This is a genomic window from Stutzerimonas kunmingensis, assembly GCF_021432085.1.
Taxonomy (GTDB): domain Bacteria; phylum Pseudomonadota; class Gammaproteobacteria; order Pseudomonadales; family Pseudomonadaceae; genus Stutzerimonas.
Window position 1 is genome coordinate 1,133,462 of record NZ_CP090366.1, and the last position, 55,868, is coordinate 1,189,329.

The 55,868-nt window shown below is 62.6% G+C and carries 54 protein-coding genes, 2 tRNA genes and 1 pseudogene (1 of these 57 cut by a window edge); 33 read left to right on the forward strand and 24 right to left on the reverse strand.

The genetic code is table 11. The features are described from left to right. The 9 genes and pseudogenes from LW136_RS05220 to LW136_RS05260 form a co-directional block, all read left to right on the forward strand. Positions 1-272: the end of an AMP-binding protein gene (locus tag LW136_RS05220; protein ID WP_234174747.1), read on the forward strand. It extends 1,411 nt beyond the left edge of the window; 272 of the gene's 1,683 nt are visible here — the last part of the coding sequence; the start codon falls outside the window, past its left edge; it ends in the stop codon at positions 270-272. Between the two features lie 57 nt (positions 273-329). Then, complete coding sequence (locus LW136_RS05225) at positions 330-935, forward strand: peroxidase-related enzyme (protein ID WP_041016205.1); 606 nt, start codon at positions 330-332, stop codon at positions 933-935. A gap of 102 nt (positions 936-1,037) precedes the next feature. After that, positions 1,038-2,299 (forward strand): annotated as a pseudogene (locus tag LW136_RS05230) (OprD family porin). 313 nt (positions 2,300-2,612) lie between these two features. Next, positions 2,613-3,374 (forward strand): ABC transporter ATP-binding protein, encoded by a 762-nt coding sequence (locus tag LW136_RS05235; protein ID WP_044316225.1) that lies wholly within the window; start codon positions 2,613-2,615, stop codon positions 3,372-3,374. Further along, positions 3,371-4,087: an ABC transporter ATP-binding protein gene (locus LW136_RS05240; RefSeq protein WP_013983780.1), complete on the forward strand. Its 717-nt coding sequence runs from the start codon at positions 3,371-3,373 to the stop codon at positions 4,085-4,087. Before LW136_RS05235 ends, LW136_RS05240 begins: the two co-directional genes overlap by 4 nt. Positions 4,088-4,163: 76 nt before the next feature. Next, complete coding sequence (locus tag LW136_RS05245; protein ID WP_044316224.1) at positions 4,164-5,381, forward strand: ABC transporter substrate-binding protein; 1,218 nt, start codon at positions 4,164-4,166, stop codon at positions 5,379-5,381. A 69-nt stretch (positions 5,382-5,450) separates the two neighbouring features. Continuing rightward, the gene (locus LW136_RS05250) at positions 5,451-6,338 is read left to right on the forward strand and encodes a branched-chain amino acid ABC transporter permease (protein ID WP_044316223.1); all 888 of its coding nucleotides are present in this window, start codon (positions 5,451-5,453) and stop codon (positions 6,336-6,338) included. A 2-nt stretch (positions 6,339-6,340) separates the two neighbouring features. Next, positions 6,341-7,348, forward strand: coding sequence for a branched-chain amino acid ABC transporter permease (locus LW136_RS05255; RefSeq protein ID WP_044316222.1), 1,008 nt, complete (start codon positions 6,341-6,343; stop codon positions 7,346-7,348). 107 nt (positions 7,349-7,455) lie between these two features. Continuing rightward, positions 7,456-7,653 (forward strand): hypothetical protein, encoded by a 198-nt coding sequence (locus LW136_RS05260; protein WP_044316221.1) that lies wholly within the window; start codon positions 7,456-7,458, stop codon positions 7,651-7,653. A gap of 72 nt (positions 7,654-7,725) precedes the next feature. Here the strand turns inward: LW136_RS05260 and ychF are convergent, their stop codons facing one another. The 9 genes from ychF to LW136_RS05305 all read right to left on the reverse strand — a co-directional run bounded on the left by ychF (position 7,726) and on the right by LW136_RS05305 (position 14,660). Further along, positions 7,726-8,826 carry a redox-regulated ATPase YchF gene (gene ychF / locus LW136_RS05265; protein WP_044316220.1) on the reverse strand — a complete coding sequence of 367 codons (1,101 nt, stop codon included), beginning with the start codon at positions 8,824-8,826 and terminating at the stop codon, positions 7,726-7,728. Positions 8,827-8,850: 24 nt separating this feature from the next. Continuing rightward, positions 8,851-9,435, reverse strand: coding sequence for an aminoacyl-tRNA hydrolase (gene pth / locus LW136_RS05270; RefSeq protein ID WP_014819341.1), 585 nt, complete (start codon positions 9,433-9,435; stop codon positions 8,851-8,853). Positions 9,436-9,468: 33 nt separating this feature from the next. Beyond that, positions 9,469-10,086 (reverse strand): 50S ribosomal protein L25/general stress protein Ctc, encoded by a 618-nt coding sequence (locus tag LW136_RS05275; protein ID WP_044316219.1) that lies wholly within the window; start codon positions 10,084-10,086, stop codon positions 9,469-9,471. A gap of 120 nt (positions 10,087-10,206) precedes the next feature. Then, positions 10,207-11,148 carry a ribose-phosphate pyrophosphokinase gene (locus tag LW136_RS05280; protein WP_003294564.1) on the reverse strand — a complete coding sequence of 314 codons (942 nt, stop codon included), beginning with the start codon at positions 11,146-11,148 and terminating at the stop codon, positions 10,207-10,209. A 78-nt stretch (positions 11,149-11,226) separates the two neighbouring features. Further along, positions 11,227-11,301 (reverse strand) — tRNA-Gln (locus LW136_RS05285). Positions 11,302-11,353: 52 nt separating this feature from the next. Next, a tRNA-Gln gene (locus tag LW136_RS05290) sits at positions 11,354-11,428 on the reverse strand. A gap of 19 nt (positions 11,429-11,447) precedes the next feature. Continuing rightward, positions 11,448-12,308, reverse strand: coding sequence for a 4-(cytidine 5'-diphospho)-2-C-methyl-D-erythritol kinase (ispE, locus tag LW136_RS05295; RefSeq protein WP_044316218.1), 861 nt, complete (start codon positions 12,306-12,308; stop codon positions 11,448-11,450). Further along, entirely contained in the window at positions 12,309-12,929 is a 621-nt protein-coding gene (gene lolB, locus LW136_RS05300; RefSeq protein WP_044316217.1) for a lipoprotein insertase outer membrane protein LolB, read from the reverse strand. A 3-nt stretch (positions 12,930-12,932) separates the two neighbouring features. Further along, the gene (locus tag LW136_RS05305; RefSeq protein ID WP_041016213.1) at positions 12,933-14,660 is read right to left on the reverse strand and encodes a tetratricopeptide repeat protein; all 1,728 of its coding nucleotides are present in this window, start codon (positions 14,658-14,660) and stop codon (positions 12,933-12,935) included. A gap of 200 nt (positions 14,661-14,860) precedes the next feature. Between LW136_RS05305 and hemA the strand changes: the two genes are divergently transcribed. The 6 genes from hemA (at position 14,861) to LW136_RS05335 (ending at position 20,235) form a co-directional block, all read left to right on the forward strand. Beyond that, positions 14,861-16,129 carry a glutamyl-tRNA reductase gene (gene hemA, locus LW136_RS05310; protein WP_014819346.1) on the forward strand — a complete coding sequence of 423 codons (1,269 nt, stop codon included), beginning with the start codon at positions 14,861-14,863 and terminating at the stop codon, positions 16,127-16,129. Next, positions 16,126-17,208, forward strand: coding sequence for a peptide chain release factor 1 (gene prfA, locus LW136_RS05315; protein WP_041016214.1), 1,083 nt, complete (start codon positions 16,126-16,128; stop codon positions 17,206-17,208). The genes hemA and prfA overlap by 4 nt, the downstream gene beginning before the upstream one ends. Positions 17,209-17,242: 34 nt before the next feature. Next, a complete protein-coding gene (prmC, locus tag LW136_RS05320; protein ID WP_041016215.1) occupies positions 17,243-18,070 on the forward strand; it encodes a peptide chain release factor N(5)-glutamine methyltransferase in 828 nt (275 codons plus the stop codon). Between the two features lie 22 nt (positions 18,071-18,092). Then, positions 18,093-18,848, forward strand: a complete 756-nt coding sequence (locus tag LW136_RS05325; protein ID WP_041016216.1) for a molybdopterin-synthase adenylyltransferase MoeB — start codon at positions 18,093-18,095, stop codon at positions 18,846-18,848. Continuing rightward, entirely contained in the window at positions 18,841-19,635 is a 795-nt protein-coding gene (murI, locus tag LW136_RS05330) for a glutamate racemase (RefSeq protein WP_041016217.1), read from the forward strand. The genes LW136_RS05325 and murI overlap by 8 nt, the downstream gene beginning before the upstream one ends. Before the next feature lie 81 nt (positions 19,636-19,716). After that, positions 19,717-20,235, forward strand: coding sequence for an acyloxyacyl hydrolase (locus LW136_RS05335; protein ID WP_023444078.1), 519 nt, complete (start codon positions 19,717-19,719; stop codon positions 20,233-20,235). A 57-nt stretch (positions 20,236-20,292) separates the two neighbouring features. Here the strand turns inward: LW136_RS05335 and LW136_RS05340 are convergent, their stop codons facing one another. From LW136_RS05340 to upp, 3 genes are all read right to left on the reverse strand, one after another. Further along, positions 20,293-20,604 (reverse strand): YkgJ family cysteine cluster protein, encoded by a 312-nt coding sequence (locus LW136_RS05340; protein WP_003284787.1) that lies wholly within the window; start codon positions 20,602-20,604, stop codon positions 20,293-20,295. A gap of 79 nt (positions 20,605-20,683) precedes the next feature. Beyond that, a complete protein-coding gene (locus LW136_RS05345; protein WP_003284785.1) occupies positions 20,684-21,943 on the reverse strand; it encodes a uracil-xanthine permease family protein in 1,260 nt (419 codons plus the stop codon). Positions 21,944-21,945: 2 nt separating this feature from the next. After that, positions 21,946-22,584, reverse strand: coding sequence for a uracil phosphoribosyltransferase (gene upp, locus LW136_RS05350; RefSeq protein WP_003284783.1), 639 nt, complete (start codon positions 22,582-22,584; stop codon positions 21,946-21,948). 250 nt (positions 22,585-22,834) lie between these two features. On the opposite strand from upp, the gene LW136_RS05355 reads away from it, so the two are divergent. From LW136_RS05355 to LW136_RS05370, 4 genes are all read left to right on the forward strand, one after another. Then, a complete protein-coding gene (locus LW136_RS05355; protein ID WP_041016218.1) occupies positions 22,835-23,392 on the forward strand; it encodes a hypoxanthine-guanine phosphoribosyltransferase in 558 nt (185 codons plus the stop codon). A 590-nt stretch (positions 23,393-23,982) separates the two neighbouring features. Continuing rightward, positions 23,983-25,788 (forward strand): DUF1302 domain-containing protein, encoded by a 1,806-nt coding sequence (locus LW136_RS05360; RefSeq protein WP_020308396.1) that lies wholly within the window; start codon positions 23,983-23,985, stop codon positions 25,786-25,788. Between the two features lie 101 nt (positions 25,789-25,889). After that, positions 25,890-27,251 (forward strand): DUF1329 domain-containing protein, encoded by a 1,362-nt coding sequence (locus LW136_RS05365; RefSeq protein ID WP_031297208.1) that lies wholly within the window; start codon positions 25,890-25,892, stop codon positions 27,249-27,251. Between the two features lie 251 nt (positions 27,252-27,502). Further along, entirely contained in the window at positions 27,503-30,124 is a 2,622-nt protein-coding gene (locus LW136_RS05370) for a LuxR C-terminal-related transcriptional regulator (protein ID WP_042922312.1), read from the forward strand. A gap of 170 nt (positions 30,125-30,294) precedes the next feature. Here LW136_RS05370 and LW136_RS05375 read toward each other — a convergent pair whose 3' ends face one another. The 4 genes from LW136_RS05375 to LW136_RS05390 form a co-directional block, all read right to left on the reverse strand. Beyond that, positions 30,295-30,564: a DUF3509 domain-containing protein gene (locus tag LW136_RS05375; protein ID WP_042922310.1), complete on the reverse strand. Its 270-nt coding sequence runs from the start codon at positions 30,562-30,564 to the stop codon at positions 30,295-30,297. Between the two features lie 116 nt (positions 30,565-30,680). After that, positions 30,681-30,935 carry a YebG family protein gene (locus LW136_RS05380; protein ID WP_042922307.1) on the reverse strand — a complete coding sequence of 85 codons (255 nt, stop codon included), beginning with the start codon at positions 30,933-30,935 and terminating at the stop codon, positions 30,681-30,683. Positions 30,936-31,031: 96 nt separating this feature from the next. Continuing rightward, positions 31,032-31,496 (reverse strand): hypothetical protein, encoded by a 465-nt coding sequence (locus LW136_RS05385; RefSeq protein WP_014819356.1) that lies wholly within the window; start codon positions 31,494-31,496, stop codon positions 31,032-31,034. A gap of 122 nt (positions 31,497-31,618) precedes the next feature. Further along, positions 31,619-32,074 carry a DciA family protein gene (locus LW136_RS05390; RefSeq protein ID WP_023444086.1) on the reverse strand — a complete coding sequence of 152 codons (456 nt, stop codon included), beginning with the start codon at positions 32,072-32,074 and terminating at the stop codon, positions 31,619-31,621. Between the two features lie 282 nt (positions 32,075-32,356). On the opposite strand from LW136_RS05390, the gene secA reads away from it, so the two are divergent. The 8 genes from secA to LW136_RS05430 all read left to right on the forward strand — a co-directional run bounded on the left by secA (position 32,357) and on the right by LW136_RS05430 (position 42,579). Then, the gene (gene secA, locus LW136_RS05395) at positions 32,357-35,095 is read left to right on the forward strand and encodes a preprotein translocase subunit SecA (RefSeq protein ID WP_023444087.1); all 2,739 of its coding nucleotides are present in this window, start codon (positions 32,357-32,359) and stop codon (positions 35,093-35,095) included. Positions 35,096-35,209: 114 nt separating this feature from the next. Continuing rightward, positions 35,210-36,427, forward strand: a complete 1,218-nt coding sequence (gene argJ, locus LW136_RS05400) for a bifunctional glutamate N-acetyltransferase/amino-acid acetyltransferase ArgJ (RefSeq protein WP_044316396.1) — start codon at positions 35,210-35,212, stop codon at positions 36,425-36,427. Positions 36,428-36,550: 123 nt separating this feature from the next. Further along, positions 36,551-37,183: a glutathione S-transferase family protein gene (locus LW136_RS05405; protein ID WP_023444089.1), complete on the forward strand. Its 633-nt coding sequence runs from the start codon at positions 36,551-36,553 to the stop codon at positions 37,181-37,183. After that, positions 37,180-38,121, forward strand: coding sequence for a Nudix family hydrolase (locus tag LW136_RS05410; protein WP_044316395.1), 942 nt, complete (start codon positions 37,180-37,182; stop codon positions 38,119-38,121). The genes LW136_RS05405 and LW136_RS05410 overlap by 4 nt, the downstream gene beginning before the upstream one ends. 168 nt (positions 38,122-38,289) lie before the next feature. Further along, positions 38,290-38,853 carry an alkyl hydroperoxide reductase subunit C gene (gene ahpC, locus LW136_RS05415; protein ID WP_003284760.1) on the forward strand — a complete coding sequence of 188 codons (564 nt, stop codon included), beginning with the start codon at positions 38,290-38,292 and terminating at the stop codon, positions 38,851-38,853. Positions 38,854-38,973: 120 nt separating this feature from the next. Next, on the forward strand, positions 38,974-40,536 hold the full coding sequence (ahpF, locus tag LW136_RS05420) for an alkyl hydroperoxide reductase subunit F (protein ID WP_234174748.1): 1,563 nt from the start codon (positions 38,974-38,976) through the stop codon (positions 40,534-40,536). A gap of 152 nt (positions 40,537-40,688) precedes the next feature. Further along, positions 40,689-41,816, forward strand: coding sequence for a DUF3182 family protein (locus LW136_RS05425; protein WP_042923893.1), 1,128 nt, complete (start codon positions 40,689-40,691; stop codon positions 41,814-41,816). Next, positions 41,803-42,579, forward strand: coding sequence for an alpha/beta hydrolase family protein (locus tag LW136_RS05430; RefSeq protein WP_042923891.1), 777 nt, complete (start codon positions 41,803-41,805; stop codon positions 42,577-42,579). The genes LW136_RS05425 and LW136_RS05430 overlap by 14 nt, the downstream gene beginning before the upstream one ends. A 63-nt stretch (positions 42,580-42,642) precedes the next feature. Here the strand turns inward: LW136_RS05430 and LW136_RS05435 are convergent, their stop codons facing one another. Genes LW136_RS05435 through LW136_RS05455 form a run of 5 tightly spaced genes read right to left on the reverse strand, consistent with a single transcriptional unit; the run spans position 42,643 to position 48,212 of the window. After that, positions 42,643-43,671, reverse strand: coding sequence for an ion transporter (locus LW136_RS05435; RefSeq protein WP_234174749.1), 1,029 nt, complete (start codon positions 43,669-43,671; stop codon positions 42,643-42,645). Further along, positions 43,664-44,254 carry a cob(I)yrinic acid a,c-diamide adenosyltransferase gene (locus LW136_RS05440; RefSeq protein WP_042923887.1) on the reverse strand — a complete coding sequence of 197 codons (591 nt, stop codon included), beginning with the start codon at positions 44,252-44,254 and terminating at the stop codon, positions 43,664-43,666. The genes LW136_RS05435 and LW136_RS05440 overlap by 8 nt, the downstream gene beginning before the upstream one ends. A 16-nt stretch (positions 44,255-44,270) precedes the next feature. After that, on the reverse strand, positions 44,271-46,286 hold the full coding sequence (locus tag LW136_RS05445; protein ID WP_042923885.1) for a sensor histidine kinase: 2,016 nt from the start codon (positions 46,284-46,286) through the stop codon (positions 44,271-44,273). Between the two features lie 46 nt (positions 46,287-46,332). After that, on the reverse strand, positions 46,333-47,244 hold the full coding sequence (locus tag LW136_RS05450) for a putative 2-dehydropantoate 2-reductase (protein WP_042923882.1): 912 nt from the start codon (positions 47,242-47,244) through the stop codon (positions 46,333-46,335). 2 nt (positions 47,245-47,246) lie between these two features. Then, positions 47,247-48,212 carry a response regulator gene (locus LW136_RS05455; RefSeq protein WP_003299848.1) on the reverse strand — a complete coding sequence of 322 codons (966 nt, stop codon included), beginning with the start codon at positions 48,210-48,212 and terminating at the stop codon, positions 47,247-47,249. Positions 48,213-48,369: 157 nt separating this feature from the next. Between LW136_RS05455 and LW136_RS05460 the strand changes: the two genes are divergently transcribed. Continuing rightward, positions 48,370-48,849 carry a YajQ family cyclic di-GMP-binding protein gene (locus LW136_RS05460; RefSeq protein ID WP_003299849.1) on the forward strand — a complete coding sequence of 160 codons (480 nt, stop codon included), beginning with the start codon at positions 48,370-48,372 and terminating at the stop codon, positions 48,847-48,849. An 89-nt stretch (positions 48,850-48,938) separates the two neighbouring features. Further along, positions 48,939-49,763 (forward strand): mechanosensitive ion channel family protein, encoded by an 825-nt coding sequence (locus LW136_RS05465; RefSeq protein ID WP_042923879.1) that lies wholly within the window; start codon positions 48,939-48,941, stop codon positions 49,761-49,763. 60 nt (positions 49,764-49,823) lie between these two features. On the opposite strand, the gene LW136_RS05470 is transcribed toward LW136_RS05465, so the two are convergent. Continuing rightward, positions 49,824-51,524 (reverse strand): AmpG family muropeptide MFS transporter, encoded by a 1,701-nt coding sequence (locus LW136_RS05470; RefSeq protein ID WP_234174750.1) that lies wholly within the window; start codon positions 51,522-51,524, stop codon positions 49,824-49,826. Positions 51,525-51,563: 39 nt separating this feature from the next. Then, the gene (locus tag LW136_RS05475) at positions 51,564-51,923 is read right to left on the reverse strand and encodes an MGMT family protein (protein ID WP_014819370.1); all 360 of its coding nucleotides are present in this window, start codon (positions 51,921-51,923) and stop codon (positions 51,564-51,566) included. Between the two features lie 136 nt (positions 51,924-52,059). Between LW136_RS05475 and LW136_RS05480 the strand changes: the two genes are divergently transcribed. After that, entirely contained in the window at positions 52,060-53,064 is a 1,005-nt protein-coding gene (locus tag LW136_RS05480) for a DUF481 domain-containing protein (protein WP_044313792.1), read from the forward strand. Between the two features lie 76 nt (positions 53,065-53,140). Here LW136_RS05480 and LW136_RS05485 read toward each other — a convergent pair whose 3' ends face one another. Then, entirely contained in the window at positions 53,141-53,899 is a 759-nt protein-coding gene (locus LW136_RS05485; RefSeq protein WP_044313793.1) for an SDR family oxidoreductase, read from the reverse strand. 100 nt (positions 53,900-53,999) lie between these two features. Here LW136_RS05485 and LW136_RS05490 point away from each other — a divergent pair, with 100 nt between their 5' ends. The 3 genes from LW136_RS05490 (at position 54,000) to LW136_RS05500 (ending at position 55,838) form a co-directional block, all read left to right on the forward strand. Next, on the forward strand, positions 54,000-54,707 hold the full coding sequence (locus LW136_RS05490; RefSeq protein ID WP_044313794.1) for a HugZ family pyridoxamine 5'-phosphate oxidase: 708 nt from the start codon (positions 54,000-54,002) through the stop codon (positions 54,705-54,707). 131 nt (positions 54,708-54,838) lie between these two features. Beyond that, on the forward strand, positions 54,839-55,297 hold the full coding sequence (locus tag LW136_RS05495; protein WP_044313795.1) for an FxsA family protein: 459 nt from the start codon (positions 54,839-54,841) through the stop codon (positions 55,295-55,297). A 247-nt stretch (positions 55,298-55,544) separates the two neighbouring features. Continuing rightward, complete coding sequence (locus LW136_RS05500) at positions 55,545-55,838, forward strand: co-chaperone GroES (RefSeq protein WP_003294630.1); 294 nt, start codon at positions 55,545-55,547, stop codon at positions 55,836-55,838. The last annotated feature ends 30 nt before the right edge of the window (positions 55,839-55,868 follow it).

Here is a 55,868-nt window from a genome sequence, read left to right on the forward strand (position 1 = left end):
TCACCCACCCGGCGGTCGCCGACGTGCAGGTGATCGGCGTGCCGGACAGCAAGTTCGGCGAGGAGATCGTCGCCTGGGTCAAGCTGCACCCCGGCCATCAGGTCGAGGCCGAGGCGCTGCGCGAGTTCTGCAAGGGCCGCATTGCCCACTTCAAGACGCCGCGGCACATCCGGTTCGTCGACGACTTCCCGATGACCATCAGCGGCAAGGTGCAGAAGTTCCGCATGCGCGAGATCAGCGTGGTCGAGCTGGGCATCAGCGAACAGCACTGACCGGCACCGGCCGGGTTCGCCCGGCCGGCAATTCGCTCATCCGAAAAGGAGCTTTCCATGGCGCTGCCTACTACTCAGTCGATCAGCCGTTTTCCGCTGTCCGATAGCCTCGACACGCTGCCCGCCGACCTGCGCGAACGGATTCTCGCCGTGCAGGAAAAGGCCGGTTTCATCCCCAACGTGTTTCTCATGCTGGCTCATCGGCCGGCGGAGTTTCGCGCCTTCTTCGCCTATCACGATGCGCTGATGGAGCGCGAAGCCGACAGCCTGACCCAGGCCGAGAAGGAGATGATCGTGGTGGCGGTCAGCGCCGACCACGGCTGCCTGTATTGCGTGGTCGCCCATGGCGCGATTTTGCGGATCCTCGCCAAGGACGCGCAGCTGGCCGACCAGATCGCCGTCAACTACCGCACCGCGCCGATCTCCGAACGCCAGCGCACGATGCTCGACTTCGCCCTGCACCTGGCCGCCGGGCGCGGCGTGCTGGACGACGCCTGGCAAGCGCGGCTGGAGGCCCAGGGTTTCAGCCTCGACGACATCTGGGACATCGGCGCCATCGCCGGGCTGTTCGGCCTCTCCAACCGGCTGGTGTCCATGGCGCGCACCCCGCCCAACGACGAGTTCTACCTGCTGGGCCGCGTGCCCAGAAGCACCGCGCGCTGAGCGCGACACCGCATTACCGCATGAAGTGGTAATCCGAGCCCGGGCAGTTGGCAGTCGGGCTCAACAGCTGCATCAACGATCACAACAACAAGAGAGAAAGCTATGCAACTGAAACCAGCAAGCCGGACCTTCCTGCTTTCCAGCCTGGCTGCAGCCATTCTGGGCATGTCCAACACGGCTTCGGCCGCCTTCATCGAAGACAGCAAGGCCGCTGTCGAACTGCGCAACTTCTACATGAACCGCGACTTCCGTTCGGGGGACGGCCAGTCCAAGGCCGAGGAGTGGGCCCAGGGCTTCATCCTGAAAATGGAATCCGGCTACACCGAAGGGCCGGTCGGCTTCGGCCTGGATGCCATCGGCCTGCTCGGCGTCAAGCTTGACTCCGGCTCCGGCCGTGGCGGCACCGGCCTCCTGCCACGCTCGGCTTCCGGCGAGCCGGCGGACGACTACGGCACGGCAGGCCTGACCGCCAAGGCCAAGCTGTCCGCCACCACGCTGCACGTGGGCACGCTGCAACCGGTTATCCCGGTGCTGATGCGCAACGACAGCCGCCTGTTGCCGAACATCTATCGCGGCGCCTGGCTGCAGAGCAAGACGTCGCAGGCCTCACGCTGGATCTCGGCATGCTGGATCGCACGAGCTACCGCGACTCTTCCAACTACGAAGAGATGACGGTGTTCAATGGCGGGCTGCGCAACATTACCTTTGGCAGCAATACGACGAGCGACGAGTTCCGCTTCGCCGGCGGGCGCTACGACTGGTCGCCACAATTGGCCACCAGCTACTACTACGGTGGGCTGGACGGCATCTACGACCAGCACAACCTCAGCCTGGTCCATGTGCTGCCGATCGGCGAGTCGCAGAGCTTCAAGACCGACCTGCGCTATGTGCGCTCCACCGACGATGGCGGCAGCAATGTCGACAACGACGCCTTCGGCGCGCTGTTCACCTACAAGCATGGCGGTCACGCCTTCACCGGCGGTTACCAGCACATGAGCGGCGATACCGGTTTCGCCTACGTCGCCGGTGGCGATAACGCGTTGATCAACCTGCTGCAGATCAACGATTTCGGTAACCAGGACGAACGCTCCTGGCAGGTCCGCTACGACTACGACTTCGCCGCCATGGGCATTCCCGGGCTGAGCCTGATGACCCGCTACGTCTCCGGTGACAACGTCGACCGTGGCGCCGGCGCCAGCGAAGGCAAGACCTGGGAGCGCAACACCGACATCGCCTACGTCATCCAGAGCGGCCCACTGAAGAACCTCGGCTTCAAGCTGCGCAACGCCACCACGCGAAGCAACTTCCAGAGCGACCTGGACGAGAATCGCTTTATCGTCAGCTACAGCCTGCCGTTGTGGTAACCGCGAAACCGCTGTGAACCTCCTCGTTGGAAATTTCCGGGCCGCATAGGCCCGGCTTTTTCTGCGTCGGCCGGGCCTTCTTTCGGCGCTCGCGGTTTGCATCGCCGATGCAAACCAACTACCTCAATGGCGCGAAAAATACTGGCCTTTTGCCCTTCATTTGCCCGCTTTACCGCTCAATCACCCGTTTGAAAAAGCCACTTGCCGTATACGGAAACTGGTTGTTATCGTTTACGTAAAGGTCATGCAGCGACCTGCGCCATAACCAACAACAACAAACAAGGTTAGAGGGCACCCAAAGGAACCAGAGTTCGTGCTGGAAACGCGCGGCCTGACCAAGGAATTCCGCGGCTTCACCGCAGTGGATTCCGTCGATCTGAAGGTCCGTCAGGGTCACATCCATGCGCTTATCGGCCCCAACGGCGCCGGCAAGACCACCGTATTCAATCTGCTCACCAAATTCCTCACGCCCACCCGTGGCGAAATCCTCTATCGCGGCAAGAACATCACCTCGATGAAGGCCAACGAGATCGCCCGGCTCGGCCTGGTGCGCTCGTTCCAGATTTCCGCAGTATTTGGCCACATGAGCGTGCTGGAAAACGTGCGTGTAGCGCTGCAGCAGAAGATGGGCAACTCCTTCCATTTCTGGAAATCCGAACGCAGCCTGCGCGAGCTGGACGACCAGGTGATGCAGCTGCTCGCTGAAGTCGACCTGCAGGCCTTCGCCCAGACCCTGGCCGTCGAGCTGCCCTACGGCCGCAAGCGCGCGCTGGAGCTGGCCACCACCCTGGCGCTGGACCCCATCGTGCTGCTGCTCGACGAACCGACCCAGGGCATGGGTGGTGAGGATGTCGACATGGTCGTCGAGCTGGTGCGCAAGGCCGCCGCCAATCGCACGGTGCTGATGGTCGAGCACAACCTCAGCGTGGTCAGCCGCCTGTGCGATCGCATCACCGTGCTGGCGCGCGGCTCGGTGCTTGCCGAAGGCGACTACGACAGCGTGTCGGCCAACCCGCAGGTGCGCGAAGCCTATCTGGGCAGCGAAGCCGCCGCGCTCGAGGAGGCCCACGCATGAACCCACCCATGGATCGCGATCAGCTGCGCATCAGCGACCTGCATGCCTTTTACGGCGAGTCGCACATCCTTCACGGTGTCGATCTGGTGGTTGGCCGCGGCGAGCTGGTGACGCTGCTCGGGCGCAACGGCGCCGGGCGCACCACCACGCTGCGGGCGATCATGAACATGGTCGGGCGCCGCACCGGCTCCATCGTGGTCAACGGCAACGAGACCATCGGCATGCCGGCCCACCAGATTCCACGGCTGGGCGTCGGCTATTGCCCGGAAGAGCGGGGCATCTTCGCCAGCCTGAGCGTCGAGGAGAACCTGCTGCTGCCACCCACGGTGCGCAGCGGCGGCATGAGCCTGGACGAGCTCTACGAAATGTTTCCCAACCTGTATGAGCGTCGTTTCAGCCAGGGCACGCGGCTCTCCGGCGGCGAGCAACAGATGCTGGCCATGGCGCGCATCCTGCGCACCGGCGCCAACCTGCTGCTGCTCGACGAGATCACCGAAGGCCTGGCGCCGGTCATCGTGCAGAAGCTCGGCGAGGTGCTGATCAAGCTCAAGCAGCGTGGCCTGACCATCGTCCTGGTAGAGCAGAACTTCCGTTTCGCCGCGCCATTGGCCGACCGTCATTACGTGATGGAGCACGGCCGCATCATCGAAGAGATCGAGGCGGCCGACCTGGATTCGAAAAAGGAGTTCCTCAATTCCTGTCTCGGGGTGTGAGCCTCAGGAAGCTGAAAACCGGCCGCAGTGGATGCCGGCCCGAACCACAACAAAAACAATCGAGAGTGGTGACTACATGAGCTTTTTCCGCAAGCGCGCAAGCGCCATCCTGGCTGCTTCCCTGATCGCCACGGCCGCCCAGGCCGAGATCAGCAACGACGAAATCCGTATCGGCTATCTGGCCGACATGTCCGGTACCTACCGCGACCTCTCCGGCCCCGGCGGCCTGGAGGCGCTGAAGATGGCGGTGGAGGATTTCGGCGGCACGGTCGACGGCAAGAAGATCGTCGTCTTCCATGCCGATGACCTGAACAAGCCGGACGTCGGCGCCAACACCGTGCGCCAGTGGATCGACGAGCGCAACGTCGACATGGTGACCGGCATGGTCGCCAGCTCCGTGGTGCTGGCGGCGAGCAAGGTGGTGGAGCAGGGCGGCAAACTGGCGCTGATCTCCGGCGCGGCGGCCTCCAGCATCACCAACGAGTTTTGCTCACCGAACCATATCCACTGGACCTACGACACCTACGCGCTGGCCAACGGCACGGCGAAGGCGGTGCTCGCCGATGGCGGCAAGAGCTGGTACATCCTCACTGCCGACTATGCCTTCGGCCACGCCATGGAAGCCGACATCACCAAGGTGGTGGAAGGTGATGGCGGCAGCATCGTCGGCAAGGTTCGCCATCCGTTCCCCAGCAGCGATTTCTCCTCCTACATGCTGCAGGCCCAGGGCTCCGGCGCAGAGGTGATCGCCCTGGCCAACGCCGGCGCCGATACCGTCAACTCGCTGAAGACCGCCAGCGAGTTCGGCGTCACCCAGTCCGGGCAGAAGCTCGCCGGCATGGTGGTGTTCCTCAACGACATCCACGCCATGGGCCTGGAAGTGACCCAGGGCCTGATGCTCACCACCGGCTGGTACTGGGACATGAACGAGGAGACCCGCGCCTGGGCCCAGCGCTACTACGAGCGCACCAAGCGCATGCCGACCATGGTGCATGCCGGCATCTACTCGGCGACCACCCACTACCTGAACGCGGTGAAGGCCACCGGCACCGACGAAACCGTGGCGGTGCGTGCACAGATGGCCAAGACCCCGGTCAACGACATGTTCGCCAAGGGTGGGCAGATTCGTGAGGACGGCCGCATGGTGCACGACATGTACCTGGTGCAGGTCAAGACACCGGCCGAATCCACCGGCGAGTGGGACCTGTACAAGATCGTCAGCACCATTCCGGGCGAGCAGGCCTACCGGCCGATCGCCGAGACCCAGTGCACCAAGCTGGTCGCCAAAGAGTAAACGGCTAGGCCGCGCCATCACCCGGTCGGTAACGGCCGGGTGCCACGGACTTCCTTTGGGTGATGAACCATGACTCTCCTATTCGGCGTACCCCTGAGCGTACTGCTCGGGCAGCTGCTGCTCGGCCTGATCAACGGGGCGTTCTACGCACTGCTGAGCCTGGGCCTGGCGATTATCTTCGGCCTGCTGCGCATCATCAACTTCGCCCATGGTGCGCAGTACATGTTGGGCGCCTTCGTGGCCTTCCTCGGGCTGAACTACTTGGGTGTGAGCTACTGGTTCGCGCTGGTGCTGGCGCCGTTGGTGGTGGGTTGCCTGGGCATGGCCATCGAGCGCGGGCTGCTGCGGCGCATTGCCGGTGAGGATCACCTTTACGGATTGCTGTTGACCTTCGGCCTGGCGCTGATCGTCGAGGGCAGCTTCGTCAAGCTGTTCGGCGTATCCGGCTCGTCCTATCCAATGCCGGAGTTGCTGCGTGGCGGCTTCAATCTCGGCTTCATGTTCCTGCCGACCTACCGCGCCTGGGTAATCGTCGCCGCGCTGGTGGTGTGCCTGGCGACCTGGTACGTGATCGAACGCACCCGCCTGGGTTCCTACCTGCGCGCCGGCACCGAGAACCCGAAACTGATGCAAGGCTTCGGCATCAACGTACCGCTGCTGGTGACCCTGACCTACGGCTACGGTGTGGCGCTGGCGGCCTTCGCCGGCGTGCTGGCTGCGCCGATCTACGCGGTGACGCCGGGCATGGGCTCGAACCTGCTGATCGTGGTGTTCGCTGTGGTGGTGATCGGCGGCATGGGCTCGATCCTCGGCGCCATCATCACCGGCATCGCCATGGGTCTGATCGAGGGGCTGACCAAGGTGTTCTATCCGGAAGCGGCCAACACCGTGGTGTTCCTGGTCATGGTGGCGGTGTTGCTGATTCGTCCTGCGGGACTCTTTGGTAAGGAGGCATGAGCATGACGAATCCGGCAAACGTGCAGGCCGCATCGCTGCGGCAGGCCAGTGTGGTACGCGAGCGCAGGCACGCGGCCGCGCGGCGGCAGAAGATTTTCTATGCGGTGTTGCTGGTGATCGCGCTGTTGGCGCCGCTGGCGGTGTATCCGGTGTTCCTGATGAAGCTGCTGTGCTTCGCCCTGTTCGCCTGCGCCTTCAACCTGCTGCTCGGCTACGCGGGGCTGCTGTCCTTCGGCCATGCGGCGTTCTTCGCCACCGGCGGCTACATCACCGGCTACATGCTGAGCAGCTACAGTGGGCTCAGTACCGAGCTGGGGATACTCGCCGGCACCCTGGCCTCGACGGTGCTCGGTGCGCTGTTCGGCATGCTGGCGATCCGCAGGCAGGGCATCTACTTCGCGATGATTACCCTGGCGCTGGCGCAGCTGGTGTTCTTCGTCTTTGTTCAGGCGCCGTTCACCGGGGGCGAGAACGGGTTGCAGGGCGTGCCGCGCGGGCATCTGTTCGGCCTGGTCGACATGAAGAACAACATGGCCATGTACTACTTCGTGCTGGCGGTGTTCGTCCTTGGCTTCGCCATCATCCAGCGCACCATCCATTCTCCGTACGGCCAGGTGCTCAAGGCCATCCGCGAGAACGAGCCGCGGGCGGTGTCGCTCGGCTACAACGTCGATCGGCACAAGCTGCTGGCGTTCGTCATCTCCGCGGCGCTTGCCGGTCTGGCTGGCGCGACCAAGACCGTGGTGTTCCAGCTGGCCTCGCTGACCGACGCGCACTGGCACATGTCCGGCGAGGTCATCCTGATGACCCTGCTCGGCGGCGTCGGCACCATCCTCGGGCCGCTGGTCGGCGCCACCGTGGTGGTGACGCTACAAAGCTCGCTGTCCAACGGACCGTTGGGCGAGTGGGTGCATGTGATCCTCGGGGTGATCTTCGTGCTCTGCGTGCTGCTGTTCCGCTCCGGCATCGTCGGCTGGCTGGAGCGGCTGGTGAAGCGCAACTTCAAGTAGCGATCCGATGCGGGACCGTCCAGATTGCGCCGGACGGTCCCGCCATCGGCGAACCCGCTGCAGGGATACGTGCCTAACGTCCCAGGCCCCTTTCAGAGGACAGAGCCATGCCTGGCACCGAACCCCAAATGCAGCCGCAACCCACTTGGCCCTGGCGAGCCGACGAATCGCCCCTCAACGACCTCGACGACGCCGAGAGCGATACCGAGTTCGAAGGCCCGGACGAGCTGGCGGAAGAAGTGCTCGAACAACTCGAGAAGGTCGCTCCGCCGCCGGATCCGATGCCCGACCCTGGTCCGCTTTAACGGATTGCACTCCCTTCGATAGAAACTAAAAGGCCCCGACGAGTCGGGGCCTTTTTTCAAGCGAGCGGACGCTTAGACGTTAAAGCGGAAGTGCATGACGTCACCGTCCTTGACGATGTATTCCTTGCCTTCCAGGCGCCACTTGCCGGCTTCCTTGGCGCCGGCTTCGCCCTTGTACTGGATGAAGTCGTCATAGGCGATGACTTCAGCGCGGATGAAGCCTTTCTCGAAATCGGTGTGGATCACCGCGGCCGCCTGCGGAGCGGTCGCACCGATTCTGACGGTCCAGGCGCGGACTTCCTTCACCCCGGCGGTGAAGTAGGTCTGCAGGCTGAGCAGCTCGTAACCGGCGCGGATCACACGGTTCAGACCTGGTTCTTCCATACCCATGGTTTCGAGGAACATCTGCATCTCTTCCAGATCGTCCAGCTCGGCGATCTCGGCCTCGATCTTGTTGCACACCGGCACGACGATGGCGCCTTCTTCCTCGGCGATGGCGTTGACCACGTCCAGGAGCGGGTTGTTCTCGAAGCCATCCTCGGCGACGTTGGCGATGTACATCACCGGCTTGGTGGTCAGCAGGTGGAAGGTCTTGGCCAGGCGCTTTTCCTCGTCACTGAAGCTCTTCAGCAGGCTGCGTGCCGGCTTGCCCTCGGTGAGGTGCGGGATCAGCTTCTCCAGCAGCCCCTTCTGTGCGACCGCTTCCTTGTCGCCGCCCTTGGCGGTACGGGCGACGCGCTGCAGCTGCTTCTCGCAACTGTCGAGGTCGGCCATGATCAGTTCGAGGTCGATGATCTCGATGTCACGCTTGGGGTCCACGCTGTTGGCGACGTGGATGACGTTCTCGTCTTCGAAGCAGCGCACCACATGGGCGATGGCGTCGGTTTCGCGGATGTTGGCGAGGAATTTGTTGCCCAGGCCTTCGCCCTTCGAAGCGCCGGCGACCAGGCCGGCGATGTCGACGAACTCCATGGTGGTCGGGATCACACGCTCCGGCTTGACGATCGCCGCCAGCGCGTCGAGACGCGGATCGGGCATCGGCACGATGCCGCTGTTCGGCTCGATGGTGCAGAAGGGAAAGTTCTCAGCCGCGATGCCGGATTTGGTCAGGGCGTTGAACAGGGTGGACTTGCCGACGTTGGGCAGACCGACGATGCCGCAGTTGAATCCCATGGTGATCTTGCCTCGGAGTTAGGTTCAGGCCTTCTGGCTGTGCAGGCGCTGCATCGCGCGGGTCCAGTCGCCGGCCAGGATTTCTGGCACGACATCCAGCGCAAAGTCGATGCTGGCGTCGAGCTTTTCGCGCTCGGTCTGCGGTGCGCGGCCCAGTACGTAGCCACTGACCAGGCTGGCGTGGCCAGGATGGCCGATACCCAGGCGCAGGCGATGAAAGCCGTTCTGATTGCCGAGCTTGGCGATGATGTCACGCAGCCCGTTGTGCCCGCCATGACCGCCACCCTGCTTGAGTTTGGCGACGCCCGGGGGCATATCGAGCTCATCATGGGCGACCAGGATGGACTCGGGGGGAATTCTGAAAAAGCCGGCCAATGCCGCCACCGCCTGACCGCTGCGGTTCATGTAGGTAGTGGGGATAAGCAGGCGGATGTCTTCACCCTGATGGCTGAACTTACCGACCAGGCCAAAGTACTTGCGATCGTTGCTGAGCGAGACGCCTTCACGGGCAGCCAGACGCTCAACGAAAAGAGCCCCCGCGTTGTGCCGGGTCTGGTCGTATTCAGGGCCTGGGTTTCCCAGGCCGACGATCAGTTTTACGGCAGTCACGACGGGGGCCTCTTCTTCGACTATGCGAGTGAATTACTCGGCAGCGTCTTCTTCTTTCGGAGCGTCTTCCTTGCTCACGCGCGGAGCGTGAACGTTGGCTACCGGCAGGTCGCTGCCGTGGGCCAGGGCGACCAGCTCAACGCCTTTCGGCAGCTTGAGATCGGTCATGTGCAGAACCTGGCCGACTTCGACGTTGGACATGTCGACTTCGATGAATTCCGGCAGGTCTTGCGGCAGGCAGGAAACTTCGACTTCGTTCAGGTTGTGCAGGATTTCGCCGCCTTGCTGCTTCACGCCCACGGAGGTTTCCTGGTTGATGAAGTGCAGGGGAACGGTGGCGGTCAGCTTGTGGCCGGCAACGACGCGAACGAAGTCAGCGTGCAGGACAAAGCTCTTGGCCGGATGGCGCTGCAGTGCCTTGATCAGAACGGATTCGTTCTGGCCGTCGACGTTCAGGTTCAGCACGTGGCTGAAGGAAGCTTCGTTTTCCAGCAGCTTGGCGAAGTCCTTGGCCAGGATGCTGATGGACTGCGGGGCCTTGTCGCCACCGTAGATGACGGCCGGAACCAGGGCGGCGTTACGACGCAGGCGGCGGCTCGCACCTTTCCCCAGGTCGGAACGCACTTGGGCATTCAGAGTGAAATCGTTCATGGTGATTCTCCAGTAGCAACATTACCTGTCGCGCTTGCGACCAGCGCTCGGGCTGTTGGGCAAAAAGCCCCGCACGAGGCGGGGCACATTACGTTCAGTGCGATTCGCGAAGCTTTTCGCTTAGCGGAACATCGCGCTGATCGATTCGGCATTGCTGATGCGGCGAACCGCTTCAGCCACCACTGGCGCGATGTCCAGTTGGCGAATTCGGGTGCAGGACTGTGCGGCAGCCGACAGCGGGATGGTGTTGGTCACCACCAGCTCGTCGAGCACGGAGCCTTCGATGTTCTCGATGGCGCGGCCGGACAGGATCGGGTGCGTGCAGTAGGCGTAGACCTTGGCGGCGCCATGATCCTTCAGCGCCTTGGCTGCATGGCACAGGGTGCCGGCGGTATCGACCATGTCATCGACGAGGATGCAGGTACGGCCTTCGATATCACCGATGATGTGCATCACTTCGGACTGGTTGGCTTTCGGCCGACGCTTGTCGATGATCGCCAGGTCGACGCCGAGGGATTTGGCCACGGCACGGGCGCGGACCACACCACCGATGTCCGGGGAGACGATCATCAGGTTCTCGAAGCGCTGAGCCTGGATGTCGTCGACCAGGACCGGCGAGCCGTAGATGTTGTCCACCGGCATGTCGAAGAAGCCCTGGATCTGGTCGGCGTGCAGGTCAACGGTCAGCACACGGTTGACGCCAACGACGTCGAGCATGTCGGCCACGACCTTGGCGCTGATCGGTACACGGGCAGAGCGCGGGCGACGATCCTGGCGGGCATAACCGAAGTAGGGGATCACTGCGGTGATGCGCGACGCCGAGGAGCGGCGGAAGGCGTCGGCCAGTACCACCAGTTCCATCAGGTTGTCGTTGGTCGGAGCGCAGGTCGGCTGGATCAGAAATACGTCCTTACCGCGAACGTTCTCGTTGATCTCGACACTGATTTCGCCGTCGGAGAACTTTCCGACGTAGGCATCACCGAGGGGGATATGCAGCTGACGTACGACACGCCGGGCCAGGTCGGGGTTGGCGTTCCCCGTGAAGACCATCATCTTGGACACGCGCAGTACCTGCCTGAGGGTGGGTCCGATGAATAAAAAGCTGTTCAAAAGGCGAGCTCTTGAACAGCTTCAAGTGTATGGCAGGGGCGGCTGGATTCGAACCAACGCATGCCAGGATCAAAACCTGGTGCCTTACCGCTTGGCGACGCCCCTGTAGGGTCAACTTCATTGGTGCTGTTGCAGTCGTACGAACCTTGGGAGGTTATGGCAGGGGCGGCTGGATTCGAACCAACGCATGCCAGGATCAAAACCTGGTGCCTTACCGCTTGGCGACGCCCCTGTATCGTACAACCTGTGTGCTACGCACTCGCTTCCTGCGCCAGTTTTTCAAGGCTTCGGTGCAACATCGAAATGTTACGACCGTGGGCAACGAAACTTGGCAAAGTGTCTGGAAGTTGGCGGCGGACTTTATCAGCCTCGCCTTCGTTTGGGAAGCTCCCAAACACACAAGCTCCAGTGCCAGTCATGCTTGCCGGAACGAATTTGTTCAACAAGCTCAAAGCGTTACGAACTTCTGGATAACGCTTCTCGACTATTGGCTGACAGTCATTATGACCGCCCCCTGCAAGAAGGCTGCGAACTGTAATGGCCGGGGTATTACGTGTCAACTCTGGGTCGGCAAATATTTCCGCTGTACTAACAGAGACTTGCGGCGCGATTACGAGGAACCATGGTTCGGGCAAATCGACCGGTTGCAGGCGCTCGCCAACCCCCTCGGCAAATGCTGCCCGGCCGCGTACGAACACCGGTACGTCGGCGCCCAGGGTCAGCCCCAGCGCGGCCAGTTGGTCTTCGCCCAGGTGCAGTTGCCACAGGTGGTCGAGGCCGAGCAGGGTGGTCGCTGCGTCGGAGCTGCCGCCGCCGATGCCGCCGCCCATGGGCAGACGTTTGAGCAGGGTGATATCTGCGCCGAGCGAGCAGCTGCTAGCACGCTGCAGCAGGCGCGCTGCACGGACGATCAAGTTGCTGTCGTGATCGACGCCCGGCAGTTCGGTATGCAGGCGAATCTCGCCGTCAGCACGCAGGCGGAAGCTGAGTTCGTCGCCATGGTCGAGAAACTGGAACAGCGTCTGCAGCTCGTGATAGCCGTCTGCGCGGCGGCCGACGATATGCAGCATCAGATTGAGTTTGGCCGGTGCCGGCAGGGTCAGCGTCTGCATTCAGCGGCCCAGCTGGCGCGCTTGCCAGTCCTTGACCACCAGGGTGATCTGCAGGTCATGGCCATGCAGGCGGATGCGCTCGGGCAGCGTGAAGCCGTTGTGTTCGCCGTATGCCAGGTAGTCGACCTGCCAGCCGTCCTGTTCCAGTCGTGCCAGGCGGCTCTCGCTGTCCAGGCTCAGACGGCTGCGGCTGTCCGGCGCAGGCAAGCCACGCACCCACCAGAGCAGGTGCGATACCGGCAGCTGCCAGCCGAGCTGCGCTTCGACCAGGGCCTCCGGGGATTCGGCTTCGAATCGGCCCTGGCCGGCGACTTCCAGAGATACGGCGTCGGGGCGGCCGGTCAGGCGGGTGGCGCCTCGGCCCAGGGGGCCGGACAGGCGAATGTCGAAGTAGTCCTGGCGCTGCAGCCAGAACAGTGTGCCGCTGCCGGATTCCTGCGGTGCGCGAATGCCGATCTTGCCGCTGATCTGCCAGCCATCGACCGTCGCGACCTGGCTGCGATGCTCTTTCCAGGCGGTGGCATTGCCGGGGCCTTCAACCGATTCGCGTGGGCCAAGCCCGGCACAGCCAGCAAGCAGGAGGGCCAGGCAGGGAGTAAGAAGGTTTTTCAACAGGGACATGGGTCAGGGCTTCTCCGATCCGGTCAACCGTTTCAGCGTTTCGCGCAGGATCTGGCTGTCCGGTTGTAGTTTGAGTGCCTTCGACCAGACCGCGCGGGCCTCGCTGTGTTCACCCTGGGCCCAAAGCACCTCGCCCAGGTGCGCGGCGACTTCGTGGTCGGCAAAGCGTTGCAGCGCCTTTCGCAGTAGCGCTTCGGCCTCGGTCAGATTGCCCAGGCGGAAGTTGACCCAGCCGAGGCTGTCGAGGATCGCCGGGTCGTCGGGGTTGAGCTGGTAGGCCTGCTCGATCAGCTGGAGCGCTTCCTTGTGGCGATCAGTACGGTCGGCCAGGGTGTAGCCGAGCGCGTTGAGCGCCATGGCGTTGTCCGGCTCACGCTCGATGATGAAGCGCAGGTCGCGTTCCAGTTGCGCCAGATCGCCGCGCTTTTCCGCAAGCATGGCGCGGGTGTACAGCAGGTTGAGGTCGTCGGGGAAATCGGCAAGCGCCTGCTCCACCAGTTGCCAGCCTTGCTCGGTGCGGTCCTGCTCGGAGAGCGCTTCGATCTCGATCAGGTACAGCTGGATGGCGTAGTCAGGCTGCTGCTGGCGTGCGTCGGCCAGCACCGCAGATGCTTCCTGGTCGCGATTGCCGGAATAGAGCAGCTGGCTCTGCAGCAGCTTCGCTGGCAGGTATTCGTTGCCAGGGCCGACTTGAGCTAGCGCGTCGAGCGCCTTGGCGTTCTTGTCCATCGCCTGATAGGCACGGCCAAGATTGAAGTAAGCCGCGTCAACGTGGCTGCCGCGTTCGATCAGCTCTTCCAGGTACACGGTGGCTTCGCGCCAGGCCTCAGCCTCCATGCAGACCAGCGCCATGGAGAAGCGCAGGTCGTCGTCGGTGGGGTGCTGCTGGACCAAGGTGGCGAACTCGCCCATGGCGTCTTCCAGGCGCTCCTGTTCCACCAGAAGGCGCGCATAGGTCAGGCGCAGACGCTTGTCCTCGGGGTGCTGGCGCAGGCTTCGCTCGAGCAGCGGGATCGCTTCGTCGCTGCGTTGCAAGCTGTGCAGCAGGCGTGCTTCGAGCAGGATCGACGGGATCTGCCGCTCCTTGTCCGGCTGCTTCTGCAGCAATGCCAGTGCTTCCTCGCTGCGATCATCCTGTTGCAGCAGCACGGCCTTGCCGAAGGAGAGCTGTGGATTGTCGGGGTGTTTGACCAACAGCTTGTCGAAGCTTTGCAACAGGCCGGCGCGGGTGTCCGGGTCGGTTTCCGAGGCCGAAAGGGCGAGGAAATCGAAATGAGTGTCGCCCTGGCCCTGCAGAACCTTCTCCATGAACTCGAGCGATTCTTCGTAACGCCCGGCGCGGGCCAGCTGCACGGCTGCGGCGCGCTGCGCGTCGAGACTGTCAGGGGCGTTGCGCGCCCAGATCGTTGCGGTATCCAGCGCCGCCTGGTCTGCGCCAAGGTATTCGGCGATACGGAATCCGCGTTCGGCGACGCCGGCGTCCTGTGTCGCATGCGCCTGCTGTACGTAATTGCCCAGGGCAATGTCGAAGCGGTTGCGCTGGCCGGCAAGCTCTGCGACCAGCAGCGCATAGAGGGATTGGCGACTGAACGAGCCGTACTCTGCCGCGTCGCTGGCGGAGCTCTCCTGGGCAGCGTCCTCGACCGGCGGACTGCTTTCGGGGGCTTGCTGCGTGAAGGTCTGGCAGCCGCCGATGAACAGCAGGGCGGCAAGTGCGGCGAGTTTTTTCATAGGGGAAATGTACGGCTGGTGTGCGGTCGCGGCATGATGACACAAGCCGCAGGTCAAGCCCATGGGCCCCGGGAGGCGCGCAGGCCGGTTCGGTAGCTGATTGGCAGTACCAATCGAATCCGACAATCGAGGGCAATGGTTGTTCTCCATCTGATGAAGTAGGAGAATTGCGCGCTCTGTTATCGAATCAGCGATTCTGCATGGCTTTCCTCGCGCTTGGCATTAATCACAAGACCGCTTCGGTGGACGTCCGCGAGCGCGTAGCCTTCACGCCCGACCAGATGGTCGAGGCTTTGCGGCAACTGTGCCGCGTCACTCCGACCCGCGAAGCGGCGATCCTCTCGACCTGCAATCGCAGCGAGCTGTATCTGCAACAGGATCAGGTCGAGGCCGATGCCGTGCTCGCCTGGCTGGCCAATTATCACCGTCTCAGCCTCGACGAGCTCAAGGCATGCGCCTATGTGCATGTCGACGATCAGGCCGTGCGCCACATGATGCGCGTCGCCTCCGGGCTCGACTCGCTGGTGCTGGGCGAACCGCAGATTCTCGGGCAGATGAAGTCGGCCTATGCGGTCGCCCGTGAGGCCGGCAGCGTCGGGCCTCTGCTTGGCCGGTTGTTTCAGGCCACCTTCAGCACCGCGAAGACCGTGCGCACCGACACCGCCATCGGCGAGAACCCGGTTTCGGTGGCGTTTGCCGCGGTCAGTCTGGCGCGGCAGATCTTCAGCAATCTGCAACGCAGCCAGGCCCTGCTGATCGGCGCCGGTGAGACCATCACCCTGGTCGCGCGCCATCTGCACGAGCAGGGCGTGAAGAAGATCGTGGTCGCCAACCGCACCCTCGAGCGGGCCAGCGCGCTGGCCGCCGAGCTAGGGGCGCAGGCGATCCTGCTTGCCGATATCCCGGACGAGTTGCACAACAGCGACATCGTCATCAGTTCCACTGCCAGCCAGCTGCCGATTCTCGGCAAGGGCGCGGTCGAACAGGCGCTGAAGCGACGCAAGCACAAGCCGATGTTCATGGTCGATATCGCTGTGCCGCGGGACATCGAATCGCAGGTCGGCGAGCTGGACGACGTCTATCTGTACACGGTCGACGATCTGCATGAGGTGGTTGCGGAGAACCTCAAGAGTCGCCAGGGCGCGGCCCAGGCCGCCGAGGAGCTGGTCGCGGCTGGCACCGAGGACTTCATGCAGCGCCTGCGCGAGCTGGCCGCAGTTGATGTGCTCAAGGCCTACCGGCAGCACGCCGAGCGCATTCGCGACGACGAGCTGAGCAAGGCTCAGCGTCTGCTGGCCAATGGGGGCAGCGCCGAGGAGGTTCTCGTCCAGCTCGCCCGTGGCCTGACCAACAAACTGCTGCATGCACCCAGCGTGCAACTGAAGAAACTCTCCGCCGAGGGCCGCGTCGAGGCGCTGAGCATGGCCCAGGAACTCTTCGCCCTGCACGAGGGCACGGAAAAACCATGAAAGCTTCGCTGCTGAACAAGCTGGACATCCTGCAGGACCGTTTCGAAGAACTCACCGCACTGCTCGGCGACGCCGAAGTCATCAGCGATCAAAGCCGTTTTCGCGCCTATTCCCGCGAGTACGCCGAAGTCGAGCCGGTGATCGTCGCCTATCGGCAGCTGTGCAAGGTTCAGCAGCATCTCGAGGGCGCTCAGGCGCTGCTCAAGGACAGTGATCCCGACATGCGCGAGATGGCCGAGGAGGAGGTTGCCGAAGCCAAGGCCCAGCTCGAGACGCTTGAAGCCAACCTGCAGCGCATGCTGCTGCCCAAGGACCCCAACGACGGGCGCAACGTGTTCCTCGAGATCCGCGCCGGCACCGGCGGCGACGAGGCGGCGATCTTTGCCGGCGATCTGTTCCGCATGTATTCGCGCTATGCCGAGAAGCAGGGCTGGCGCGTCGAGATCCTCTCCGAGAGCGAAGGCGAGCACGGCGGCTACAAGGAAGTGATTTCCCGCGTCGAGGGCGACAACGTCTACGCCAAGCTCAAGTTCGAATCCGGCGCGCACCGCGTGCAGCGCGTGCCGGAGACCGAATCCCAGGGACGCATTCACACCTCCGCCTGCACCGTGGCGGTGTTACCGGAGCCGGATGAGCAGGCGGCGGTGGAGATCAATCCGGCCGAGCTGCGTATCGACACCTATCGCTCCTCCGGCGCCGGCGGTCAGCACGTCAACAAGACCGACTCAGCGATTCGTATCACGCACCTGCCCACTGGCATTGTGGTCGAGTGTCAGGAAGAGCGTTCGCAGCACAAGAACCGCGCCAAGGCCATGGCCTGGCTCGCCGCCAAGCTGCAGGACCGCCAGGACGCCGCGGCGCACAAGGAAATCTCCGAGACGCGCAAGTTGCTGGTCGGCTCCGGGGATCGCTCCGAACGTATCCGTACCTACAATTTCCCCCAAGGCCGGGTCACCGACCATCGCGTCAACCTGACGCTGTATTCGCTCAACGAAGTGATCGGCGGCGCCGTGGAGCAGGTCATCGAGCCGCTGTTGCAGGAATACCAGGCCGACCAGCTGGCCGCGCTGGGCGACTGATCCTTTTCGCTGCGCACCGCGCTAAGAGCACCTCATGCCAACCATCGAGTCCCTGCTGCAAAGTGCCGATCTGCCGGACTCGCCGAGCGCCAGGCTGGATGCCGAATGGTTGCTCGCGGCCGCCCTGAACAAGTCGACCAGCTATCTGCGCACCTGGCCGGAGCGCGAGGTGCCGGCAGAGTGTGCCGAGCGCTTTGCTGCTGATCTCGCACGGAGGCGTCAGGGTGAACCGGTCGCCTACATCCTCGGGCGCCAGGGCTTCTGGAGTCTGGAACTTGAAGTGGCAGCGGATACGCTGATCCCCCGGCCTGACACCGAACTGCTGGTGGAGACCGCGCTGCAGCTGCTCTCCGCTGCACCGGCCCGGGTGCTCGATCTGGGCACCGGCACCGGCGCGATTGCGCTGGCTCTGGCGACCGAGCGGCCGGCGTGGCAGGTCTGCGGTGTGGACCGTATCGAGGCCGCCGTGAGGCTGGCTGAGCGCAACCGGCTGCGGCTCGGACTGCACAACGCTGCGTTCACCCTGAGCGACTGGTTTGCCGGTCTGAACGGCGAGCGGTTCCAGATGATCGTCAGCAACCCACCCTATATTCCGGCCAGCGACCCGCACCTGCTGCAGGGCGATGTCCGCTTCGAGCCGCAGAGTGCGCTGATCGCGGGTGCGGATGGCCTGGACGACATCCGCACGATCATCGCCCAGGCGGCGGCGCACCTGCAGTCGGGTGGCTGGTTGCTGCTGGAGCACGGTTACGATCAGGCTGAGGCGGTGCGCATGCTTTTGCTTTCCCGCGGTTTCGAGGATGTGCAAAGCCGGCTCGATCTGGGTGGGCATGAGCGCATCAGCCTTGGCCGCCTGCCATGATTGCGTTTTGTGAGGTGCTTGGATGCTGAGTGACGAAGAGCTGCTGCGCTACAGCCGGCAGATCCTGCTCAAGCAGGTCGATATCGACGGCCAGTTGCGCCTCAAGCAGAGTCGCGTGCTGATCGTCGGGCTTGGCGGGTTGGGCTCGCCGGTAGCGCTCTATCTGGCGGCCGCTGGTGTCGGTGAGCTGCACCTGGCCGACTTCGATGCGCTGGATCTGACCAATCTGCAGCGGCAGATCGCTCACGACACACCCTCGCTTGGCCTGCACAAGGTCGACTCGGCCATGGCCCGGCTGGGGGCGCTGAACCCCCATGTACAGCTGGTGCCGTATCGCAGCGGGTTGGACGCCGATTCCCTGGATGCGGCAGTGGAGCGGGTCGATCTGGTGCTCGATTGCACGGACAACTTCGGCATTCGCGAAGCGGTGAACGCCGCATGCGTGAAAGCGAAAAAGCCGCTGGTCAGCGGCGCGGCGATCCGTCTTGAGGGGCAGCTTTCGGTGTTCGATGCGCGAGTCGAAACGAGCCCCTGCTACCACTGCCTCTATGGGCACGGTAGCGAAGCCGAGCTGACCTGCAGCGAAGCCGGTGTAGTGGGGCCGCTGGTGGGCATGGTTGGCAGCCTGCAGGCGTTGGAAGCGCTCAAGCTGCTGGTTGGCTTCGGCGAGCCGCTGATTGGTCGACTGTTACTGATCGATGCGCTGTCCAGTCGCTTCCGTGAGTTGCGGGTCAAGCGCGATCCACATTGCGCGGTGTGTGGCGCAAGCCATGGCTGACTGCGCAGCACCGGTCGGCGTCTTCGACTCCGGAGTAGGCGGGCTCTCGGTGCTGCGTGAGATCCGGCAGCGCCTGCCGCATGAGTCGCTGCTCTATCTCGCCGACAGCGCCCATGTCCCCTATGGCGAAAAGAGCCCGGACTACATCCGTGAGCGCTGCCGTGTCATTGCGGACTTTTTTGTCGAGAAGGGCGCGAAGGCGCTGGTGGTGGCCTGCAATACCGCGACCGCCGCTGGGGTCACCGAATTGCGCGAGCTGTATCCGCGATTGCCGATCATCGCCATGGAACCGGCCGTCAAGCCCGCCGCCCAGGCTACGCGGAGTGGTGTCGTCGGCGTGCTGGCGACAACCGGAACGCTGAAGAGCGCCCGCTTTGCCGCGTTGCTCGATCGCTTTGCCGCAGATGTGCGGGTGATCACTCAGCCGTGCCCCGGCTTGGTCGAGCGCATCGAGGCAGGCGATCTGAACAGTGCCGAAACGCGCGCCATGCTGATGGCGTGGGTCGGGCCGCTGCTGGCACAAGGCTGCGACACGCTGATTCTGGGTTGCACGCATTATCCCTTTATAAGGCCGCTGCTCAGCGAGCTACTGCCTGGAACCGTCCGCCTGATTGATACCGGAGCAGCCGTCGCGCGACACTTGCGCGATCTGCTGGCGGAGCGCCATCTGCTCGCCAGCGGGGTGGCCTCCGAGCGTTTCTATTGCAGCGGCGATCCGCGGCGAATGGCCAGCGTGTTGCCTATACTTTGGGGCGAAAACGCGAAAGTCGAGTTTTTTCCCCGCTAGGAACTCCAAGCGCAGTGGGGTTTCTCAAATATGCTGGCACCAAAAAACCAAACAAATGCAGTGTTTGATAAGGAAGTTCTCATGAAAAAACTGTTCTCCCTGGCTGCAGTGGCGGCACTCTCTGTAGGTTCGATGGCGGCTGCCCACGCCGTAGACTTTACCGTTGCGGTCGGCCAGACGGACGAGTCGACCATGACCTATCGCCTGGGTGCGCAATTCGATTTCGGCACCAGCTGGTTCCAGACCAGCGTGGGCCGACTGACCGGCTACTGGGATGCTGGTTATACCTACTGGGAGGGCGACGAGTCGTCGAGCAATCACAGCATTTCGCTGGCCCCGGTCTTCGTCTACGAGTTCGCTGGTGAATCGGTTAAACCCTATGTCGAGGCAGGCATCGGCGTCGCGGCGTTCGAGAGCACCGAGGTCGAGGGCAATCGTCTGGGTTCGTCTTTCCAGTTCGAGGATCGGATCGGTGCAGGCCTGCGTTTCGCCGGTGGCCACGAAGTGGGCGTGCGCGCAATCCACTATTCCAACGCCGGCATCAAGAAGCCGAACGATGGTGTCGAAAGCTACGCCTTGCATTACCGGATGGCCTTCTAAGCAGGTCGTCCCGAGGTGCTGCAGGGCGGTTCGCCAGCCCTGCACTGCCGATAGTGTTCAGCCATATGCCGTGGCGCTGCCCTTGCGCTCTTCGTGGCAATCCTCTGACCCCAGTTCGAACTCCCTGCAGATCAATGGGCGGTTTTCGTAGATCGTGCAGCGCATGCTGTCCCGATCAAGCGCCGCGCACCAGCCATCCTCCAGGCGCAGCATGACTTCGCCGCCCCAGCTGTCGGTGTCGATATAGCGCTGCGGAACGCCGGTATCGCTGAACAGCAACACTTCGAGTCGACAGCAGCAGGCCGCGCAGGTGGCGCAGCTCACGCTGGTGTCTTCGAGTTGTTGGTGGGGAATGGTCGAATCGTTCATCGCGCCAGTCTAGTCGATACGCTCGACCGGGCGCCCACTCAGGGCGCCGAGTGGTGGCACCAAAGCCGGTGTCACGCTTTTACAGCTCCTCGTTCAACTGCTTGTTGCGCCAACCATCCCCGCCGGGAAGCAGGAGGTTGAGCAGCAGGGCGATGATCGCGCACAGCGAAATGCCGGACAGGGTGAATTCACCGTAGCCGAATGCCATGCCGCCGATGCCGAACACCAGCGTCACCGAAACGATGATGAGGTTGCGTGCCTCGGACAGGTCGACCTGATGACGAATCAACGTGCTCAGACCCACCACGGCAATCGAGCCGAACAGCAGACAGAGAATGCCACCCATCACCGGAACCGGAATGCTCAGCAAGCCGGCGCCGAATTTGCCGATGAAGGCCAGGGCGATGGCGAATACCGCCGCCCAGGTCATGATCTTCGGGTTGTAGTTCTTGGTCAGCATCACCGCGCCGGTCACTTCGGCATAGGTGGTATTCGGCGGGCCGCCGAAAAGGCCGGCTGCCGAGGTGGCCACGCCATCGCCCAGTAGCGTGCGGTGCAAGCCTGGCTTCTTGACGTAGTTGTTGCCTGTCACGCTGCCGATGGCCACCACGCCGCCGATATGCTCGATGGCCGGTGCCAGGGCGACCGGCACCATGAACAGGATGGCGCCGATATTGAACTCCGGTGCGACGAAGTTCGGCATCGCTAGCCAGGGTGCGGCCGCGATACCGCTGGTATCCACCACGCCGAAAGCAAACGACAGCCCGTAGCCGACCGCAACGCCGGCGAGAATCGGTACCAGGCGAAACAAGCCCTTGCCCAGCACCGCCACGAGCAGGGTCGTGACAAGTGCCGGCATCGAGATCAGCATCGCCGTCTGGTAGGGGATCAACTGGGCGCTGCCATCTCCAGCCTTGCCCATGGCCATGTTCACCGCCACAGGTGACAGCGCCAGACCGATCGAAATGATCACTGGGGCGATGACCACTGGCGGCAGCAGGCGATCGATGAAGCCGGGGCCCTTCAGGCGCACCGCGAAGCCGAGCAGCATGTAGACAAGTCCGGCAGCGACCACGCCACCCATGACCGCCGGCAGGCCGAACTCACCCTTAGCCGCAATGATCGGTGCGATAAAGGCGAAGCTGGATGCCAGGAATACCGGCACCTGACGCCGCGTGATCAGCTGGAACAGCAGGGTGCCAAGGCCGGCGGTAAACAGCGCTACGTTGGGGTCCATGCCGGTGATCAGCGGCATCAGTACCAGGGCGCCGAAGGCCACGAACAGCATCTGTGCGCCGGCCAGTACCTGCCGGCCAAGCGGCTCGTCGGTATGCGACATGCTCAGATGTCCTTCTGCTTGGTGCCGAAGATCTTGTCGCCAGCGTCACCCAGGCCCGGGACGATGTAGCCGTGTTCGTCGAGACGCTCATCGATGGATGCCGTGAAAATCAGCACGTCCGGATGTGCTTTTTCCACAGCGGCGATGCCTTCCGGGGCGGCGACCAGCACCAAAGCACGGATTTCCTTGCAACCGGCCTTCTTCAGCATGTCGATTGTGGCGACCATCGAGCCGCCGGTGGCGAGCATGGGGTCGATGATGATGGCCAGGCGCTGTTCGATTTCCGGAACCAGTTTTTCCAAATAGGTCTGCGCCTGCAGCGTTTCCTCATTACGGGCGATGCCTACCGCACTGACCTTGGCGCCCGGGATTAGGCTGAGCACGCCGTCGAGCATGCCGATGCCCGCACGCAGGATGGGTACGACGGTGATCTTCTTGCCGGATATCTTCTCGACCTGCACCGGGCCGCACCAGCCGTCGATGCTGTAGTGTTCCAGCGGCAGATCAGAAGTTGCTTCATAAGTGAGGATCGAGCCCACTTCCTGAGCCAGTTCACGGAAGTTTTTGGTGCTGATGTCGGCGCGGCGCATCAGGCCGAGCTTGTGGCGGATCAGCGGATGGCGGATCTCTCGAATGGGCATTGTGGGCTCCGGCGGGCAAATAAACCGGCTTAGATTAAAGCATCGTCGAGTCAGCGGCTATTCGTGCGTCATTCGACCGGCAGACTTGCTGCGGCCCGCGGGGGTGGGTATCTTCCACGCCCTTTCGCGGACGGCTGAAAGTGGGCTGTTCGGTCAGGTTTTTCGCTGTTCAGGATACGGCGATTCAACCGCGCGAGTTGCCAGGTTCAGTTGGCGCTCTAACACTCATCTTTCTGAGGGGAATCGCATCATGTCCGTCGATCTCGCACATATCCGCCAAGTCATGGCCGAGGCTGACTGCCTGTACACCGAAGAACAGGTAGAAGCTGCAATCAGCCAGGTCGCCGAAACAATCAACGGCGAGCTGGCCGACCGCAATCCTGTGGTCTTCTGCGTCATGAATGGCGGCCTGATCTTTTCCGGCAAGCTCGTCCCTAAGCTGAACTTCCCGCTCGAACTGTCGTATCTGCATGCCACTCGTTATCGCAATGAAACCAGCGGCGGTGAGCTTTTCTGGAAAGCCAAGCCGGAGATCTCCTTTATTGATCGGGACGTGCTGATCATCGATGACATTCTGGATGAGGGCCACACGCTGGGTGCGATCATAGATTTCTGTCGCCACGCGGGTGCCGCCGCGGTGCATACCGCAGTGCTGATCGACAAGGATCACCAGCGCAAGGCGCGCCCGGATCTCAAAGCCGATTACGTTGGCCTGAGCTGTATCGATCGCTACATTTTTGGTTACGGCATGGACTACAAGGGTTACTGGCGCAATGCACCGGGAATCTATGCGGTCAAAGGGCTATAGGTAGCCAATTTCGGGCGAGCGCGTCCCGCTTAGAAAGGCATGTGTGCGCACCAGTGGCGGGGTGCGCTTCGCAGCTGTGACGCTGTGACGCAATGGGCGCCGAGCAGCGTTCGGTCGGCCCTCCGCTGCTGACCGACGCGGGAATTCCAGCGATCCAAAGCGTACACGCCGGTCCGTCTGTTTCCTTTCGCCCCACCTCATCGTTGCGGTAACGCCCTCCTTTCCGTTTTTCGCGTGTGTCGGCCATTTCCTTTGGTCGGTTGAATGACGGCCTGCGCCTTTGTCGTCCGACTCATTTGGCGGGTTTGGTGTGCGTTATCGCGCTCATGAATTGAACTTAAGGATAACTGACCGACAATTCTCCTATCTTGCAAGCTGAAAGGCTCTGGATCGGGCTTTGCGGCCCTGGCATTCACGGCTAAGCTGATTTGGACCTTAAAGGGCATGGCTTCGCGCAATCACGCTGAAAGCCACTGCTGTAAAGGCTATTAGCACTAAAGGATTACAAGCTAAATCAAACCTTAGTGCGCTTAACCCTGTTCCGGTGTCTGGGTAGGGTTGACGCACTTCGAACCAACCAGGAGCGCCTCATGACAAAAACAACAAGGCAAGGAATCTTCCAGCCGAAGTCCCTAGCTCTCGCCGTAGCGCTGGGCACTGCCGCCCCGGCTTACGCCGTGAGCTTCAATATCGGCGAGATCGAAGGGCAATTCGACTCGGCGATGTCCATCGGTGCCAGCTGGTCCATGGCGGACAGGGACAGGGATCTGGTCGGCATCAACAACGGCGGTACCGGCTTTACCCAGACCGGCGACGATGGTCGTCTGAACTTCAAGAAGGGCGAGACCTTCTCCAAGATTTTCAAGGGTGTGCACGATCTCGAGCTTCGTTATCGCGATAGCGGTGCCTTCGTTCGCGGCAAGTATTGGTATGACTTCGAGCTGAAGGATGAGAGTCGTCTTTTCAAGGACATCAGCGACAGCAACCGGAAAGAAGCCGCTCAATCATCCGGCGCGCAAATTCTGGACGCGTTCGTCTATCACAATTATTCCGTTGGTGATCTGCCCGGGACCGTCCGTCTTGGGAAGCAGGTAGTGAGCTGGGGCGAAAGTACCTTTATCGGTAACAGCATAAACTCCATCAATCCCTTGGACGCTGCAGCATTCCGCCGGCCGGGTGCTGAGATCAAAGAGGGGCTGATTCCGGTCAATATGTTCTACATCTCGCAGAGCCTGACCGACCGGTTGAGCATGGAGGCGTTCTATCAACTCGAGTGGGATCAGACCGTTGCCGATAATTGCGGTACTTTCTTCGCTGTAGATGTCGTTCAGGATGGTTGTGATGCCAACTACCACGTGGGCAGCCCGGCAATCGCTCCTCTTCAACCCGTCGCTGCTGCGTTCGGGCAGGGGTTCGAAGTCACTCCTGAGGGTGTGGTTTTGCCGCGAGCTGGCGACCGGGATGCACGTGATTCGGGGCAGTTCGGTCTTGCATTGCGCTGGTTGGGTGATGCCACCGAGTATGGTGCGTATTTCATGAATTACCACAGTCGGACGCCAAACGTCAGTACGCGATCTGCTGGCTTGGCTACCGCAGCGCAGCTGCCTGGCATTATCGGTACAGCTAATGGGCTCGTGCCTGGTGCTGGCTCTGGTTTGGCGCAGAGCGTCATGCTTGGCAACGGCCGCTATTACCTTGAGTACCCCGAAGATATCCAGCTTTACGGCCTTAGCTTCTCTACGACATTGCCCACTGGCACCGCGTGGTCTGGTGAGATCAGCTATCGACCCAATGCACCGGTTCAGCTGAATACTCAAGACCTCACTCGGGCTTTGCTTAATCCCCTTGCGCCGGGAACCTCTCCCATTGAAAGTACTTTCGGTGCAGAAAATCGCGGCTACAACCGCAAGGAAATCACCCAGTTGCAGACCACATTCACTCACTTCTTCGATCAAGTACTGGGCGCTGGTAGGGTGACCGTGGTGGGCGAGGTCGGCTACACGCATGTCGGCGGTCTCGAGAGCACCAGCGAACTGCGCTATGGGCGTGATCCTATCTACGGCACCCCGGATGATCCAGCCGCTTTGGCCCGCTACGGCCGCCACGGTTTCGTCACCGCCAACTCCTGGGGCTACCGCCTGCGTGGCATCGCGGACTACGACAACGTCTTCGCCGGCATCAACCTCAAGCCCAACCTGTCCTTCTCCCACGACGTCGACGGCTACGGCCCCAACGGTCTGTTCAACGAAGGCTCCAAGGCGGTCAGCATTGGTCTGGATGCCGAGTACCAGAATATGTACACCGCCAGCCTGTCCTACACCGATTTCTTCGGCGGCGACTACAACACGCTGGTTGACCGCGACTTCCTCGCGTTCAGCGTGGGCGTGAACTTCTAAGGAGACCAGCCGAGTGTCCGGCCGATGAGGATGATCGGCCGGACATCAGCGACAGGCATGGGCCTCCGGCCTATAACAAGATCAAGAGGAACTGGAATCGTATGAAAAAAACAGGAAAGCTATTGAGTGTCTTGGCCTTCTCCCTGCTCGCGAGCAGTGTGATGGCTGCCGTTTCCCCAGAAGAAGCCGCCAAGCTCGGTACATCGCTGACGCCGCTGGGCGCAGAAAAAGCCGGTAACGCCGACGGCAGCATCCCTGAGTGGACCGGTGGTCTCAAGACCGACGCGGCCCCCCTCAACAATGGGCATCTGACTAACCCGTTCAAGGACGAGCAGCCGAAGTTCGTCATCACCTCGCAGAACGCCGAACAGTACAAGGACAAGCTGACCGCAGGTCAGATGGCCATGTTCAAGCGCTATCCGGAAACCTACAAGATTCGCGTGTTCCCGACTCATCGTTCGGTCGCCGTGCCGGATGAGATCTATGAGGCTGCGAAGAAGAGTGCTGTGAATACCGAACTCGTCGAGGGCGGCAACGGTATCGCCAACTTCACCGACAGCCGTTATTACGCATTCCCGATTCCGAAGAATGGTCTGGAAGTGGTGTGGAACCATATCACCCGCTATCGCGGTGGCAACGTCCGTCGCAATATCGTCCAGGCTACCCCGCAAACCAACGGTAGCTACACCATGGTTCACTTCGAGGACGAAGTGGCGTTCCCGCTGGGTATGACGGATCTGGATCCCGAGCGCGCCAAGAACGCGCTGCTTTTCTTCAAACAGCGGGTGACTGCGCCGTCTCGCCTGGCAGGGAACGTCCTGCTGGTGCACGACTCGCTGGATCAGGTTAAGGAGCCCCGTCAGGCCTGGATCTACAACGCTGGCCAGCGTCGGGTACGCCGCGCGCCGCAAGTTGCATACGACGGGCCGGGTACCGCTTCGGACGGTATGCGCACCACGGATAACTTCGATATGTTCAGCGGCGCACCTGATCGCTACGACTGGAAGTTGATCGGCAAGAAAGAGCTGTACATCCCGTACAACAGCTATGAAATCGCTTCCAGCGAACTGAAGTACGACGACGTCATCAAGGCTGGCCACGTCAATCAGGATCTGGCGCGTTACGAGCTACACCGCGTCTGGGAGATTGAAGCCACGCTCAAGAGTGGCGAGCGCAACATCTACGCCAAGCGCCGTTTCTTCGTCGACGAGGATAGCTGGACCATCGTCCAGTCGGAGCTGTACGACGGTCGTGGTCAGCTTTGGCGTGTAGGCGAGGCCCACTCGCTGCAGTACTACCAGCACAAGGTGCCGGCTTACGCGTTCGAGGCGCTCTACGACATCATCTCCGGCCGCTACATCGCGATCGGCATGAGTAACGAGGAGAAGCCGCACGAATACGGCTATCGTGCCTCCGCTCGGGACTTCACGCCGGCTGCCCTGCGTAACGCAGGGGTGCGCTGATCGACTGACATTTAACCTGTGAATAAGGCGGCCAGGTGGCCGCCTTTTTTTTTGCGGCGAACCAGTGGATGATAATTTCCATTCGGTGCCCGAGGTCAGGACGATCGCATTGCTGGAACACTGGGCCCAATATGCGACGTGTGCAACGACAAGGCTGGCGTTTCGGCTGCCCGTGGTAACGACCGAGCGCAATGCCTGGCACAGACCGCGCTGTGTTTCAATGGACTGATTCGAACAAGAGAACCTTTGCCATGTCCGTACGCTTCATTCCTGATGCGCTCAGTGCAGAGGCAGGTGCCGTAGAGCAACTCGCATCCATTCCTCGGCTGCCGCCGCTGCATATCGACCGGCCCAGGCTGGTTCGTGCGCTGCTCGATACCGATTGCCGTCTGCGCCTGATCTGCGCCCCAGCCGGGTTTGGCAAGACCGTGCTGATGAGCGAGTGCGCGCGCTTGGTGCCTCCGGGCACACGCCTGGTGTGGCTGGATCTCGGCGGGCGGGCATGTACGGTTCAGGCGCTGTACGGCCAGTTGAGCGATGCGTTGGGGGAGCGGACGGGCAAGGATGATCGTTCCGAGAACGACATGCTGGCGCTGCTGCGACAAGTCCGGCAGCCGCTATGGATCATGCTCGACGACTACCCGCGCGATTACAGCCCGGAGCTCGATGCTTGCATTGATATGTTGTTGGACATGGGGCCGGCACAAATCAGTTGGTGGGTATCCAGTCGCCGCCAGCCAGCGTGGAAGCTTCCACGGCTCCTGCTGCAAGGGCATCTTCTGGAGCTGGAGGCGGAAGCGCTGGCGTTCACCGCCGAAGAGCTCGAGCAACTCCTGAACGTCCATCGTCTGACGCTCTCGTCCGAGACTTTTCAGCAACTGCATCATGTGATGGAGGGGTGGCCGGCTGGAGTCTGTCTGATGTTGCTCCACGCCGATGAGCAGGCGCTGCGTGAGCGTCTGGTTGCCGGGACGCCATTGCTGCGTGATTACGTCCAGCGTGAGGTCATGGCTGGACTGAGCGATGAAGTGCGGCGGGCCATGCTGGCACTGGCGCGTATGCCGCGTTTCTCGGCAGAGCTCTGCGACCATGTGCTCGACGGTGTTGGTCGCGAAATCCTCGATATCCTCAAGACGCTCCAGCTCTTCATTCGGCAGATCGACAATTGCGGTGAGTGGTTTCGCCTGTGGAAGCCGCTGGCGCTGATGCTGCAGCGCTCCGCAGAAACGACCGCTCCGACCCAGGCCCATCTGCGCGCCTGTCAGTGGTTCGCCAGTCGCGGCGAGATGCGCGAGGCGGTAGAGCATGCATTATGGGCCGGCCAGCCTGAGGTCGCTGCCAACTACCTGCAGCGTTACGGACAGGAACAGCTGCTGATCGGCGATAACGTATCGCGCTTTCTGAAATGGCGAAGCGAGCTGCCACAGGACCTGTTCGCCAGCACCACGCGCCTGATCGTCTTGCAGGGGTGGGCGCTGATCATTTCGGCGCGACTTGATGAAGTGGATGACTGTCTGGCCGAGCTGGCCAAGTTCTTCCCCCAACCCGATGCGCGCCGGCAAGCCCAGTTATTGGCTCAGTGGCAGGCCCTTCGGGGGTTTCTGGCCCGCCTGCGCGGTGAGCCCGAGGCACGCCAGAACTGCTTGCAGGCGCTAGAGGTACTGTCCGATCACGCCTGGGCGCAGCGCGTGCTTTGTTATCAGGTGCTTACGCAGCAAGCGATGGCCGAAGGTGAGCTCGACCTTGCCCAGCAATACAACAGCGAAGGCATGAAGCTCGCACGGCTGAAAGGTAGCGTGCTCTACGAAGTGATGCTCAGCGTCGATCGAATCCAGTTGCTTGAACTCACCGGTGAGTTCGAGCGTGCGGTCGGCGTGCTCAACGAGACACTCCAGGCGTTGCGTGACTCCGTCCGGCGCAGCCCTCTCATCGGCAGGCTGCAACTGCTGCAGGGGCATCTGCTGGCTTACCAGGGGCTCGACGAGCCGGCGCAGGAGGCATATCAGCTCGGTAAGGCGGAGACCGAAACCTGCGGTGATTCCTACTGTTTCTTCGGTTATGTCGGGCTTGCCGAGCTTGCCGCGCGCAGTCACGAGTTTGCCTGCGCCTATCACTGGCTGCGGGACGCCGAGCGCCTGTCTCAGTGGCGACATGTACCTGAGGCGAGATTCCGCGGCATCCTGCCGCTGATAAACGGTGTGGCCTGGCTGCATCAGGGCGAGCTGCGCAAGGCGCGTGGTGCGCTGTATCAGGTACTGGAACTGTATGAAGGACGGGGTTACCTGTCGCCGTCCGGATTCTACGAGCTGTTGCCTCGGGTGCGGCGCTATCTGGCGGTCATCGATGTGCTCGAGGGACAGCCAGCACGAGCGATCACAGCCTTGCGTGAGCAGATCGAGCAGAACCTGCTTGCCCAGCGTCTGGGGCTGGCATGCGAGTGTCGTTTCAGTCTGGCGGAAGCGTTACAGGCCGATGGCCAGGTCGCCGAGGCGGAGCTGGAGCTGCGTCTGGCGCTCAGCGAGGCCGCGCGTCAGCATCTGGTCAAGCCCTTGTACGAACTACAGTATCGGCAGCCGCAATGGCTGGCGCGAGTGCTACCCGCAGCGAAGGGCGAATCGCTTCGGCAGCGGCTGCTGAGCTACGAGCGTGAGCCGGAAGTGACGCTCCCGGCAGCGGATGAAACGGTGCTCAGCAACCGCGAACTGACGGTGTTGCGGCTGATCGCCCAGGGGTGCTCGAACCAGGAAATTGCCGAACAGCTGTTCATATCCCTACATACCGTGAAGACCCATGCGCGCAGGATCAACACGAAGCTGGGCGTCGCTCGCCGTACCCAGGCGGTGGCGAAGGCCAAAGCGCTGGCCTGGCTCTGAGAACAAGCAGTTATCCAAGGGATCATTCATCGTCGCGCCTGAAACAGCAAAGTTCAGGCGCGACGATTCGCTGCAAGCCTGGCGGCTGTCAGACGAAGATGAATTCTTGTTTTTATTGGGTAAGTTTCGGGGCGGAGCGGCGCAACCTGCAGGCAGTCAGGTTGATGACATTACACTGGTGCGGGTTGCAAGCCTCCGTGGGACATCCGTTGTGGTAACTGCTCGCCGCGCTCGATGGCCAGACTGACTTGCAGGCTGGTGATGAGTCGCTGCAATTGCTGTTGATCGCGCCATTGGTCGGCACTGATGTAGCGCTTCACTGCAACGCCTTCCGAGCCCGTCAATGTCAGCAGAATGCTGCCATCGGGCTTCTCGATGCTGAAGTTGACGTTGTAGCGCGGACGAAAAACATCACTGATCTTCTGAAATGGACTCGTCATGCCTGGATACCTGTGTGAGGGTTGCCAGCAATGGACCAGGCAAGGCGATGACAAGTTTCCCGGGCGCAACGGCTTGACTGCCGCAAAAATGTCGCGGGCATACCTGCCATCTCATTTCATACCTGCGCAGTCAGCTCCGTCAGAACATCGGGGCTGCTCTTGAATGCCTTGGCAAACAACTCGCGGTGCCTGGCCATGTAGATGCCGATGTCTTCGGCTTGCTGTTCGCTCAGCGACGGCGAAGCTTGCTGCAGCACCGCAGCTAGCGCCTCTGCCAGCTCAAGCATCTTGTCGTGACGATCGGCTTCGGCTTTATCCATGAACAAACGCTCCAGGTCCCGGCTGCTGCGGTACACCACTTCGACGGCCATTTACCACCTCGGTCATTGGCAGATTGATACTGTTTATTTGTACAGCATAAGCGGCTGCGGCGAAGATTGAAAGTCTGCGCAGGAAGCGGGGTTTCGTCAGTTCTTGAATCGGCCTTGCACGCGCTCGGCCCGAAACTCCAGTGTGGCGGCGCGGTAACCGGCGCGCAGCAGCGGTAGCGGCAGGCAGGATTCCCAGCTTGCGCCGGGCTGCAGGCCACCTGCCCCCTGGTAGTCCGGTGCATCGTAGGCGCGTCGCGCCAGGTTGGTGCGCGAGCCCGGCGCATAGGCGGCGACTTCCCACTGCAGGCTCTGCAACTTCTTGTCGGTGTGATTGTGCAGGCGCACATGCAGCGGCTGCCCGCCGGCGCAGCGACGAGGGTCGTGAGTCAGCTGAATTTCGATACGAGCGAGCAACTGCTCTTCGCGATGCTCCTGCCAGAGTACCCAGCCAGCGACCAAGGCAAGGCCGAGCACGGCACCCAGTGAAATGGGTACGGCCCTGAATGGATAGCGGATCAGCAGTACCAGCCAGGTCAGGATGAGCAGAGCGCCAATCAGCATGGTCGAGTACCGACGATCAGGTGGTTGGGCAGCATGAACGTCCTCCGTTGCGATGGGGGCATGCTAACCCGTGGCGGCGGACCCCGGGCAACAACGAAGTGGCAAGCATTTGTCGCAGGATGTCAGTCGTCCACTTTGCTGCGGCTGGCCAGACGTTCCAGTGCAGCGCGAAGCTTAGGGTCGCGGATGCCATCAGCTGCCGCCTGAATGCTGTCGGCGGCGTTGCTCGAAAGCGGTTGCGTACGCGCCGGCGTGTGCCTGGGCGGGGGCGGTGGCTGTACCTTGAACTGGATACGCGTCAGGCCCGCGAACTCTTCGAGCACTTCCAGTTGACGTTGCAGACGCCGCTGCTGATAGCGCAGCCGTGTCGCCCAGTGGCCGTCGGTGACGATAAGCAGCAGACAACCTTCGCGCCAGGATGCCACGCGGCAGTGTTCGCGTGCTGCGGGCTGCAACTGGCTCTCCAGCAGCTGTTGCAGACGATCGAGCCGAAGCGCTTCGCCGAACAAAGCTCTGAGCGGCTTCGCTTCGCGCAACAATGAGGCAGGAGCACGAGCCGGCGACGGGCGAAAGGCCATGATGGTCCGAGATGCTTGGTAGAAGCGTGAATGGTAGCAGAAGCCGGTTCGGGGAATATCCTGCCGCCTCCGGCGTTGGCGTGCTGCGCAAATGCCCAGCCTAGAGGGTTTATCGCCTGCCAGCTGCGAATATACAGGTACCCGGTAGCGCGTCCGTTGCGTCATGGTGCTGCGCAGTCAGGCACCTTTCCTCACTGCCGTTTCCGAGTAGAATGGCCCCTTTGCACGCAGCCGTGACCTCGCGGACGTGCCTCCATCCCCAGCATGGAAGTCTTTGTCGATATGTTTGCGCCTTTATTGAAGAAACTCTTTGGAAGCAAGAATGAGCGTGAGGTCAAACGCATGCTCAAGGCGGTGCAGTCCGTCAATGCCCTCGAAGAGCAGATGCTGTCGCTCTCCGACGAGCAACTGCGCAGCAAGACCGAAGAGTTCAAGGCCCGTCTCGAGAAAGGCGAAACCCTCGATCAGATCCTCCCCGAAGCATTCGCCGTCTGCCGCGAAGCGGGCAAGCGCGTCATGGGCATGCGCCACTTCGATGTCCAGTTGATCGGTGGCATGACCCTGCACGAAGGGCGCATCGCCGAGATGCGTACCGGTGAAGGCAAGACCCTGGTGGCTACCCTGGCCGTTTACCTCAATGCGCTGGCCGGCAAAGGTGTGCACGTAGTCACGGTCAACGACTACCTGGCGCGACGCGATGCCAACTGGATGCGCCCGCTGTACGAATTCCTTGGCCTCTCGGTCGGCATCGTCACCCCGTTCCAGCCGCCGGAAGAAAAGCGCGCTGCCTACGCAGCCGACATTACCTATGGCACCAACAACGAGTTCGGCTTCGACTACCTGCGTGACAACATGGCGTTCAGCCTGCAGGAAAAGAACCAGCGCGAACTCAACTTCGCCGTGATCGACGAAGTCGACTCCATCCTGATCGACGAAGCGCGCACACCGCTGATCATTTCCGGCCAGGCTGAAGACAGCTCCAAGCTTTACCAGCAGATCAACCTGCTCATTCCACGCCTTACCCAGCACATCGAGGAAGAGGAGGGAGTCGTTACTCAGGAAGGGCATTTCTCCATCGATGAGAAAACCCGCCAGGTCGAGCTGAACGAACAGGGTCACCAGTATATCGAGGAGCTGCTGACCCAAGCCGGTCTGCTGGCCGAGGGCGAAAGCCTCTATTCGGCGCATAACCTCGGTTTGCTGACACATGTGTATTCTGGCCTGCGCGCCCACAAGCTGTTCCATCGCAACGTCGAATACATCGTGCAGAACAACCAGGTGCTGCTGATCGACGAGCACACCGGCCGCACCATGCCGGGCCGTCGTCTTTCCGAAGGCCTGCACCAGGCCATCGAAGCGAAGGAAGGCCTGCAGATTCAGCCGGAGAGCCAGACCCTGGCTTCGACCACCTTCCAGAACTACTTCCGCCTGTACAAGAAGCTGGCCGGCATGACCGGTACCGCCGACACCGAAGCGTTCGAGTTCCAGCAGATCTACAACCTGCCGGTGGTGGTCATCCCGACCAATAGGCCGCTGGCGCGCAAGGACTTCAACGACCTGGTCTATCTGACCCAGGAAGAGAAGTTCGCCGCGATCATCTCCGACATCAAGGAGTGCCGGGAGCAGGGCCGTCCGGTGCTGGTCGGTACAGCCACCATCGAGTCCTCCGAATACGTGTCGCGCCTGCTGGAGGCCGAAGGTTTCGAGCACAAGGTGCTCAACGCCAAGCACCACGACAAGGAAGCCGAGATCATCGCCCAGGCCGGGCGCCCCGGTGCCGTGACCATCGCCACCAACATGGCCGGCCGTGGTACCGACATCCTGCTGGGCGGCAACTGGGAAGTGGAAGTCGCGGCGCTGGACAACCCGACCGAAGAACAGGTCGCGCAGATCAAGGCGGATTGGCAGAAGCGTCACCAGCAGGTCCTCGAAGCGGGCGGCCTGCACGTGATTGCATCCGAGCGTCATGAATCCCGTCGTATCGACAACCAGTTGCGCGGTCGTGCCGGTCGTCAGGGCGACCCGGGTTCGAGCCGTTTCTATCTGTCGCTGGAAGACAGCCTGATGCGCATCTTCGCCTCCGATCGGGTGAAGAACTTCATGAAGGCGCTGGGCATGGAGTCCGGCGAGGCCATCGAGCACCGCATGGTCACCAATGCCATTGAAAAGGCGCAGCGCAAGGTCGAAGGCCGCAACTTCGACATGCGCAAGCAGCTGCTCGAGTACGACGACGTGGCCAACGAGCAGCGCAAGGTGATCTACCACATGCGCAACAGCCTGCTCGCAGCCGATGAAATCGGCCAGACCATCGCCGAATTCCGCCAGGAAGCGCTGGATGCGGCGATCAGCGCGCACATCCCGCCGCAGTCGCTGCCTGAACAGTGGGATATCCCGGGCCTGGAGGCGGTGCTCTACAGCGATTTCGGTACGCGTCTGCCGGTCCAGCAGTGGCTCGACGAGGACGAAAAACTCTACGAGGAAACCCTGCGCGAGCGCATTCTCGAAGCGCTGTTGGCCGCCTACAACGAGAAGGAAGAGCTGGCTGGCGTCGAGGCACTGCGTTCCTTCGAGAAGCAGATCGTGCTGCGTGTGCTGGATGATCTGTGGAAAGACCACCTGTCGACCATGGACCACCTGCGTCACGGCATCCACCTGCGCGGCTACGCGCAGAAGAACCCGAAGCAGGAATACAAGCGCGAGTCCTTCACGCTGTTCCAGGACCTGCTCGAATCGATCAAGCGCGACAGCATCCGCGTGCTGTCCCATGTGCAGGTTCGTCGAGAAGATCCGGCCGAAGAAGAAGCCCGTCTGCGCCGCGAAGCCGAAGAGCTGGCCAAGCGCATGCAGTTCCAGCATGCCGAGGTGTCCGCGCTGGATCAGCCGGAGGAGGAGCCTGAGGTCGAAGGTCAGGCCGACGTCGCCGCGGCGCCGGTGCGTACCGAACCGAAGATCGGTCGCAACGAGCCTTGCCCGTGCGGATCGGGCAAGAAGTACAAGCATTGCCACGGGCAGGTTCAGTAAGTCCGACCTCGCCTGATGATTCCGCGCCGCGACCGGCTTCTGCCGCTCGCGGCGTTTTTGTCGCAACCCCTTTCTCGGCCTGTTGGCCATCCATTGTTCTGAAGGAGCGCATCCATGGCTGTCGGTCTTGGTCCTTTACCTACTCTGCACCCGGTACCCGGTTTCGAACTCGGCATCGCTTCGGCCGGCATCAAGCGACCAGGGCGTAAGGACGTAGTGATCATGCGCTGTGCCGAGGGCTCCCGTGTCGCCGGCGTGACCACCACCAACGCCTTCTGCGCTGCCCCCGTGCTCGTCACCCGCGAACGCATGCACGGCCCGGTGCGTTACCTGCTGACCAACACCGGTAACGCCAATGCCGGAACCGGCCCGCAAGGTCTTGCCGACGCCCGTCACACCTGTGCGGCCCTCGCGGCCATCACCGGAATCGACGAGACGGCCGTGCTGCCTTTCTCGACTGGCGTGATCGGTGAGCCGCTGCCGGTACAGAAGATCGAGTCGGCATTGCAGGCTGCACTCGACGATCTGTCGCCGGACCACTGGGCCGAGGCCGCGACCGGCATCATGACCACCGATACGCTGCCCAAGGGCGCCAGCCGTCAGTTCCAGCACGATGGCGTGACGGTGACCGTCACCGGCATCAGCAAGGGTGCCGGCATGATCCGGCCGAACATGGCGACCATGCTTGGCTATATCGCCACCGATGCCAAGGTGGCCGGCAGCGTATTGCAGAATCTGGTGCGCGATGCGGCGAACAAGTCGTTCAACCGCATCACCATCGACGGTGATACCTCCACCAACGATTGCTGCATGCTGATCGCCACCGGCCAGGCGGCTCTGCCGGAGATCACCTCCGCCTCCGGCGAGTTGTTCGGCAAGCTCAGGCAGGCGGTGCTGGAAGTCTTCATGGAAGTGGCTCAGGCCATCGTTCGCGATGGCGAAGGCGCGACCAAGTTCGTCACGGTGCAGGTCAACGGTGGCGGCAATCATCAGGAGTGCCTGGACGTCGCCTATGCCGTCGCGCATTCGCCGCTGATCAAGACCGCGCTGTTCGCCTCCGACCCGAACTGGGGCCGCATCCTCGCTGCGGTCGGCTACGCCGGCGTGCCAGACCTGGATGTGAGCAAGATCGATGTGTTCCTCGGCGAGGTCTGCATCGCCAGCCAGGGCGGGCGCTCGCCCAGCTACACGGAAGAGCAGGGCGCGGCGGTAATGGCCCGCGAGGAAATCACCATCCGTATCGAACTCGGACGTGGAGATTGCAGCGAGACCATCTGGACCACCGACCTGTCCCACGAGTACGTGAAGATCAACGCCGAATACCGAACCTGATCGAATCCTGCCCTTAGCTATTCCCGTTGTGCATGGCCCCATGTGCAACGGGAATTGCCATTTGCGCTTGCCGCGCTTTAACGTCCGCTGACTCTTCCGAAGGCAACTCGAGGTGCATCGGTCATGGCTCTGCAACTGGTAGTCGGCGACAAGAACTATTCATCCTGGTCGCTTCGCGCCGCGCTGGCAGTGGAACTGTCCGGCGCTGCGTGCGAACAGGTTCCGGTCTCACTCTATCGGCCGGACAGCCGAGCCCGGCTGCTGGCTTACTCGCCCACCGGCAAGGTGCCGGTGCTTCTGACCGAGGACGGCCCGGTGTGGGATTCGCTGGCAATCGCCGAATACCTGGCAGAGCAGTTCCCTGATGCAAACCTGTGGCCGCGTGAGCGCTATGCGCGCGCATTGGCGCGAAGTATCTGCGCGGAGATGCACAGCGGCTTTCAGGCACTGCGCAGCCATCTGCCGATGGATATGGCGCGCGGCCAGGCCTTGCCCGAGCTTCCCGATGCAGTGCAGGCAGACATCGAGCGAATCTGCGCCATCTGGAGCGGTTGCCGCGAGCGCTTTGGCCGGAGTGGTGATTATCTGTTTGGCCAGCCAAGCATTGCCGACGCCTTCTATGCGCCGGTGGCTTCGCGCCTGCGCAGTTATCAGGTGGCCTTGCCAGCTGCCGCAGCAAGCTACGTCGAGACGATCCATCAGTGGCCGGCTTTTCAGCGCTGGCATCGGAGTGCCCTGCAGGAAGTGCGAAAGTGAAACGAATCCATGTCGCCGCAGCCGTCATTCGTGGTGCCGACGGGCGCGTACTGATCGCCAAGCGCCCGCTCGACAAGCATCAGGGTGGGTTGTGGGAGTTTCCCGGCGGCAAGGTCGAGGCTGGTGAGCGCGTCGAGGCGGCGCTGGCGCGCGAGTTGCTGGAGGAGCTGGGCGTCGTCGTTACCGCGGCGCAGCCGCTGATCCAGGTGCGCCACGATTATCCGGACAAGCAGGTACTGCTCGATGTCTGGGAGGTGCACGCGTTTACCGGTGAACCCCACGGTGCGGAGGGCCAGCCGCTGATGTGGGTGACGGCGGATCAACTGACGAACTACAGCTTCCCGGCTGCGAACCAGCCGATCGTGGCGGCTGCGCGGCTGCCGCACCGTTATCTGATAACGCCGGATGGCCTCGCCCCGCAACGGTTGCTCGATGGACTCGCGCAAGCGCTGGATGACGGCATACGGCTGATCCAGCTGCGTGTGCCGTCGCTACCGCCTGCCGACTACCGTGCGTTGGCAGAGCGGGCGCTGGCCTTGTGCGAGGGGCGGGCTCAGCTGATGCTCAAGGGCCCGCTACAGTGGGCATGCGATTATCCCGAGGCTGGCTGGCATCTGACCGCCAGGCAGCTGCGTGAGCATGCGGGGCGGGAACGACCGATCGCGGCGAACCGCTGGTTGGCGGCGTCCTGTCACGATGCCGAGGAGCTGGCGCTGGCTGCTGCATTGGGAGTAGATTTCGTCACGTTGTCGCCAGTGCTGGCGACCGCCAGCCATCCGGATGCCTCACCGTTGGGCTGGGCGCAGGTCGCGGATTTGCTGCTAGGCTTCGACCGACCGGCCTACCTGCTGGGCGGACTTCAGGCGTCCGACCTGTCCCCGGCACGCCAGGCAGGTGCGCAGGGTGTCGCTGCGATTCGAGCGTTCTGGCCGGATTGAACGGCTGGCGCTGATGCAGGTCACTGGCGATGCTGCTGTAAACTGATAAATGTGTCTTCGATAGATTAAAGCAATCGCGGTCATTCCCTTAATCAATTAACGGTATGCTGCTGGCTGCGTTATCGTAGGCCCCGTCAAAGTTTCTGAACCCCCTAAAGGAGTTAGCAGATGTCGCTGATCAACACTCAAGTTCAACCCTTCAAAGTCAATGCCTTCCACAATGGCAAGTTCATCGAAGTCACCGAAGAATCCCTGAAGGGCAAGTGGTCCGTGCTGATCTTCATGCCGGCTGCCTTCACCTTCAACTGCCCGACTGAAATCGAAGACGCTGCCAACAGCTACGCCGAATTCCAGAAGGCCGGTACCGAAGTTTACATCGTCACCACCGACACCCACTTCTCGCACAAGGTCTGGCACGAGACTTCCCCTGCCGTTGGCAAGGCGCAGTTCCCGCTGATCGGTGACCCGACTCACCAGCTGACCCGCGCTTTCGGTGTGCACATCGAAGAAGAAGGTCTGGCCCTGCGTGGCACCTTCCTGATCAACCCGGAAGGCGTGATCAAGACCGTCGAAATCCACTCCAACGAGATCGCTCGTGACGTGTCGGAAACCCTGCGCAAGCTGAAAGCTGCTCAGTACACCGCCGCTCACCCGGGTGAAGTTTGCCCGGCCAAGTGGAAAGAAGGCGAGAAGACCCTGGCTCCTTCGCTGGACCTGGTCGGCAAGATCTAAGGCTTCGCCTATCTGCCCTGCGTGCTGGAGGGCTTTTCAAAGCCCTCTGGCAACCCAACGCCTGGACGCGAACCGTCCGGGCGTTTTATTTCCTGAATTCCGTACGGGGTACCGCTGCTCATGTTGGACACCAATCTCAAGACCCAGTTGAAAGCCTACCTGGAGAAGGTCACCCAGCCCTTCGAGATCGTCGCGTCCCTCGATGACGGCGAGAAATCCCGGGAAATGCTGAGCCTGCTGCAGGACATCGCCGGCCTCAGCGACAAGATCACCCTGAAGACCGATGGCAACGATGCACGCAGGCCGTCGTTCTCGCTCAACCGCATCGGCGGCAACATCAGCCTGCGCTTCGCCGGCATCCCCATGGGCCACGAATTCACCTCGCTGGTGCTGGCCCTGCTGCAGGTCGGCGGCCACCCGTCGAAGACGGCGCCGGAGGTGATCGAGCAGATCAAGGCGCTGGATGGCGACTACAGCTTCGAAACCTACTTCTCGCTGTCCTGCCAGAACTGCCCTGACGTGGTTCAGGCGCTGAACCTGATGGCCGTGCTCAACCCGAACATCAAGCACGTCGCCATCGACGGCGCGCTGTTCCAGGACGAAGTCGAAGCCCGTCAGATCATGTCGGTGCCGAGCATCTACCTCAACGGCGAACTGTTTACCCAGGGCCGCATGAGCGAGGAAGAGATTCTTGCCAAGCTCGACACCGGCTCCAGCGCCCGTGACGCCGAGAAGCTCAAGGCCAAGGATGCCTTCGACGTGCTGGTGGTCGGCGGTGGCCCGGCAGGCGCCGCAGCGGCCATCTACGCGGCGCGCAAGGGCATCCGCACCGGTGTCGCCGCCGAGCGCTTCGGCGGCCAGGTGCTCGACACCATGGCCATCGAGAACTTCATCTCGGTGAAGGAAACCGAAGGCCCGAAACTGGCCCGCGCGCTGGAAGAGCACGTGCGCGAGTACGACGTCGACATCATGAACCTGCAGCGCGCCAGCCAGCTGATCCCGGCCGGCGACGACGGCCTGCACCGCGTGCAGTTCGAGAACGGCGGCGAGCTCAAGGCCAAGACCCTGATCCTCGCCACCGGCTCGCGCTGGCGCGAAATGAACGTGCCCGGCGAGCAGGAATACCGCGGCCGTGGCGTCGCCTACTGCCCGCACTGTGACGGCCCGCTGTTCAAGGGCAAGCGCGTGGCGGTGATTGGCGGCGGCAACTCCGGTGTCGAAGCGGCCATCGACCTGGCCGGCATCGTCGCTCATGTGACCCTGCTCGAGTTCGGCGAGGAACTGCGTGCCGACGCCGTGCTGCAGCGCAAGCTCAACAGCCTGTCCAACGTTCGCGTGCTGAAGATGGCGCAGACCACCGAGGTCAAGGGTGACGGCCAGAAGGTCACCGGCCTGGTCTACAAGGACCGCACTAACGACGAGCTGCACAACGTCGAGCTGGAAGGCATCTTCGTGCAGATCGGCCTGCTGCCCAACAGCGAGTGGCTCAAGGGCGCCCTGGAGCTGTCGCGCTTCGGCGAGATCATCGTCGACGCCAAGGGCCAGACCAGCATTCCCGGTGTGTTTGCTGCCGGCGACGTGACCACGGTGCCGTACAAGCAGATCGTGATCGCCGTCGGTGAAGGGGCCAAGGCCTCGCTGAGCGCCTTCGATCACCTGATCCGGTCGTCGGCGCCGGCCTGAATCGACGCGCAAAAAGAAGGGGAGCAGCCACGAGGTTGCTCCCCTTTTTCATTTCTGGCGCTCGGCGGGACGCTCAGTCAGAAGCGAACGCCTGCCGGCGCGCCGGGTCTCAGGACGTACATGCCGAGCAGTCCATGGAGCTGTCCACAACGATGATGAATGCGCAAACGCTGCAGAGCTCACGCCGGGTCGTGCTGACCTATGCCAACCGACCACGCGAGCCGCAGCACGAGAAGGTCGTCCACGCGGCCTTGGCCGAACGCCTGGCGACCTTGCTGGGGACGAGTTACGGCGGTGAGTACGACCCGCAGCGGCGCTATGACGCCCACCCCTACCTCGTTCCGTCGGGCACGGTGGTCGGACTGCGTGAAGCGCAGGCGTTGGGCCTGAATGAGGAAGGCGATCTGTTTGGTGGCGTCGTGCCGCAGGCCTTCGTTGAAACCAAGGCGATCACTCACCCGCTGGTGCGTCCGGATGCGGTCGCGCCGGTTGGCTGGTCGCGGGACTTCAGTACCCAGGTCAAGGGCAGCGTGCTGGCCGGCTACAGCGCCTTCAGCATCGAGGATGCGCGTGACGCCGGGCGGCGCCTTTTGCACGAAGGGCCGGTGCGGATCAAGCCGGTACGCGCCACGGGTGGCCGCGGGCAGCTGCGCGTCGATGATGCCGATACCCTCGATGAGGCCTTGTTTGCGCTCGATGAAAAGGAGCTGGCCCAGTACGGCCTGGTTCTGGAGGCGCATCTGGATCGCGTCATCACCTTCAGTGTCGGCCAGGTACGTGTCGGGGGCCGTCTGGCCAGTTACTACGGTACGCAGCGCCTGACTCGGGACAACGCGGGCAACGAGGTGTATGGCGGCTCGGATCTGGTGGTCGTCGATGGCGACTTCGAGGCGCTGATGGCCCTTGATCTGCCGGAGACGACACGTCTGGCCGTGCGCCAGGCGCAGGTCTACGACGAGGCAGCATCGGCCTGTTATCGGCATTTCTTCGCCTCGCGACGCAACTACGACATCGCTCAGGGCGTCGATGGCCGGGGCCGGTCACGTTCCGGCGTGCTCGAGCAATCCTGGCGTATCGGCGGTGCCAGCAGCGCTGAAGTGGCGGCCCTGGAAGTCTTCAGGCAAGGCACTTCGGCGCGCGCGGTGAAGGCGTCTTCGCTGGAGTTCTATGGGCGCGAGCAGGGCGTGCCGGCCGGTGCGCAACTTCTGTATCGGGACGAGGACGCCGATGTGGGTTTCATCACCAAGTGTGTAACGGTGGAGGACTATGGCGACGCATAGCGAGATGGTGAACATCCTGGTAGGTGATGAGCATATCGCCGGGACCTTCCTCTCACCGCCGGAGAAGATGCCAGGCGTGCTGTTCGTGCACGGCTGGGGTGGCAGCCAGCAGCGCGACCTGAACCGCGCGCGCGGTATCGCCGGGCTTGGTTGTGTCTGCCTGTCGTTCGATCTGCGCGGCCATGCGCAGACCCGCGCGCAACAGGAAAGCGTGACGCGGGAACAGAACCTCAATGATCTGCTCGCCGCTTACGATCTGCTGGCCCAACACCCGCATATCGACCCCTCCGCGATTGCAGTGGTCGGCACTAGCTATGGCGGCTACCTCGCGGCGATTCTCACCGCGCTGCGTCCGGTGAAGTGGCTGGCCCTGCGCGTGCCGGCGCTGTACCGCGACGAGGAGTGGCAGGTGCCCAAGCGGCAGCTCGATCGCCACGTCCTCAACCAGCTGCGCAGCCGGCGCGTGCTACCGGACGAGAACCGCGCGTTGGCCGCCTGCGCGGCGTTTCGCGGCGACGTGCTGATCGTCGAATCCGAGCACGATACCTTCGTCCCGCACGAAACCATCATGAGCTATCGTGCCGCCTTCCACGGCACCCACTCCCTCACCCATCGCATCATCGACGGTGCCGACCATGCGCTGAGCAACGAGCGCTGCCAGGAGGCCTACACCTCGATTCTGGTGAACTGGGCTACCGAGATGATCATCGGCGCGCGTCTCGACGAAAAATCCCCTGAGGGCTTCAAGGCAGTCGACGAGTAGCAGGTCAGCACTTGCCTCCGACGGCCCTTGGGGCGCGCAGCGGAGAGCATTGCGTCAGTCCGATCACTCGGGATGTGTCGGTGGGGGCGTGGGGCCGACGAAACGACTCCAGCGGCGGTCGAGCACCTGCTGCTTGAGCACTTCGATGACGTCGACCAGCAGTTCTTCCAGCGCCAGGTCGGTATTTTCGTCCTGGTAGACCCAGGCATCGAAGAACTCGTCGGCGAGATTGCCGGCCAGTGCCTGAAACTGCGGGCCACGCATGCCTTCCACGGCGCCCTGCAGCAGCCGCGCGGCGATGTCGCTGAGTGCATCGTCGAGCGTGCTGGCCAGGCGGTTGCCCAGTGGCAGGCGCCGCAGATTGTGCATCTCGGGATTGTTCTGCAGCGCCTGGTGAATCAGTTGGCTGACATAACCTTCGATGGCGCCGCGATTGTCGCGGTAGCCGGTCTCCAGCATGTCCTGCAGGCGCCGCGAGATGTCGTTGAGCAAGCGCTGTTTGCGCGGCCGCACCACTTCCTGCAGCAGCCGGCGCGAAAGGTCGTCGCTGGCGCCGATCTCCTGCTGCAGGCGGCCGAACAGGCGCACCATCACCCGGTCGGAAAGCTCCTCGATCAGCAGGTAGTAATAACGGCTGAAAAGGCCGTAGATGGCCCAGCCGCGCATGTCGATCAGCCCCAGGCGCTGCAGGCGGATCAGCAGCGTGCCGACACGCAGTACGCGCAACCAGCGCAGCCCGGCCAGGGGAATGCAGCCGAGCACGTCATACCTGTGCGCGAACGGGTAGTAGTACCAGCGTGCATAGCGGCGCTCGAACAGTGCCACGGTCCAGCCGAGCAGCACGTCGAGGACGAAGATCGCGACGAAGCCCAGGTCGATGTACTGGAAGTTGGCGTGGACACTCTGCTGGTAACGCGCGTGCAGCTCTGGCACGAGGTCCGCCAGCACTGCGCTAACAGGCTGCAGGGCGAACAGGCTGTCGAACAGAATCAGCGACAGGTTGATGCACACCAACAGGACGATGAAGGCTTCCCAGGCGGCGTGCAGCTGGTCGCGACGGCGGGCCTGTCGCGCCACGACCGGCTCAGTCATCCGCGGCAGGTGAAGCAGCGGCTGGCTGCCAGAGTATTTCACCGCAACCCTGGCGCCGAGCGATCAAGCGAGCGGCGACGAACAGCGCATCGGAGAGCCGGTTCAGATAGGCCAGCAGCACCGGGCGTACCGTTTCGCTGGCATTGAGCTGCTGACAGCGACGCTCGGCAGTGCGCGTCATGCTGCGGCACAGGTGGGCGAGGGCGATCAGCCGGGAACCACCTGGCAGGATGAATTCCTTCAGCGGCCCGAGCTCCTGGTTCCAGCGATCGATGGCCTGTTCCAGCCGCTCGATTTCGTTGTCCTGCAGCGCCTGGTAGTCGGGCATCGCCAGCTCGCCGCCGAGGTCGAACAAACGGTGCTGGCAAGGCGCGAAAACGCTGATCAGCTCGTCGAGCGTTGGCCACTGCGCCTGCGCATCGGCCAGTTCGGCCAGCAACAGGCCGAGCTGACTGTTGAGGGTGTCGACCTCGCCCATGGCCTCCACGCGAGGATGGTCCTTGGCAACCCGACGGCCGTCGCCGAGGCCGGTTTCGCCGCTATCGCCGGTGCGGGTGTAGATTTTCGACAGTCGATTGCCCATGTATCGGTTCCTTGGTTCAGGTCGCCATCTGCTCGCCGGGCGAGCTCAGCGGCAACCGCAGGGTGAACGTGGTGCCGTGGCCAGCTTGGCACTGCACCTCCATCTGCCCCTGATGGTTGTTGGTGATGATGAAATACGAGACGGAAAGACCCAGCCCGGTTCCCTGGCCGACTTCCTTGGTGGTGAAGAACGGCTCGAAGATGCGCTTGCGCACATTCTCCGGGATGCCGCCGCCGTTGTCCTCGACCTGAATTTCCGCCCACGGCGGATTCAGGCGCGTGCGCAGGATGATCTGTCCCGGCTCGTCGCTCTGATGGGTATGGATGGCCTGTGCAGCGTTCTTCAGCAGGTTGAGCAAGACCTGCTCCAGCTCGTTGCCGATGCACGGTACGCGGTCGATCCGCGGGTCGAAGTCACGAACGATATCGATGGCCTTGAAGTCGAAGCCTTCCATCAGGGCGAAGTCGTTTCCGGCGATCTCCAGTGCCTGATCGATCAGAACGGGCAACTGGCAGTCCGCCAGCTGACGGTTGCTCATGCGGCTGAAGCTGAGCATGTGGCTGACGATCTTCGCCGCGCGCGAGCCGGCCTGCTGGATACCATCGAGCAGCTGCGGCACTTCGCGGCGCTGCAGGTACTGGTTGACCGCTTCCAGGCGCACGCCGGTTTCCTCCGCGGCCTCGCGATTGCGCTCGAGCTCGGGCGAGAGCCGGCGGCGGATGTTCTGCGCGTTGTGCAGGATGGCGCCGAGAGGATTGTTGATCTCGTGGGCCATGCCGGCCGCGAGGCTGCCCACCGAGAGCATCTTTTCCGACTGCACCATCATTTCTTCCATGTTGATGCGCTGGGTGATGTCGTCGATGCGGATCACCACACCGCGGCCACCTGCGCCGGTCAGCGGGTAGCAGGTCAGCGCATAGTGGTGCGGCTCGTCGTTGCGCATCCAGGTCACCCGCTCGATCTTCGCCACCACGTGCTGTTCCGAAGTGCGCCGGATCTGCGCGAGAAACGGCTTGAGCGGCTCAAAGGCGACGAACACCGGCTGGTTGAGCGCGTCATCCAGCGGCGTTCCGGAGAGGGCGCTGGCTTCCTGGTTCCATTGGGTGACGTAGAGCTGTTCGTCGAGTGCGATCAGCGCCGAGGGCATCGAATCGATGATGCTGTTGAGGTACTTCTGAAAGCCGGTCAGCTTCTGCTCGATCTTGCTGCGCACCTGCACTTCCAGCTCCAGCTTGCGGTTGGAGTGGCGGGTTTCCTCGGCCAGGCCCTGGGCATGATCGAATGCCTCCTGGGCATCGTCACGGGCGCGCTTGAGCTGCTGCTCGCGGGCCTCCATGCGCGACAGCATGGTGTTGAAGGCATCGGCCAACCGGCCGATCTCGTCCTGGTTGCCGGGCTTGGCGCGCAGGGAATAGTCCTCCTCGCGGGTGACCTGGCGTGACAATGCTTCGAGTTCGCGAATCGGGCGGGTGATGAGTTGACGGATCTGCCGGGCGACCGACACCCAGAGCAGCAGGCTGGCGACGAGAATGGCCAGGCTGGCGGTCAGCGTACCGGTGTAGAAGGCGCCGGGCAGCTCGCTGCTGGCGACCATCAGCAGATGCCCGGCACTGCCATCGGCTTGCGGCAGCCTGACCAGCAGGTTGGCGCGAATCTCGCTGGCACGCCAATGCTCGACATCGCTGAGCTGCTCGGGCAGACGCAATCGGTCGCCTTGCTGGAGTTGCGCGAGGCTGTTGCCGTTGCGGTCGTAGATCATCGCGGCTCGCAGCGGCGCATAGCCGTCCAGGCGTTTGAGCAGTTTGCTGGCGGCTTCCGGCGAAGACAGCGCCCGCGCGCTCAGTTCTTCGGTAGCGAACAGCTCGCCGAGGGTGTGCATGGCCTGCGGCGCAACGCTCTGCCGTGAAATCCAGTAGGCCGCGCTGATGAACGTCAGGTTGGAAACCAGCAGAACGGCGGCAAGCAGGACGAGCAGGGCCAGCAGCAGTTTACGGCCGACCGGAAGGTTTTCGAGGCGCTGACGCAGGATCATTGGCGGGACACGGCATAGCAGAGAGTTTCTGCAGGGTAGCTGCGGCTCAGTCCGTGGGCAATCCGCGCTGGCTCAGGTGTTCACGCAGGTGGCGATGCAGTTCGTGCAGCCGGGGTAACGCGAGCCCCAGCGAGTCGGCGCTGCGGCAGGCATGGCCGAGCAGGTAGGCGATCTCGGTCCGCCGGCCGAGTCGAACGTCCTGATACATCGATGAATAGTTGGCGGCGGTGGCCTCGATCACCCGCAGCACCTCGCCTTGCAGATCGCTGGCCGCGGCTGGCTGACCGCCGGCTTCGAGCAGTTCGACGAGTTCTTCGCAAAGCCCGGAGAGCTGCTCGCGATGCTGCAGCAGCTCGCCATTACGGCAATCGTGGAGCACCGTCAGCGGATTGATCGCGCAGTTCAGCGCCAGCTTGCGCCAGAGCCGCGCCAAGATGTCGCTGGACCAGGTTTGCGGGATGCCCGCTCGGTTCAGTTCGTCCAGCCAGACCGGCGCGCTGCCGCCGTTCGGATCGCCCAGCCAGTTCTGCCCGCGGCCGGCGAACACCACATGGAAATCGTCTTCTCGATAGGCTCCTTCGGTACTCGACACGAAGATGCAACGTGCCTGCGGCCAGCGTTCGGCGATCGCCTGCTGGCTGCCGAGGCCGTTCTGCAACAGGAGTATTTCGCAGCCAGAGGCGAGGCGCGACGCCACCTGAGCGATTGCGCCTTCGGCGTCGTAGGCCTTGCATGCAACCAGCAGGCGCTGGATTGGTTCGCTCGCATCGGGCAGTTCTGCCGGGATAGCGTAGAGCCGAGATAGATGGTCGGCAGTCAGCGTGAGCCCGCCGGCGCGCTGGTAATCGGCGAGGCGCTGGGCAGAGCGCAGGATTATCCGTACTGTTGCGCCCGCTCCAGCCAGGCGGGCCGCCCAGAGGCTGCCGAGTGCGCCTGCGCCGAGGACGTGCCAGCTCACCCTCAGGCCGACTGCTTCAGGCGCAACGGCACGATGCGGCCGGTGCTGTAGGCGCTCGGCAGCAGGGCGGCCGCGCGCTCGATGATGGTTTCAGGCGCGATCGGCAGCGCATCAGTGTCGAGGCTGATCAGACTGATGCCCGCCTTGATGGATACGAAACCCTCGCTGGTCTTCAGCGCCCTGAGATTCAGGCCTTCATGCAGGCGTTTGAAGCTGCTTGGCGAGCACCCCTTGAGATCGTTGACCAGGGCCAGCAGGCCGAACTGGCTTTCATTGATTCGGCAAACCACATCCAGCGGGCGGACGAGCTGCTGCAGACGCGCGCCAATGGCACTGAGGATTTCCGCGTAGACCGCATCGCCATAGCGCTCGCGCAGCGCATCGGCGTCGGGCAGGCCGATCTGCAGGTAGTACAGCGCCGTGCCGCGGTTCTCCATCTGGCGCAGGCTGGCCGCCAGGCGCTGGTGCATGTAGCGGGCATTGCCGAGATGGGTCTGCGGGTCCTGCAGGCTTTGCCCTTCGAGGCTCGCGACATTCTCTGCGAGCTGGTGATTCTCCTGCTTGAGCCGTTGCAGCGAGCCGCATAGACGGTCGGCGGCGAAGATGCGCGGCAACAGCTGCTCGTTCATCGCCGACTTGCTGATGAAGTCGTCAACGCCGTGGTCGAACGCCTGCCCCAGGGCGTTCTCGCTGTCACGGCCGGTGAGCAGGATGATGTAGCTGTAGTGCCCGCTCTGGGCGTCGCGCTGGCGAATCTGGCCGGTCAGCTCGAGGCCGTCCATTTCCGGCATCAGCCAGTCCGCCAGCAGGACATGCGCGGGGCGTTGCGAATGCTGCACCAGTGCGTCGGCGGCGCTGCTGGCGAAGCGGATATCCTGGTAGCCGGCCTTGCTCAGCGCGCGACCGATCATGACGCTGGAGAATTTGGCGTCATCGACGACGAGAATGCTCAGGAGAGGGTTGGGCATGGCAAGCTCAATCAATTGAAGGGGGACGTCCTGTCACTCCTTGCCGTAGGGCGGGCGCTGACACGTCGAATCGTTATAATGACCGCGCTTTCTTAACCGTCAAGACATACGCGCTCGGCTCATGCGGCCGGTCGCGCTATACAGTGGAGGAATCCCCATGCCCTCGTTCGACGTGGTGTCCGAACTGGACAAGCACGAAGTCACCAACGCGGTCGATAACGCGATCAAGGAACTGGATCGTCGTTATGATCTGCGCGGCAAAGGCAGCTTCGAACATAAGGATCTGACCGTGCAGCTGACGGCGGACGCCGAGTTCCAATTGGAGCAGATGCTCGAGATCCTCAAGTTGAGCCTGGTCAAACGCAAGATCGATATCCAGTGCCTGGAGATCAAGGACGCCTACGCTTCCGGCAAGAGCACCAAGCAGGAAGTGGTGCTGCGCGAGGGCATCGACAAGGAGCTGGCGAAGAAGATCGTCGCCTACATCAAGGATGCCAAGCTCAAGGTGCAGGCCGCCATCCAGGGCGAGCAGGTGCGGGTCACCGGCAAGAAGCGCGACGATCTGCAGGAAGCCATCGCCCTGCTGCGTGGCCATGAATTCGGCATGCCGCTGCAGTTCAACAACTTCCGCGACTGATCCTCCCTCCGCGCCTCGGCGCGTGCATTCATCCCCCGCTTTCCGTCGGTGCTCGCGCTGCGGGCACCAATCCTCACAAGGAGTAATCCATGGACCTGAGCGTCGACTACCTGGTCGATCTTTCCGAATCCTGGCTGCCTGTGGTGCTGCAATACGGTGCCCAGGTGACCCTGGCGATATTGACCCTGCTGTTCGGCTGGTGGTTGATCAACACCCTGACCGGCAAGGTCGCCAGCCTGCTGCAGCGTCGTCATGTGGATCCGACTCTGCATGGTTTCATCGGCAGCCTCGCCAGCATCGTGCTCAAGGTGCTGCTGCTGGTCAGCGTGGCTTCGATGATCGGCGTGGAGACCACCTCGTTCATCGCCGTGATCGGTGCCGCCGGCCTGGCCATCGGTCTGGCGTTGCAGGGCAGCCTGGCGAACTTCGCTGGCGGCGTGCTGATTCTGCTGTTCCGTCCGATTCGGGTCGGCGAGTGGATCGAAGCCCAGGGCGTAGCGGGCACAGTGCATTCCATCCAGATATTCCATACGGTGCTCAAGTCTGCCGACAACAAGACCATCGTGGTGCCCAACGGCAGTTTGTCCAACGGTCATATCACCAACTACTCCCGCGAACCGCGGCGTCGTGCCGATATCAACGTCGGGATCGATTACGGCGCGGACATCAAGCTGGCGCGGCAGATACTGCTGGAAATCGCGCAGGACGAGCGCGTGTTGCGCGATCCCGAGCCGGTGGTATTCGTCACTGGACTGGGGGACAGCTCGGTCAATCTGTCGTTGCGGGTCTGGGTCGCGACCGGTGATTTCTGGCCGGTGACCTTCGGTTTCACCGAACTGTTGAAGGAGCGTTTCGACGAGGCGGGGATCGGCATTCCGTTTCCGCAGCGCGTGGTGCACCTGGTTCAGAGCTGAGGTCTTGCCTGAACGAAGCGAAGCCGGCATTTGCCGGCTTCGTCGTTTCTGCTTGTCGCCTCAGGAATGTTCGGAGGCTGTTTCGTGCGGCGTGTCGTCCGGCTGCTGGCGGGTTCTGCGCCACTGCCAGACGATCAGAATCAGCGTTGGCACACCGAGCAACGCGGTGACTAGGAAGAAGTCGCTGTAGCCGAGGTGTTCCACCATGACCCCGGAGTAGCCACCCAGCAGACGGGGCAGCAACAGCATGAGCGAACTCAGCAGGGCGTATTGGGTGGCCGAGAACTTCAGGTTGGTCAGGCTGGACAGATAGGCGACGAAGGCGGTGGAGGCGAGGCCGCCGCTGAAGTTGTCGCAGGAGATGGTGACGATCAACATGTTCAGATTCGCGCCCATCTCTACCAGCAACATGAACATCAGGTTGGTCGCTGCCGAGGCGACTCCGCCGATGAACAGGATCGGCAGGATGCTGAAACGCACGATAAGCAAGCCGCCGAAGGCCGCGCCGAGCAGCGTCATCACCAGACCGAACAGCTTGCTGACGCTGGCGATCTCGTCCTTGGAAAAACCCTGATCGATGTAGAACACGTTGGCCATCACGCCCATCACCGTATCCGACATTCGGTAGGTGGCGATCAGCCCCAACAGCAGCAGCGCCTGCCAGCGGTAGCGCAGGATGAAGTCGGTGATCGGCGTCAGCACCGGCCCCATCAGGATGCGCCCAGGTGCCGACAGGCAGCCCCAGCAGATCAGCAGGTACATGGTGCCGCGCGGCCAGTAACCTCCCCAGTAGGACTGGAACATACCGGTGGTCGACACCATGAGGATAATCAGCACGATCACCGATACCGCCTGATGAGCGAAGTCGAAGCGCGCCGGTCGCTGGCGTTGCTTCGCTTGGCTGAAGATATGCCGTACCGGCACGAACAGCGCCCGGCCCATCGGCGAAATGCTGCCGAGGATGAATAGTGCATACAGCGTCGCCCGCGGCCAGGCCTGGGCGATCAGCGCGTTGATCATCGCCGGTATCGAGATCAGCAGCACCAGCAGCAGGCCGACTGCAGCGAGCTGATGATTGAAGGTGTAGCGCGAGGGCTCGTTGGGCAGCGGCGGGGCGGCGTCCGGCTCGCGGATCACCAGGCTGGTGATCAACCCCGGAAGGATCAATAGGGCGAAGGCCAGATAGGTCGTGGTCCAGGCTGCCTGGTTGTAGTCGAGGCTGCTAGAGCCCAGCCATTCGGCGAGGAAGAGCGCGCCGGCGCTGGCGAGCAGCATGGCGATGCGATAGCCGGTCATGTAGCTGGCCGCCAGGGTCGCCTGCAACTTGTCCTCGGCGATCTCCAGGCGATACGCATCGATGGCGATGTCCTGGGTAGCCGACGAAAACGCAACGACCACCGCCAGCGCGATGAGCATCGTGAGGTTGTATTGCGGGTTGCAAAGGGCCATGCCAACCAGGCCGATGGCGATCAGCGCCTGCGACAGCACCAGCCAGGAGCGTCTGCGCCCGAGCGCGCCGATCCAGGGCAGTCGCCACTGGTCGAGCATCGGCGACCAGACCCATTTGAATGCATACGCCAGGCTGATCCAGCTGGCAAAGCCGATAGTTTCCCGCGAGACGCCCGCTTCGCGCAGCCAGACCGACAGCGTGGAGAACACCAGAACGGCGGGAAGACCCGCAGCGAAACCCAGCAACAGCAGGGCCAGCGTAGCGGGGCTGGCGTAGGCGGCTAGCGCATCGCGCCAGGTTTCACGGGACATACATCGAGGATCTGTGCAGTTTTGGACGAAGCGCGCACTCTAACCGCTGTGCTCCGTCGAATGCCAGCCGTGCCGACGCATGTCCACCCGGTCGTTGATGATGGTCAGCCCTTCAGCCCGCAGGCGCATGCGCTGCTCGTGCCCGGCAGGGGAACCGGCCGGCAGGCTGAGCCGTCCGCCAGCGGCGATCACCCGGTGCCAGGGCAGGCTGGTGCCGTCGGGCAGCTGAGACATCAACCGGCCAACCCAGCGGGCCGCGCGACCGAGTCCGGCCATGGCGGCCAGTTCGCCGTAGCTCACCACCTTACCCGGCGGTATCTGCGACATCACCAGATAAACAGCGGCACGCCGTGCATCGGCGTCGGCAGCGGGTGGCAGCAGTGGTGGAAGGTCGGCCATGACAGGTGCTCCGGTGCAGGCAGGCGTACTGCGCGCCGAACTAGCGCTCCATTCGGCGGTCTTTGCTTGCTGTAGTTAAACGCATAGGGATAATGCCAGCCTTTCAACCGCCCTCGACCAGATTTTCAGCACATATATGTTCTCCAGAACCCTGCTTTGCGTGACCCTTTCCGCCATTGCCCTGCCTTCGTTCGCCGACACCGTGTGGTTGAAGAATGGTGATCGTCTGACCGGCAAGATCAGTGTGCTCGACGGCGGCAAGCTGCTCATCGAAACCGAATACGGCGGCTCGATTCCGCTGAAGTGGAGCAAGATCGCCACGCTGGAAAGCGACCAGAAGCTGCTGATCAAGCAGAACGACGTGACCGGCGAGGTCGCGCAGTCGCTGCAGGCAGCCGACGAGGGCAAGGTTGTCATCGCCAATGGTGCCGCGCCACGCACGGTGGATTTGGCGAGCATCACGCAGATCATCCACCCCAAGCCGTTGATCCAGGATTTCACCTGGAGTGGCAATGTCGACGTGGCTATGGATTACAAGCGTGCCGAAACCGACACCGATGACTACGACGTTTCCTTCGACACCAAGGCGCGCCATGGGCTCTGGCGCCACAACGGCACCGGTAACTACAACCGTGAGTACCGTGACGGTGTGACGGTCACCGACAACTGGGATGCCGAGTACGCGCTGGACCGCTTCCTCGATCAGCACTGGTTCTGGCAGGGGCGGTTGAGCTACAAGCGCGACCAGATCGAGGACGTGCGCCGTCAGCGCACCATCGGTACCGGTCCGGGTTATCAGTTCTGGGACAACGAGCTGGGCGCCTTCTCCCTGGCAGGGCTGATCAACCGTAGCGACTACGAGTTTGCCGACGGCGAAAAGGAGAACTTCTACCTGGCGGTGATGAAGTGGGACTACAACCGCTACCTGGTGGGCAAGACCTTCGAGCTGTTCAGTACCGGCGAACTCGGCAAGCCGCTGGAGAACGTGGCCGATTACGCGCTCGATGCCGAGGTCGGCCTGCGTTACAAGGTGACCGACTGGGCTTCGCTGAACATGAAGGCAGAGAAGGACATCATCAGCGGTGCCGACAACGATCTCGACTTGACCCGCTACAGCATCGGTTTCGGCGTGGGCTGGTAAGCCTTATCGATCCGGTGTGCATATATAAGAAAGGCAGCCATCTGGCTGCCTTTCTTCTTTGGCCCTGACGCCCCGATCAGAGACGCAGCCCGCCGTCCAGTTCGAGGATGCGGCCGGTGTAATAGTCGTTCTCGAAGATGTACGCCACCGAGTGGGCGATCTCCGCCGGCTTGCCCATGCGCTTGAGCGGAATGCCGGACGTCATTTTCTCCAGGGCTTCGGGCTTCATGCTGGCGACCATCTCGGTCTCGATGAAGCCGGGCGCCACGCCTGCCACGCGAATGCCGTAGCGCGCCAGCTCCTTGGCCCAGACCACGGTGGCCGAGGCCACGCCGGCCTTGGCCGCGGAGTAGTTGGTCTGGCCCATGTTGCCGGCGCGGGAGATCGACGAGATGTTGATGATCGCGCCTTCGCTCTTCAATTCGACCATCTTCGCCGCGACTTCGCGGGTGCAGAGGAACACGCCGGTGAGGTTGACGTCGATCACCGCCTGCCACTGCGCCAGGCTCATCTTGCTGATCTCGCCGTCCTTGACCTTGAGCAGCAGGCCGTCGCGCAGGATGCCGGCATTGTTCACCAGGCCATGCAGGCCGCCGAAGTCCTCGGCGACGCGCGCAACCATGTCGCTGACCTGCTCTTCATTGGCGACATTGCACAGATAGGCGCGGGCGTCACCGCCAGCGGCCTTGCAGGCCGCGACGGCCTCGTCCAGACGCTCCTGGTTCAGGTCCACCAGCGCCAGCCGCGCGCCCTTGCTCGCCAGGTACTCGCCCATGGCGCGGCCGAGGCCCTGGCCGCCGCCGGTGACGATGATGACTTTGTCTTGAAGCTGCATGCCTATCTCCATGTGGTCGTTCTGCTGCGGGAACGACGCCCGCCGGGGAAACCGTTATGCTGAGCGCCCGTCGATCCGGACCCGTCTCGAGGAGCCTCAGGTGAGCGCCGAAGCCAGCAAGCATGCCCGACAACTCCTGCTCAAGGAATACCGCGGCGTGCTCTCCACCCATTCCCAGGCCATGCCCGGCTTTCCGTTCGGCTCGGTAGTGCCTTACTGCCTGGACGCCAATGGCTGGCCGCTGATCCTGATCAGCCGCATCGCCCAGCACACGCGCAATCTGAAGGCCGATGGGCGGTGCTCGCTGCTGGTCGGCGAACGCGCCGCCGAGGATGTGCAGGCGGCCGGTCGACTCACGCTGCTTGCCGAAGCCCGTCAGCTCGCCGAGCCCGCTGCAATTGAGTCGGCGGCACAGCGCTACTACCGCTACTTTCCCGAGTCGCGCGACTACCATCGTGTGCATGACTTCGATTTCTGGGTGCTGGAGCCGGTGCGCTGGCGCTACATCGGCGGCTTCGGCGCCATTCACTGGCTGGACCACGTCGCGCTGGCCAATCCCTTCGCAGTCGAAAGCGGCGAGGTGGAGCAGGGCATGGTCGAGCACATGAACGATGACCACGCCGCTGCCATCGCCCGCTATGTCGAACAGGCGGGGCTGCCGCAGAGCGCGCCAGCGCAAATGGTCGGGATCGATAGCGAGGGCTTCCATCTGCGTATCGGCCAGGCACTGCATTGGCTGGCGTTTCCGGAGCCATGCGAAACGCCAATGGCGGTGCGCCAGGCGCTGGTTGCCATGGCGCGAGGTTGAGGGGATTCAGTTTCGCTTCAGCCGTGTCGCGCATAATCCGGTTACAGGCCGATTGTCACCCGGGTTGAATTAGACCCCTCCTGCCGCCATCTACAGAGGACTGGAAGCTGATCTTCCGTCAAGGACCATCGATGCGAATCTTCTTTGTACTGTTTCTGTTGTTTCCGCTGGCCGAGCTGTATGTGCTGATCAAGGTCGGCGGCTCCATTGGCGCGCTGGCGACCATCCTGCTGCTGGTGCTCAGTGGCATCACCGGCATTCTGCTGCTGCGCCTGGCGGGTTTCGCCACCGCCTGGCGCGCCCGCGAACGTCTGGCCCGCGGTGAACTGCCCGAGCGCGAGATGTTGCAGGGGCTGATGATGGCCATTGGCGGTGGCTTGCTGTTCCTGCCCGGTTTCATCAGCGATGTGCTGGCGCTGGTTGTGCTTTTCCCACCGACACGCAACTTCCTGTTCCGCCAGATCAATCGGCGGATCGAGGCGCAGGTGCGCCGCCAGCGTGCTTTTGCCGACGATCTGCAGGCGCGCTCCAACCCGCAACGGCCGAACGTGATCGAAGGCGAGTGGGAGCGCAATGACCGCGACCGCTAAGCTGCTCAGCCGACAATCCGGCATGCCATCAGGCATGCCGGTTTCGTTTGTGGCCATGAAAATTTCATCTGCGCCCCTTGAAATGCACTTGAACGCCCGCATGTAGCGGACACCGCAAGGTCGCTGTCGTGTTCGACAGTCCGTCTTCTGCGGCTCGCATCGCGGGCCGCAACCGGCACAGCCGGATTTGCCCAACCCGCCGATGAAGGTCATCGGCATGGAACAACTCTACTAGGAGAGATCGACAATGAAGCTTCGTCCTCTGCATGACCGCGTCGTGATTCGTCGCAGCGAAGAAGAAACCAAGACCGCAGGCGGCATCGTCCTGCCGGGCTCCGCTGCCGAGAAGCCGAACCGTGGCGAAGTCGTTGCTGTGGGTACCGGCCGCGTGCTTGACAACGGCGAAGTACGCGCCCTGGCCGTGAAGGTCGGCGATAAGGTGGTGTTCGGCCCTTATTCGGGTAGCAACACCGTCAAGGTTGACGGCGAAGACCTGCTGGTGATGAGCGAGAACGAAATTCTCGCTGTCGTCGAAGCCTGATCGCCCCGCGAATCTCCGTAAATAATTCAC

What these genes read in the sequence shown, in the direction of transcription:
- LW136_RS05225 (WP_041016205.1), top strand. Translation starts at nt 330, where the DNA reads ATGGCGCTGCCTACTACTCAGTCGATCAGCCGTTTTCCGCTGTCCGAT.
- LW136_RS05240 (WP_013983780.1), top strand. Translation starts at nt 3,371, where the DNA reads ATGAACCCACCCATGGATCGCGATCAGCTGCGCATCAGCGACCTGCAT.
- LW136_RS05245 (WP_044316224.1), top strand. Translation starts at nt 4,164, where the DNA reads ATGAGCTTTTTCCGCAAGCGCGCAAGCGCCATCCTGGCTGCTTCCCTG.
- LW136_RS05250 (WP_044316223.1), top strand. Translation starts at nt 5,451, where the DNA reads ATGACTCTCCTATTCGGCGTACCCCTGAGCGTACTGCTCGGGCAGCTG.
- LW136_RS05255 (WP_044316222.1), top strand. Translation starts at nt 6,341, where the DNA reads ATGACGAATCCGGCAAACGTGCAGGCCGCATCGCTGCGGCAGGCCAGT.
- LW136_RS05260 (WP_044316221.1), top strand. Translation starts at nt 7,456, where the DNA reads ATGCCTGGCACCGAACCCCAAATGCAGCCGCAACCCACTTGGCCCTGG.
- ychF (WP_044316220.1), bottom strand. Translation starts at nt 8,826, where the DNA reads ATGGGATTCAACTGCGGCATCGTCGGTCTGCCCAACGTCGGCAAGTCC.
- LW136_RS05275 (WP_044316219.1), bottom strand. Translation starts at nt 10,086, where the DNA reads ATGAACGATTTCACTCTGAATGCCCAAGTGCGTTCCGACCTGGGGAAA.
- ispE (WP_044316218.1), bottom strand. Translation starts at nt 12,308, where the DNA reads ATGCAGACGCTGACCCTGCCGGCACCGGCCAAACTCAATCTGATGCTG.
- lolB (WP_044316217.1), bottom strand. Translation starts at nt 12,929, where the DNA reads ATGTCCCTGTTGAAAAACCTTCTTACTCCCTGCCTGGCCCTCCTGCTT.
- LW136_RS05305 (WP_041016213.1), bottom strand. Translation starts at nt 14,660, where the DNA reads ATGAAAAAACTCGCCGCACTTGCCGCCCTGCTGTTCATCGGCGGCTGC.
- hemA (WP_014819346.1), top strand. Translation starts at nt 14,861, where the DNA reads ATGGCTTTCCTCGCGCTTGGCATTAATCACAAGACCGCTTCGGTGGAC.
- prfA (WP_041016214.1), top strand. Translation starts at nt 16,126, where the DNA reads ATGAAAGCTTCGCTGCTGAACAAGCTGGACATCCTGCAGGACCGTTTC.
- prmC (WP_041016215.1), top strand. Translation starts at nt 17,243, where the DNA reads ATGCCAACCATCGAGTCCCTGCTGCAAAGTGCCGATCTGCCGGACTCG.
- LW136_RS05325 (WP_041016216.1), top strand. Translation starts at nt 18,093, where the DNA reads ATGCTGAGTGACGAAGAGCTGCTGCGCTACAGCCGGCAGATCCTGCTC.
- murI (WP_041016217.1), top strand. Translation starts at nt 18,841, where the DNA reads ATGGCTGACTGCGCAGCACCGGTCGGCGTCTTCGACTCCGGAGTAGGC.
- LW136_RS05335 (WP_023444078.1), top strand. Translation starts at nt 19,717, where the DNA reads ATGAAAAAACTGTTCTCCCTGGCTGCAGTGGCGGCACTCTCTGTAGGT.
- LW136_RS05340 (WP_003284787.1), bottom strand. Translation starts at nt 20,604, where the DNA reads ATGAACGATTCGACCATTCCCCACCAACAACTCGAAGACACCAGCGTG.
- LW136_RS05345 (WP_003284785.1), bottom strand. Translation starts at nt 21,943, where the DNA reads ATGTCGCATACCGACGAGCCGCTTGGCCGGCAGGTACTGGCCGGCGCA.
- upp (WP_003284783.1), bottom strand. Translation starts at nt 22,584, where the DNA reads ATGCCCATTCGAGAGATCCGCCATCCGCTGATCCGCCACAAGCTCGGC.
- LW136_RS05355 (WP_041016218.1), top strand. Translation starts at nt 22,835, where the DNA reads ATGTCCGTCGATCTCGCACATATCCGCCAAGTCATGGCCGAGGCTGAC.
- LW136_RS05360 (WP_020308396.1), top strand. Translation starts at nt 23,983, where the DNA reads ATGACAAAAACAACAAGGCAAGGAATCTTCCAGCCGAAGTCCCTAGCT.
- LW136_RS05365 (WP_031297208.1), top strand. Translation starts at nt 25,890, where the DNA reads ATGAAAAAAACAGGAAAGCTATTGAGTGTCTTGGCCTTCTCCCTGCTC.
- LW136_RS05370 (WP_042922312.1), top strand. Translation starts at nt 27,503, where the DNA reads ATGTCCGTACGCTTCATTCCTGATGCGCTCAGTGCAGAGGCAGGTGCC.
- LW136_RS05375 (WP_042922310.1), bottom strand. Translation starts at nt 30,564, where the DNA reads ATGACGAGTCCATTTCAGAAGATCAGTGATGTTTTTCGTCCGCGCTAC.
- LW136_RS05380 (WP_042922307.1), bottom strand. Translation starts at nt 30,935, where the DNA reads ATGGCCGTCGAAGTGGTGTACCGCAGCAGCCGGGACCTGGAGCGTTTG.
- LW136_RS05385 (WP_014819356.1), bottom strand. Translation starts at nt 31,496, where the DNA reads ATGCTGATTGGCGCTCTGCTCATCCTGACCTGGCTGGTACTGCTGATC.
- LW136_RS05390 (WP_023444086.1), bottom strand. Translation starts at nt 32,074, where the DNA reads ATGGCCTTTCGCCCGTCGCCGGCTCGTGCTCCTGCCTCATTGTTGCGC.
- secA (WP_023444087.1), top strand. Translation starts at nt 32,357, where the DNA reads ATGTTTGCGCCTTTATTGAAGAAACTCTTTGGAAGCAAGAATGAGCGT.
- argJ (WP_044316396.1), top strand. Translation starts at nt 35,210, where the DNA reads ATGGCTGTCGGTCTTGGTCCTTTACCTACTCTGCACCCGGTACCCGGT.
- LW136_RS05405 (WP_023444089.1), top strand. Translation starts at nt 36,551, where the DNA reads ATGGCTCTGCAACTGGTAGTCGGCGACAAGAACTATTCATCCTGGTCG.
- ahpC (WP_003284760.1), top strand. Translation starts at nt 38,290, where the DNA reads ATGTCGCTGATCAACACTCAAGTTCAACCCTTCAAAGTCAATGCCTTC.
- ahpF (WP_234174748.1), top strand. Translation starts at nt 38,974, where the DNA reads ATGTTGGACACCAATCTCAAGACCCAGTTGAAAGCCTACCTGGAGAAG.
- LW136_RS05425 (WP_042923893.1), top strand. Translation starts at nt 40,689, where the DNA reads ATGATGAATGCGCAAACGCTGCAGAGCTCACGCCGGGTCGTGCTGACC.
- LW136_RS05430 (WP_042923891.1), top strand. Translation starts at nt 41,803, where the DNA reads ATGGCGACGCATAGCGAGATGGTGAACATCCTGGTAGGTGATGAGCAT.
- LW136_RS05435 (WP_234174749.1), bottom strand. Translation starts at nt 43,671, where the DNA reads ATGACTGAGCCGGTCGTGGCGCGACAGGCCCGCCGTCGCGACCAGCTG.
- LW136_RS05440 (WP_042923887.1), bottom strand. Translation starts at nt 44,254, where the DNA reads ATGGGCAATCGACTGTCGAAAATCTACACCCGCACCGGCGATAGCGGC.
- LW136_RS05445 (WP_042923885.1), bottom strand. Translation starts at nt 46,286, where the DNA reads ATGATCCTGCGTCAGCGCCTCGAAAACCTTCCGGTCGGCCGTAAACTG.
- LW136_RS05455 (WP_003299848.1), bottom strand. Translation starts at nt 48,212, where the DNA reads ATGCCCAACCCTCTCCTGAGCATTCTCGTCGTCGATGACGCCAAATTC.
- LW136_RS05460 (WP_003299849.1), top strand. Translation starts at nt 48,370, where the DNA reads ATGCCCTCGTTCGACGTGGTGTCCGAACTGGACAAGCACGAAGTCACC.
- LW136_RS05465 (WP_042923879.1), top strand. Translation starts at nt 48,939, where the DNA reads ATGGACCTGAGCGTCGACTACCTGGTCGATCTTTCCGAATCCTGGCTG.
- LW136_RS05470 (WP_234174750.1), bottom strand. Translation starts at nt 51,524, where the DNA reads ATGTCCCGTGAAACCTGGCGCGATGCGCTAGCCGCCTACGCCAGCCCC.
- LW136_RS05475 (WP_014819370.1), bottom strand. Translation starts at nt 51,923, where the DNA reads ATGGCCGACCTTCCACCACTGCTGCCACCCGCTGCCGACGCCGATGCA.
- LW136_RS05480 (WP_044313792.1), top strand. Translation starts at nt 52,060, where the DNA reads ATGTTCTCCAGAACCCTGCTTTGCGTGACCCTTTCCGCCATTGCCCTG.
- LW136_RS05485 (WP_044313793.1), bottom strand. Translation starts at nt 53,899, where the DNA reads ATGCAGCTTCAAGACAAAGTCATCATCGTCACCGGCGGCGGCCAGGGC.
- LW136_RS05495 (WP_044313795.1), top strand. Translation starts at nt 54,839, where the DNA reads ATGCGAATCTTCTTTGTACTGTTTCTGTTGTTTCCGCTGGCCGAGCTG.
- LW136_RS05500 (WP_003294630.1), top strand. Translation starts at nt 55,545, where the DNA reads ATGAAGCTTCGTCCTCTGCATGACCGCGTCGTGATTCGTCGCAGCGAA.